The following is a 57,671-nucleotide window of genomic DNA, read 5'->3' on the forward strand; positions in this document are numbered from 1 at the left end:
GCCGTAACTATAACGGTCCTAAGGTAGCGAAATTCCTTGTCGGGTAAGTTCCGACCTGCACGAATGGTGTAACGATCTGGGCACTGTCTCAGCCACGAGCTCGGTGAAATTGTAGTATCGGTGAAGATGCCGATTACCCGCAATGGGACGAAAAGACCCTGTGAACCTTTACTATAACTTCGTATTGACTTTGAGTAAGTAATGTGTAGGATAGGTGGGAGGCTTTGAAGCAGGCACGCTAGTGCTTGTGGAGCCGCTGTTGAAATACCACCCTTTACTTACTTGGAGCCTAACTTCTTTAAGAAGGACATTGCGTGGTGGGTAGTTTGACTGGGGTGGTCGCCTCCAAAAGAGTAACGGAGGCTTTCAAAGGTACCCTCAGCACGCTTGGTAACCGTGCGTAGAGTGTAATGGCATAAGGGTGCTTGACTGTGAGACCTACAAGTCGATCAGGTGCGAAAGCAGGACATAGTGATCCGGTGGTTCCGTATGGAAGGGCCATCGCTCATAGGATAAAAGGTACTCCGGGGATAACAGGCTAGTCTCCCCCAAGAGCTCACATCGACGGGGAGGTTCGGCACCTCGATGTCGGCTCGTCACATCCTGGGGCTGGAGAAGGTCCCAAGGGTTGGGCTGTTCGCCCATTAAAGTGGCACGCGAGCTGGGTTCAGAACGTCGTGAGACAGTTCGGTCTCTATCTATTGCGGGCGTTAGATGTTTGAGAGGGCTTGATTCTAGTACGAGAGGACCGAATTGAACAAACCTCTGGTGTATCAGTTGTACCGCCAGGTGCACCGCTGAGTAGCTATGTTTGGAAGAGATAAACACTGAAAGCATATAAGTGTGAAACTCGCCTCAAGATGAGACATCTTTTAAGGGTCGTGGGAGATGACCACGTTGATAGGCTACAGGTGTAAAGTTGGTAACAGCATAGCCGAGTAGTACTAATTACCCGTAGATTTATAGCCTATAAGGATGCTTATGGCAGCTGGCCGATAGCTAATAGCTAAAAGCAAGCCGCTAACAACAAGCCTTATAAGTGCGACACTGGTTTTGCCTTTGTGATGAAATTTACCGATAAAAACATTTAATGTTTAAAGTTTAGGGTTCAAGGTTTAAAGTGTAACAGCAATAAACATCAAACCCGGAACACAAAACCTTAAATGATATACAACCTTTAGGGTGGTTTTAGCGGTGGGGCTCACCTGTTCCCATTCCGAACACAGAAGTTAAGCCCACCAGCGCCGATGGTACTGCTAACGCGGGAGAGTAGGTCGCCGCCAGTTTTTATTCAAACCTCATACAGCAATGTGTGGGGTTTTTTGTTTTATACCGGTAAGAGGTGAGGAAGTAAGAAGTGAGAAGTAAGAGGGGGATGTTCAGGGTTCAAAATTCAAGATTCAAAGTTCAGGGTTTAAAGTTGATGTTTAAGGTTCAATCAAGGTTCAGAGTTTTAAAGTTTAAAGTTTAAAGTTCAGGATATATTGTAGAAAATAAGCTGGCATATCATCATTCACTGGTTTACTTTTTATATTACCCAATTACCAATTACATATTACCCATTACTTATCAACATCCGATACCATTATTCATTCCTATAGTTCAAGGTTTATATCTTACCTTTCACTTCTTACTTCTCACCTCTCACTTCTCACCTCTCACATCCTTAGCCCCGATAGCAGCGGTTACCCCACAGCAGGAGCCGGAAAGAAAGGCCTTTTGGCAACGCAAAGGCCAGGCGCGAGGAGTAGAAGCGGATAGCGGGAGAAAGCTCATGAAAAAAAATGGTATTTAAAGTTAGATATAGTGCTACAGGATGATATGCAATTTACAAGCTTGCTTGAAGTATTTTACTTATGTGTAGGGAAGATGTTCCTATGATAAGAAAAAGCCTCCGGTAATGATTACCGAAGGCTATACGTTTTTAGTTAGAATATCCTATCAATTCTTCTTTTTTCGAGTTGTAAATTCTGTATTCTAAGTATTTGAATGAGTCTCTCGGAACAACGATTACCCATTTTTTGTATTTCATAAACCATTTCATCTGGATGCTGTTAAAGCCTTTGGTAAGGTAAGCTTCCACAAAAGGGTGTACATGAAGGTAAAGTTTTCCTTTTTCCTTTTGCATAATGGTTCTGAGGGTTTCTCCCATTCTTTCCACAATAACAATCGGAGCAACGATTTCTCCGTCTTTATTCGGGTTTTCTTCTTTGGTCTCAATCTGTTTTTCCGGACGGTTTCTTTGCCGGGTAATCTGGATGAGTCCGAACTTGCTTGGAGGAAGTATTTTATGGCGTGCTTTATCACGTTTCATTTCTTCCTTGAGATGTTCGTAAAGATCTCTTCTGTGTTCGGGATTGGTCATGTCGATGAAATCGATTACGATGATTCCTCCCATGTCACGAAGACGGAGCTGGCGTGCAATTTCGGTGGCAGCCATTTTGTTGACTTTTAAGGCATGTTCTTTGTTGACGGCTGTTCCGGTAGTAATATTATTTCCGGAGTTTACATCGACTACATGAAGGGCTTCTGTGTGTTCTATGACCAGATAAGCGCCTTTTGAGCTGGGAATGTTAACGTGTTTTCCGAAGCTTTGCTTAAGCTGTTTTTCTACGTTGTAATATTCCAGAAGAGGTATGTGAGAATCGTAAAAGTGAACAATATTTTTTCTTTCCGGAGCGATTACCTCCAGATAGTTTTTCATTTCGCCGACCATTTGTTCGTCATCACAAGTGATGCTTACAAAATCCTGGTTGAAATTGTCTCTTAAAATCGCTGAAGCTTTATCATCTTCGCTTAAAACTCTTGAAGGGACTTTGTTTTTCTGGATATTTTTAAAAGCAGTTTCCCATTTCTGGATCAGCTGATTCATATCGTTATGAAGATCCGCCACTTTTTTTCCTTCGGCAACGGTTCTGATGATAACGCCAAAACCTTCAGGTTTAATGCTTTCTATCAGCGTTCTGAGCCTCTCTTTTTCTTCAGGGCTTCTTACTTTTTTTGAAATCGACACTTTGTTGTCGAACGGAATTAGTACCAGGAAACGGCCTGTAAGGGAAATCTGGGTAGATATTCTCGGCCCTTTTGTAGATATGGGCTCTTTGGTAATCTGAAGCAAAACAACGTCATCTTTGGCAATAACTTTGTCTACGGTTCCGTTTTTATCGATTTCGGGCTGTATCTCGAAATTTTTTAAGCTTGATGCGCTTTGTTTTTTGGAAATTGTGTCCTTCAGAAATTTTCTGTAGGTAAGATATTGTGGCCCAAGATCCTGATAATGGAGAAAAGCATCCTTTTCATAGCCTATATTTACAAAGGCGGCATTCAGGTTGGGAGCCAGCTTTTTTACTTTCCCGATAAACAAATCTCCAACTATAAAGTCACTTTTGTCCTCTTGCTCATGAAGTTCACATAGTCTTCCGTCTTCCAGCAGTGCAATCTTTGTAAGATCATCTTCATGCGAAACGATTAGTTCTTTCTTCATTTTATTGTAAGGTAAAAATTGTTAAGAAGATAGGTAACAGGTGTATATTTCATCATATAAATTTATCCTTAAATTAAGAATTAGTATTGAATGAGCGGTAATTTTTTTAGTAATATTTACAATCCTGTTCCATGGCATCTCAATAGTTGCAAAAACAAAATATAGTCGGTGAACCTTTAAAAATTTAAAATCACCAACTATATTATATATTTAAATCTCAGGAAATGAGATTATTTTTTCTTATGTCTGTTTGCTCTTCTTCTCTTTTTTCTTTTGTGAGTTGCAACCTTGTGTCTTTTTCTTTTCTTTCCGCTTGGCATAATTATAATTTTTTAGTAACTAGTTAATATTCAGTTAATTTTTTATTTTACGGTAACTTTCGTTTTTACTTTCTCCACAAAAGATTTTGATGGCTTGAAAGCAGGAATGTTATGTGCAGGGATTTCAATTGCAGTGTTCTTAGAGATGTTTCTTCCCGTTTTAGCTGCTCTTGTTTTAATGATAAAAGATCCAAAACCTCTCAAATAAACATTATCTCCATTATACATAGAAGTTCTGATTTCTTGCATAAAAGCTTCTACAACTTTCTGTGTTTCATTCTTTTCGGTTCCCAACTTATTTGAGATGGTGTTTACCAATTCTGCCTTTGTCATTTCCTTATTTTAATTTTAAATTTTAGGTGTGCAAATTTAGTTAAAAAAATTGAATATTAGCAAATTAGTGGCAAAATATTTTTCGGTAAGCGATTGAAAACTGAATGTTTACTTGTTATGAATGTACTGTTAAATCACCATTACATACTGGAATTGTAGTATCCGTTCTCTACGCAGAAGCGGATTAGGTGCAGTTTGGTCTTCAGCCCCAGTTTTTCCGTAAGGCGGTTGATGTAGGTATCAATGGTTCTGGTACTGAGGTTCAGCTTTTCAGCAATTTCTTTGTTGCTGAAGCCCTCGTAACAGAATTTCATCAGCTGAATTTCCGTTGGAGAAAGCTCTTCCTGGCTTTTTTTCTGCCGTTCCATATATTCCATTACAGCAAGCGGCTGCTGTTCCCATTGTTTGGTATACCCTGCGTAATCAAAGCTTTCACCTGTTACTTTTCCTTTGATGATGTCTTTAATCACATTGCTTTTTTTCTGGCAATAATATAAGTTGGGGATTTTGGAAAGAATTTCCGCCATATCTTCCTGGTAGGTTCCGGAATACGTGATAATGGGTGTTTCGCTATTGCTTTTACGAATGTATTTTATGGCTTCAAGTCCGCTTAATACGGGCATAAAAAGTTCTATAATAAATACATCTTCCTGCCTTCTGTAATTCCTGCTGATCAGTTCGCGGCCGTTGTTACAGTCATTAAGAAGTATATAGAACGGATTTTCTGTAAGCATCTTAATCAGGATCTTTTTAAAATAAAAATCACTGTCTGCTATGGAAAACCGCACAGTATTGGTCAATAATTTGCTCACGTTAATATCGATTTGGTGAATGATGATTATAATCAGATCACTAAATTAGGAAAATTAGCTGAAAGTGAAAATTAAACTTAATTTAATTGAATAAATAATATTATTTCATTAAAATTCGTAAATTTTGTGAATAAATTATTTTTTTACTAATTTCACAGACCAAACAAATCACAAACATATGTCTTCGAACCGGGAGAAAAAATTAAACCAAGCAGATGTAAGGATAGGCATTTGGAAATTTGTTCTATCATTCATCGTTCTATCAGGTGTTTCCTTCATCTGTGTATTCTTCTTTTTTAAAAGTTACGACATCCAAAGACAGGGTATCAAAAAAGAAGCGGACGACTACCGCTATCTTCTTACCAGAAGCAATCTTCTGAAAGATCATGTAGACAGCATATTTTACCGGATGGATCAGTTGGATATCAACAGAGTGCAGAATGATATTTTCCTGAGAAATGCAATCATGGAAGATGTGAGAAATGCCAGAAACGCCATGGCTAAAGACAGTGCAGATAATTTTAAGCATTATTCCATGCTCATGAAGCAGATCGAGCCGATGCTGGCTTTAAAAAAACAGATCATTGATGTTTCCTACAAAGAACAGGTAGCTCTGAGAAACCTCAGCGAGTGTAAAGGAAAGATCGGAATAATCAACAGTGAATTAAAGGTAGATCCTACCAGGAAATTTTCGGGAATGAGAAGAAGAAGATAAAATGAATACTATGCAGGGACAAATCACATTATCAAAAAAAGAAAGGCATTATCAGTTTTTATATTTAATCTTAATGCTTTTTGCGGCACTTATTTTCATGGGAATTATTTTCTTAAGAGGTTTCCAGTCTCCGTTTTCGGACAATGATATCGTCTCCATCCAGATGCTGGAAGAAAAAAACAAATTTGATCTGAAACAAAAACAATCCTTCAAAGTTATGGACAGCACATTCTCCATGATCAATAAACTTACCGACGAAGCTCCGCAGCCTTTTGTTGAAAATAATATCATGTACGGGATTAATGACGTAGCAGGATATTACCAGAACGGAGACAATATCAACGATATCAGGAAAGAGGCATATCCCCAGATCGCAAAATTTTATAAAATGTATTTTAACGACAAAAAAATTATTTCCAGCAAAACGGAAAATATTAAAAACTTTGAAAAACAGTTTGATGAATGTTCCATCGGGTTTAAAGAAAAAAGAAGCCAGCTCTTCCAGCGCGAAACCGCTTTGCAGTCGAGATCACAATAAGCACAGAACACCAAAAATACATTAAAACCACATCACACATCACACAATCATTAACTATGAATTACTTTCAGAAAAACAAGAAAAACATCATTATCGGTGTTATTGCAACACTGTTAATAGCTGCGCTGGTTGCATTATGGCTGCAGAAGAAAGTGATACACTCGTCCGACGATATTGTCGGAGTCGTATATCCGTCTACCCTGAAAGTGGGAGATACCCTCTCATTCGAAGACAAAACGCAATTTGCCAAAACCAAAATGTGGAATTTCGGAGACGGAACCACCAGCGATAAAAATAAAGGCATCCACTTTTACAACAAACCCGGATATTATCAGGTAACATTGATTATCGATAATAAATATTCCAAATCTTTTCCCATCATTGTTTCCGCAAGAACAGTTCCCAAAAAAGACAGTGTAAAAACGGTAACGCTCATTGACGCTCCGTCGCAGGCCATGCAATTTGAAAATGTGCAGTTCCGTGCCATTTCAGACGGAAAACAGTTTACCTGGAAATTCGGGGAAACGGGAAGGATTGATTCTAAAGACAAACTGGCAATTTATTCTTACCAAAAACCGGGTGATTATGTTGTAAGCCTTATCACGGATGAAACCGTAGAACCCGTACTTCACCAGATTAAAATTTTACCTGCTTACGATGCATTGGAAGAAGAAGTAAGCGTGGAAGACAGCTATGCTAAAATTGATAACGATTTTAAATACCATCTTCAGCAGATAGCCTACGGAAACAGTTTCAACATGCATTACAATTACCTGTTGAGAACCTACCTGTGTAACAATGAAAATACGGTAGTGAATGTAAACGGCAGCAAAGTAAACAATTTTTACATGTACTGTGCCGGACTTCAGTTTGATAAAAATAATATCATTCAGACCGTTAAAGTAAATTTTGATGATGCGCAGAACTGCGTAACCAAAGTAGACATCAACCAAAGCAAATAACCAAGTCCTTTCAGGGACATCACACCAATCGTAAAATATAAAAAGGATGAAAAATAAACTTCCTCTAGCAGCATATTATATCGGATTATCAGTATTGCTGACAGCCTGTCAGGTAAAATTACCGTCCAAAAGAACACCTGAACCTTCACATTACGGGCAGGTAGACAATTCTCCTGTCGTGAACGGCTTTCCTAAAAAAGCAGTTCCGTGGATTGCCATTTCAGACCGTTCAAAAAATACGGCTTATCTTGATAAAAGTGATGAAAAATCATATAAAGAAGTTAAATTCCTCGAACCGCTTATGGTGCTCAAGCACAGAGATGGTATGGTAAAAGTTGCGGAATATATTCCCGATGCTTTAATGAAGAAAGTATCATCCAAACAGGTAAAAACCTACGGCTGGATCCCGGAATCTGACCTCCTTTTATGGAGCAACTCGCTGAAAAGCGAAAAAACAGGCTTCCCGGTAAAAGTTGCAGTGGTACCCAACAACAGTGAAGTCATCAAAAACTCTGAAAGATACTATAAAAATGATTCTATCATGGTGTTCAATTCGCCCAGCCTTATTGAGCAGGCGGATGTGAAAATTCCGAACGGACAAATGGTGTATGTTTATAAACAGGCGGAAAACAACAAACGATTTCTGGTTGGCAAAAAACCGAGCGTTGATATCGACAGCATCGGAACGAGCCTCTATGGTTGGGTAAGCTCAAACGTCATTTCAAGCTGGGGAGAACGCTCTGCCGTGAAAATGAAAAATACAACCGGAATTACAGAGACTACCTTAGGGATTCATGAAGGATCTCCGGGAGGAAATGATTCAGAAAACAGAGTGGCTGTTCTGCTTACTGATGTTAATAAAAGGACACCGCTTGAAAATATTTTTCCGGTAAATTTACCATTGAATGAACCATCTGCTCCGGATTCTAAAACCAAATACTTCACCAATGTCCTTGACTATAGCAAAAATTATGTATTCAATGTGCTGGGTGAACCCATTTATTTCGACAGGTATAGGGAAATTACCGAAAAAAATAAGAAAATAAATATTGTATTTACCCTTGATATCAGTGCTCCGAATGCGCCTTATGCTCCGATTGTAAAATCTCTTCTTCAGGATCTGCAGCTGAGATTTGAAAAACCTTCGTATTTTAATCAGGTACGTTATGGCGTGGTTTTGTATAAAAATAATCCTTGCGGAGATAATGTAGCAGTATCTCCGTTAAACACAGATTACAGCAAAATCACAACATTTATCGATCAGAAAAGCAATGAAATGAACTGTGCCAGCAACAGCGGATATCAGCCGGTGAATGAAGGATTAATGGCAGCCGGAGACCTTCTTTCAAATTTTCCGGACGAAACCAATATTGTTGTTACTGTAGGAACTTCAGCTGCGCAGAGCGGAAATATGTATGGCGTGATCAATTCGCTTACACAGGCTCAGGCAAGGTTGATTATGTTTCAGACAAGCGCCAGATCATCAGACACTTACAATGATTTTGTTTTAATGTCAGAAAATATAGTAACCAATACTGCAAAAAATATCGCTGAACTGAAAAAGCAGAAGATCATTAACCAAAATGATGTTTTAACGAAAAATAATTTTAATCTGGTAGAAGGAGACGAAGGTTTCTTCTCTCTGGATTATCCTAAACAAAGTATGTCTCAGGGATTTGTAATTTTCCCTAAAAAAGGCGATATCGCAACTCCCGGATATCTTAAAAAATCGGTAGACAGCCTTATTGCTCAGGTTACTTTGGACAATACGACGTTGGATAATTCTTTAAATGATTATTTCCATTCATCGGTTGGAGCCGGAAGAACGGATGTTGACCTGAAGTACAAATATCTCTATCCGGGACTCACCAATCCTGTTCCTGCAGGTATTGCAGCGCAGCTTATCAATTACGGAAACCCATTCCTCGTAAAAGGATATATCCCGAAAGAGCTCAAAGACTTTAAACCCGGACTTGAAAAAGGAATTCTTATCTCTGAAACAGAATATGATAATTTAAAATTATTCTATACCGAAGTCTATCAGAAAACCGGAGCAGAAAGAGCAGATTTCAGTCAGGCAAGAGCCGTAAGAGAATATGTAAAATTGCTGAAAAAATACAATCCTACTTTAAAATTTCTTGATAAAGGCGATCTTTATAAACAGCCGATGTCATATTCGGTAGGAGTAAGCACAGGTTTTGATAATTCCGAAGAAGAGCTGATGTCAAAATACATGCTGAAAGGCTGGAAAAAATCTAAAATCGTAACCAACGAAACAGCCCGAAATTACTTCCGCCATTACAAAGATCTGGCTGAAAGAATGCTTTCGCACAGAAATGACCCGGCTGTAAAAATCCAGCAGAACGGACAAACTTTTTACTGGCTGAATGAATATTTCATGCCGACCATGCAGCCCGTCGAGCAGCCGGAATATACTAAACATTAATCACTTATAATATCGAAAAGCGGAATTTAATTCCGCTTTTTTTATTTTTTAAAGTAAATTTTTTTATCTTTGATGCTACCCAAATCATAAATATTATGTCACAGCAATCATCTCCACATAACGGAAAGCATTTCGTCGTACAGAAAGGTAAAGCCCAGTGCAATCAGGGCGACCAGTTTCCCCAATATAAAGTGACTTCCCATCAGAAACATTTTTGGAATGACTCTGATGGTAATAATGATTTTCTGGCCGTTACAGAAGACGATCTCCAGTTCAATCCTTCCGGCCCGAGTTTCGGAAAATGTAAGCTGAAGCCCAGTTCCGGAGGAAATCTTCCCTGTTCTTATGCTCCTGCCGGAAAGTGGCAGAAAACCTATGATAAAGTAAAGATCATGGATAAAAAAATCGTGACCGAAGTATCGGAGCTGCAATGTGTGGTGGGAGGAAAAATCACCATTAAAGATCATGGTCAGAGAGGGCAGATGAGCAAAAAAAATGTGAAGAATGCCGACAATAAAACGGTACAGCATATTAATCCGTTGGTAAACATGCAGGACTACAAAGAAACCGTCCTGGAAAGTGAAATTGACGCTTACTAATTCATTTTACAAAAACACTTTCTATGTCTAAAAAAGGAGTTTCAAAAATTTCAGGAAATCCAACTCCTACCATTGGAGAAAAAACCACCTATATCGTTACAGACTGGTATCCTGCAACACCCGCCGGTGAAAGAAATCCCGCTGCGGTAACCTGGGAACTTTTCAAGAAAAGAAGCAACGGAAATTTTACCTCAACCAATATTAAAAAGGTAGGAGACGGAAGCTTTACATTCGGGGAGGTTGCGGCAAAAAATACCTACCGTCTGGAAGCTTACCTTCATGAACCGGAAGGCAGCGGCCCGACAACCATCGACATTACTCCGCAGCCTGCCGGAACTCCGGAAATTACCAAAGTAGAGCTTAGGTATGCTGATGATACTCCCGGAACTGTTTTCAGCTATACTGATAAACTTATTGCTAAAGCGCTTTGTGTTAATCTTACAGGAAAAAAACTTGTATTTAGACTTTGTGAAGATGATGCAGCAGGTGGTGGCCATAATTCCGGAAATCTTTTTGTAGACAGCCGGGAAGCCATTGTCGACAGAACCGGAACTGCAACCGCCGAATTTGTTTTGACAAAAGCATTAATGCAGAAAGCGGCTCAAGGTGAAACAGATCCTCAAAAGCTCGAATTTTACGTTACCGTAGAATATTACAGCAACAGGAAGCATGCAACCAATAATGTTACGGTTCAGAATCCGGAATACAGAGAGCCGGCTCAGCAGACACAACAATCGCCCCCGTCACAGCAAAATTCCGGAACTTCACAGCAACAGCCGGTTTCAAGAACTCAACCAAGCGGAGCGGAAGAGGATGATGCACCACAACCCGATGCGTCTAATCAGACCAACGGAACGGTAGAGCCGGAACAGCAGCCGACTCCTCAGCTGCCTGAAGGAAGAACAACAAGTGTTGTAGAGGAACCCAAAGCTGAAAGTCTTCTCGATGCTTATTTTGCAAAAGAAGAATTCACAAAAGAAACCGATGAAACGGATGGTAATTATACCTACACATTTGCTTCAAACAACAATAACATCAATAAAGATACTGTTGCACAGATTATTAAAGGCAAAGTAGATCCTGCCGTAAAAAAAGATAGAAAATACGCAAAATTTGAGACCATCAAGAATGCGCTCACCAAAACTTCCTATGCAAAGGGTGAAACCATTTCTTTTGCTTTATATAAACTGGGGCCTGTGTTGGTAAAAATAAATAATGCACCGCTGGAAGAAGAAGTATATGTAGTAGCAACCACCATGCTTCTTGATGGGAAAGAAGTGAGCATAAATATCAAAGAAAAGGAACCGGTATTAATTGGAAGTGACGCCAATCTTCCTGTATTGGAAGCAAAAGAAAACGGAGCCGAAATAACAACCTTAAAAGCAGTAGCAGAAAATGGACTCGCTAAAGTTAAAATAAAACTACGGCCGCAATCCGATGATACGCTGAAAGAATGGAAGGAAAAATTAACGGGAATAAAAGACGGAACTCACACGTACACATTCGGGGGAAACGGAAATAATACAGCGACGGCACAGCAAAAAAGAAGAATCGCAGGAATTATCATTAATAAAATAAAAGCGGAACTGGCCGAACAGAAAAAATTTGCGAAAAGTGAGGCAATAGAGCAGGCGCTCACCAAAGAAGTGTATAACAAAGACGAGCAGATTACCTTTGATGTTTTTAAAAGCGTAACCGAATATTTGTGGCTAAAAGCAGAATGCACTGGAAATTTACAAAAGCATGCAGGAGAATTCCTGAAAAAAGACGGAGCCTATTTCGAGATTGGTAAAAAATGCCCGAGATGTACGGAGAAAATTACCATTGAGCAAATTGAAGAGCTGTACGGTTCTTTACCGGCGCATAAAGCCTTCAGGCAGGAAGTGGTGGATAATCTGAACAAATATATTTTTGATTCCGGGAAAGAAATTCATATCAATACCTGTCTCAGAAAAGCACATTTCTTTGCGCAGGTGGGTGCCGAAACATTAGGGATCAACCCGGATTGGATGGTGGAAACAGATAAATTCCGCTACTCGAGATCAAGAAGTTTGAGTATTTTCGGACAAAGAGCTGCCAACCTGAATGCTGCAGGCCTTTTAGAAACTTATTGCAATGAAAATCCGCAGAGAAGACTGATGAATTATATGTATGCCGCAGAAAACGGCTTTGGAAACGGAAACGGGAACGAAGCGAGCGGCGATGGTTATCTATTCAGAGGAAGAGGGCTGAAACAGCTTACCGGCCGCGGAAATTACAGAAGTGCCGCCAATTATATCAAAGAAATTTTTCCTGATGAATATACAGACCTTGAAGCCGACCCGGATAAAGTGAAAGAAGCTAAATATGCAGTTTTAACGGCTATTGCTTTCTGGGAAAAACACGAAATCTGGAAAACGGCAGACACCGTAAAAGTTTCTACGCTGGATAACGTGAAGAAAGTACGAAGACTTGTTAATCCGGGACTGGCAGGATTGGGAGATGCTAAATCGTATTTCGATAAGGGAATTAATGTATTTAAAGTAAATTCATGCTCTCCTGTGGAAGGCGGAGATTCTACATGGCATGATCCGATAGACAATCCGCAGAGGACGTATTATAACTCCAGCGGCGCGCACAGGGAACAAAACGGAGCGTTCGGACCGGTAAGAACAAGAATCGTAAACGGCCAGGCTGTTCCGAGAAATCACCAGGGGCTTGACATTTTTGCCGATATAGATACGCCGTGTAAAGCCTGCCTGGACGGAACCATTGTGAGCTACATGAATGAAGGAAGTGCAGGATACGGAAATGTGCTCGTTCTGGAAGTCAGCGGCGAAGATTTAAGAAAGGCCAAAAGAAATTATACGCACGAATTTACGGCGGAAGTAGAAAGTGGATCAGGTTTTGATATTAATGCTGATAAATTTTATCTCCGTTATGCCCATTTGAAATCGGCGGTAAAAACCAGCGGAGAAGTTACGGCAGGTGAAACCATTTGCTATTCAGGTGATTCCGGGAATGCAAGCGGAGTTCCGAATCCACATCTGCATTTTGAAGTTGCCATGAATGCTACCGGAAACGGAACAGGTCTTCAAAACAGATATAATCCTGCTTATTTTGTAAGGCTCACGGCAATTGATCAGCCGGCTCAGCAGGCTGTAAAGGACGCGAGATCGTAATGTAAAGAGAAATGTATGTATAAATTGTTTTTTAAATTATCAATTTTACTGTTTGGGTTTACCTTATTCAGCTGTAAAGAAAACAGGCAAACCACAGCAGAACAGAAACAGCTAGAAGCAAAATCTGTTGTTCAGGCTGCTAACTTTACCGTTGCCGAAAGCAGCAAAAAAGCGCCGGAAAATATAGCTCATGAGATTTCTTTCGATATTGTAAGTCCTTTCAGGAAAGATGATAATGAAAACTGCTACGTTCATGGAGCGACAAAGCTTTTCCATAAAACCGACAACAGCTTTATGCTTACCAAAAAGGATTTTGCCATTACCGATGTAGACTTTTCAGATAGCAATTACGAAGGTCCGGGTTACACCATCTATTCTTACCAGTCTTCAGCCAATAAAAATATGGAGGTTATTATCATTGAAGGACAGGCAGATATCGGTACGGCGTGGTATTATGTAGTCGTTCTGGATGGTGAAGATCTTGTAGACAAATTTTATGTAAAAGAACCGAGAGCCAATTCAGAAACTACGGATATGAAAGATTTTATCAATGTTGCATTGAAAGATAAAGATCTTGTCCTTAAATTTAAAAAAGATAAAATTGCCAGATATTCTAAACCAATGGCGAATATGAGAGCGGAAGGAAGTTATTTATGTTTAGACAAAAAGATTAAATAAATTTCAGATTATAAAAAATTAAAAGAGACCTGCATCGTGTAAGGTTTCTTTGTTTTTGAAAGTTATTAAGACGAATAATAGCACTAACCTTTAAGAAACATCAAAGGTATTTTGCTAAATTATTCTTAACTTACATCATCTAAATATTCAAATTGAAATCAGAAAAGGCTTTAATTCAGATCAATAGAAGAATGCTGATCAGAATCGATCAGATAAAATTTAGCCTCATATTCAAATAAAATATTTTCGTACGGAAAAATATGTATTTTTGATTTATCAATCACATAAAATAAAACTTTTATGATCCGTAAAAACTTTTCTGTTATAGGCCTTCTTATTATGTTATCTTTAGTTTCATGTAAAAAAAATGAAGACCATTACGAAAAAAATATCAAAGATTCTTCGGCTGTTTCAGAGGTAACAAAGGAATATCAAAAGCCTGTTCAGGATCAGAAAACGGAAAAGCCAGATGCTGCTGCCGGAGAAGACGACCGCAAAGAAGATGCAGCCATATCAATGCCTAAAAAAATCGTAGACGGAGTTTTTGTAGCCACCAACTGTGACGGCGGAAGGTTTTCAATAGAATTTAAAAATACGGGCGGACAGTCGACATTCAAAATATGGGATAAAAAGAAAATCATCGCAGCAGGAAATGTTTCGGCAGAAATCAATGAAAAAACGGGAGAAATCACCAATCTCGAAATGGGGGAAATCGAAGGGCTTTATCAGGATGATAAAATTATTATTCAGAACTATGGAAATTCTATGAATGAATTTGATCATTTTACGCAGTGCGGAGACAAATATCTTGAATTCACGAAACAAAAATAAGACGCCGATTAATCTCTACAGCTGGCTGAAATACCTCTAAAAACTATTTTGTAAAATAAAATTTTTACGCTAAATTGGGGTAAGCCAAAAACAGAATATATGATCGTTCATTTTATACTTTCCGGCGAAACGCTGGAAAGCATATCTGAAGAAATTCATCTTGAAAACCCGAAATACCTCAAAGAATTTCACAATATCCATTGTGCAAGGGAAGATTTTATACAGGATATGCTTATCCCAGGAAAAAAACTGATTATTCCCGGCATTAATAAAGTACGCGAATACAACAGCCTTAATGATGCCCCTTTTAAAAATCCTAAGCTGAATCCTGACATTCCTTTCAATCCGGAAAACTTCAGCAAAATCTATGCTGTGGTGAATAAAGAACTCTACGAAAGCGAGCTTGAAAGAAAACATGCTGTTCTTACTTACACAGTTTCCGTAAAATGGCTAAGGAGCGAAAACGGCTTTCATATTTTTCACCTTTTTAAAAATAATTTTTCAGACGGACAGGGAAATATGATGACCGATCTGGCTTCTGAATCCATCCGCTCCCTGAATCCGCTGGAAGTTAAAACTGATCTTAAAGGAAATGTGGTGAACATACAGCTTACGCAGCAGACGATGGATCATTTGGGAAAGATCATGGAACGTTTGTCGAATCTTTTTCAAGATAAATACGCAGAGATTTATCTTGATGAATTTGAAAGAGCGGTGCAGAACAGGAGTATTTTTAATTCGAGAATGAAAAATGATATTTTTATTAAAAACTATTTTGCATCAGTAAGAAATTCATTTTCAAACGGGAAATCATTTCTTAATCAGTCTGTCGGAGAAGAAAATACGGAAATTATTCTTCAGCAGACTATTGAAAATCCTGAATACAGTGATGAAATTGTAATATTTCAGAATCCTCAAGAATCCAAAAGCGAAATAGAATTTTCCGGAAAATATATTGTGAACACTAAAACAGGATTGATTAAAAATATAGCGCTGCATTATATTATCTCTCAATTTGGTATCAAAAACTCCAGTTTCTTTACTGTGACGCAATTGTCATAAGTACCATTAATAGGGAGATGTTAAGCTTGTGTTAAATCATTTGTCGTAGAATTACGACATCAAGTCGTAGTATTACTACAAAATATCAGATAATGGTGAAAAAACTTTTATAAGAAGTTCTGCCCCCATACCTTTGTTACACAATCACCGAATCACAAAATATTATTAACGATTAAAATTTACCATCATGGCAGCAAATTCAAGAGGAATTCTTAAATTCAATGGAGGAGAAGGTCAGAAACTGTTAAAGCTGAACTACAGCGTATCCAGATCAACAGACGTATCGGGAAGAGTAGCTTCAGATCCTTCCAACGCAATCATCAAAGTAACTGTAGAAGCAACTGAAAAATCAGATATTCTGGAAAGTTTACTTAATGGAAAATACAAGCCTACAACAGGCGAAATCACCTTTAACAAGTCTCACGAAGAAGGTACGCTTATCACATTAAACTGGGAAAACGGATATGTGATTCAGCATGAAGTAGACTTCGACGCCGTAGACGAAAACAGCATGCTGATAAGCTTTATCATCAGTGCCGAAACAATTGATTACGGAAATTCTAAGTATGAAGGACTTTGGCCTTCAAGCTAAAACAAGACGTAATTTAATATTCATAAGGGAAAGACTGTCATCACAAGGCGGTCTTTTTTACCATTACAGCACTCGCTGATGATGTTTTAAATTATCATTGGCAGCCGCTTCAAAAAACAGATGTTTTTTACTCTCAAAAAAAACTGATATATTAGTAGAAAGGTAAAATTTTCAGGAGGTTATGGATTAATTTTTGCTGCTGTTAGCGAAACATAACCGGTGAAAAATTACCGCACCAAAAGAAAAAAATATTAATTTGAGAAAAAATTCACAATGGGAGTACTAGTAACCAATGAGACCGTAAAACAGTTGTTTCATATCGCACAGTCTATCGCAAAAGAAAATTATAACGGAACGTATGGCGGGCCGCATATTCTTCAGGCATTAATGCACAAAGACATAGGGATTTCAGATTTCCTGAAAAGCATTGATAAAGATCCCGGATATTTTTACGAATGGGCCGATGTGCGTATCGAGGATTATCCAAAAACAACCCATCTTCCCGATGAGGTAAAAGAGGATGAATCGGTAGATACCATAGTAGAAGAAGCAGATGATATCCGTTTAAAGCTCGGCCTTGATGAGATCACGCCAATTTGCATACTGACAGCCATTGTAAAACCGCAGGTAGCCTTTTCGCTGCAGCAGCTCAAATCATTGCCGCTAAGAGAAAATGAAATTTTCAACCTCTACCGTAAAGATACGCCGTATGAAAGCTCCGGGAATAATGAATTTTCTTCCCTCTTTTCAAACGGTTCAGATTTTTCAGATAATTCTTTTCCTTCCATAAAAAACTATTGTGTAGACCGCACGGCGCAGGCGAGAAAAGGCGAGCTGGAAAATATCATCGGAAGAGATAAAGAACTTAGAATGCTGGTGGAAATTCTCTGCCGAAGAAGCAAACCGAATGTCATCATCATCGGTGAGCCGGGAGTTGGTAAAACCGCTTTGGTAGAAGGTTTTGCCATTGAAATCACCAAAGGCAATGTTCCCGAAATGCTGAAGAACGGAACACTGCTGGAATTGGATACTGGTGCTTTATTAGCCGGTACATCTTATAAAGGCGAAATTGAAGACCGTCTTAAAAAGGTTATTACCGAATGTAAAAAAATAGAAAAAGCTATTCTTTTCATTGATGAAATCCACACGCTTCTCGATCCTAAAGGCAGCATCGGAAATGTTGCCAATTTGCTGAAACCTGAACTGGCAAGAGGCGAAATCACCGTGATTGGTGCAACAACACAGGAAGAATACAGAAAAATTATAGAACCTGAACAGGCCTTCAACAGAAGGTTTGAAGTACTCACCGTTAACGAGCCAGACGAAAAAACCTGCGTTAAAATGATTGACGTGCTTCTCGAAGGCTATAAAAAACACCACGGAATTGAAGTCGAAAAAACTGCGCTTCCGGAATGTGTACGTCTTGCAAAAAGATATGCAAAAGGTAAAAAACTGCCGGATGCCGCCATTGATTTATTAGACAGGACAATGGCCGCCATCAAAATGCTGGATGAACTTTCTGAAAAAGAATTGGAAAGCTGGAAAAACAGCTATGATGAAATTCTCAAAGAAGAATTTTTTGATGAAAAAGATAAGGCAGATGAACTGATCTGGACTTATAATTTATTGAAAGATAAAATCAGCCCGATCTTATGGGGATCACTCAGCGAACAGCCTCAGATCGACAATTCCATGCCGGTAGAGCAGATAAAGAAAACCATTGAAGATACCTATGCAGAACTCTTGCAGCACGCCGCCAAAAAAAGAGAAAAAGTAGACCGCCTGGAGCTGGCTGCAGTAATGGCCGCAAAAACAAATATCCCGATTGGGAAAATTCAGGCGCAGGAAAAAGAAAAGCTTCTCAATATGGAATCGTTATTGATGAACAGGGTTGTCGGGCAGGATCATGCTCTAAAAATCCTTTCTGATGCGATTGTGGAAAACCGAAGCGGATTGAACAAACCGGGACAGCCGATTGGCTCTTTCTTCCTTCTCGGACCTACCGGAACCGGGAAAACAGAGCTGGCAAAATCAATGGCCGAACTGCTTTTCAATGACGAAAAAGCAATGGTTCGTTTCGATATGTCGGAATTTAAAGAAGAACATTCCGCAGCACTTTTGTATGGTGCGCCTCCGGGATATGTAGGCTATGAAGAGGGGGGGATGCTGGTGAACAAAATCAGGCAGCAGCCTTACACCGTGGTTTTGTTTGATGAAATTGAAAAAGCGCATCACTCGGTTTTTGATGTCTTTTTGCAGATCATGGATGAAGGAAAAGTACATGACAAGCTGGGGAAAGAAGGAGACTTCAGCAATGCATTGATCTTATTTACCTCCAATATCGGAAGTGAAGAAATTGTAAAGCAGTTTGAAGAAGGTAAAGTTCCGGAATCATCTTCTTTAATGCAGATCATGTCAAATTCAGGACGATTCAGGCCGGAATTTTTAGCAAGGATTACAGAAATTATTCCTTTTGCACCGATCACCGAATCGATTGCGGAAAGAATCTTTAATATTCAGCTGAAATCGCTTCATACTTCATTAACCAGACTGGGAATTGCTCTCAAAATTTCAGATGAAGCTGTGAAAAACCTCGCATTAGGCGGATTCAGCAGTAAATATGGTGCAAGACAGATTTCAGGAGTAATCAGATCTCAATTGGCAAGGCCAATCTCCAAGATGATCGTTCGTGAAGAAGTAAAATCCGGACAAACGATTTACGTAGACTGGAATACAGAAGAGGAAAAATTAACTTGGAAAGTAGAATAAGTAAAAAAGTATACGTTAAATCCCTTATTTACGTTAAATAAATAAGAATATGAAACCAAATCTCAAAAATATTATACTCACAGGAATACTGCTGTTGTGTTCAGACATCATGAATGCACAGTTTCTTGCTGCATCAGATACTTCCGAGAGCAGCGTGAGAAAATATAAGAGCATCATCAATTCGAATAAAGAAATTGTTGAATTTATAGAATATTCCCTCGCTAAAAAAGGCCTGCCAAAACATCTCAGGAATCTGGCTTTGATTGAATCGCATTTTAACAGGAACATTACTTCCGGAGCAGGAGCAGTTGGGGTTTGGCAGTTTATGACCTCTCACGCCAATCAGTACGGCCTTACCCAGCAGAACAGGAACGACCTTTATAAAAGTACGAAGACTGCCGTTGTGTCTCTTACCAATCTTTATAAAAAATACAACAATTGGATCACGGTAGTGGCTGCGTACAACTGTGGTGAAGGAAATATCGCAAAAGCAATGGCTGCAGCCAACTCATCACAGTACCATATATTTTCTAAATTTCTACCGGAAGAAACCATTAACCATGTAAAAAAATACCTGAATGCATGTTACGCTACCGGTGAGCTGCAAAGCGTTTTGAGCAATTACAATTCTTCCAGAATGAATACCGTATTTTTTGTAAATGGCGGAAGCGGAAAAAATATTGAACAGCTGGCCGAAACAGATATTAATGCAGGATTTAATTTAAATATTATAGCCGACGAACTGGATATGGATGTAAACAAACTCCTGTCCTGGAATCCCGGAATTACAGAAGAACTACAAAGCAAAGGCGAAGGGATTCTTTACCTTCCGAAAGATATCATGCCGGATTTTTTATTAAAGAAAACCAAAATCCTCTCAAGATCGGTAAAAGAAACACACATAATCACCAAATAAAAAAAAACACCAGACGATAATGTTTAACCTTCCAAATCACAGGTATTATGAAAACAGAATCTCAAAATATACTTAAAAGCCCTTCCTTCAGCCCATCGCAGAATGCCGACGGAATTTCGGAAAACCATCATGCAGGAATTAACAGGCTGGTGAAACTTTCCATTGTAGTTGAAGGAAAAGTTATTAAATACTATAAACATTTTAAGCTTACTCAAAGCACAAAAAGACATCATGAATTCAGCCTTACGCTGGCCCATGACGCACTCGGTGACCGTCAGACCCATACGCTTGAAGAAGCCAATAAATTTTTGGGAAAACGGCTTACCGTCGTTATTTCTTACAAAGATATTGAGAACAGTCCGGAAAGAACATTTGTAGGAGTCATTACAGGAGTTGGCTTTAGCCAGGAAAAAATGAGCCTTGGAAACATTGTTTTAACAGGTTACAGTCCGACAATTTTATTGGATGGTGCGCCACATATTCAAAGCTTCGGAGGAGGATCTTCTGTAAATATGGGAATTATTGCTAATGAAGTCATCAAACAGGGTATTGATTCCAGCCGTTTTGATGTGAGAGTTGATACCAACGACTATTCGCAGATTATTTACAGCAGCCAGTACGACGAAACCCATTACAATTATCTGGCAAGAATGGCTGAAGCCTACGGCGAGCAGTTTTATTATGATGGCGAAGTACTTCATTTCGGCAAGCTGCCGCCTCAGAATAAACCGATCAAATTAACATATGGGAGCAGCGCCAATGATATCAAAGTTGAATTAAAAGCAGTTCACACAAAGCCTCAGTTTTACGGCTACAACAGCAGTAAAAATGAAAAGCTCAAATCCGGGGATACGCCGATTCAGCATGTGGGAGATTTAGCCAAAACAGCCTATGCCCACAATGAAAAAATATACCAGACTCCGGCTCTTCAGGTAGCTCCTATCAAAGCGTCAACCCATCTTGATGTGGAATATTCACAGAAAAGCACATCCGGAAGTCAGGCGGTTAATGTATTTTCTTTATCCGGAAATACTACAGTTCCTTTCTTACATCCCGGCTGTGTGGTAGATGTTCAGATGCGGAAAATCGATACCAATGAATCTTCATACTTTACCAGGATCATGGTGACGGAAGTCTCCCATGAAGTAGATACGAGAGGACATTATACCGGAAGCTTTGAAGGAATTGCTTCCGACACAGGTTTTTTACCTAAACCTGAGTTTAAGGTTCCGAAAGCAGAACCGCAGATTGCAACCGTCATTTCCAATGCAGATCCGGAAGGGCAGGGAAGAATACAGGTAAGATTCGACTGGCAGACCAATGATACGACCCATTTTATCAGGATGATGAGCCCGGATGCAGGAGGGACAGACAAGATCACTCAAAACAGGGGATATGTAGCGATTCCGGAAGTCGGGGATCAGGTGATGGTTAATTTCGTACACAGCCATCCCGACAGGCCTTTCGTGATGGGAGGAATGTTTCATGGCGGTGTCGGACTTGGAGGGGGTGCTGATAACAGAGTCAAATCAATTCAGACCAGAAGCGGGCATAGAATTGTTTTTACGGAAGATGAAAGCATTGTGATTACCGATAAATCAGGAAATGAAATTCATCTGGATACAACAGGAAGCAATATCACCATTACGGCTCCGGAAACCATGACATTGAATTGTAAAAATATGAATATCAATGTCGGAATGAATATGACTACCACTGTCGGAATGAATAAATCCGATACGATCATGGTGAATCATACCGAAAGCGTGGGATCCATGAAATATCTTTCCACCGGTGCAGATTTCATGACCAATGTAGTCGGGAAAATGAGTCATTACGTAAAAGGAGACATGGAAGTCTACGGAGAGAAAGAGCATAAGCTTACTTCCATGAAAGGTATTCAGGTGAGCAGCGAAGGAAAAGTGGAACATCATTCGGAAAAAGAAGTTCAGAATAATAGCGGAGAGAAATCTAAAAATTATTAATCATGAGCATCGAATATTTTGTAGAAGGCAAAACAGTTACCCAGACAGGAGGTAATTACAGAGCCTTTGCTAAAGAAGGCATCAGCCACAGCAGCGCGGTTTCGGTGGAGCAGAAAGGAAATCAGACAGGCGTAACCTACAATCCTTCCCAGAAAATTAACCCTCATGATAAGCCTGTTAATACCATTGATGTATCACTGAATCTATTTTTCGACGGAACGCTTAACAATAAAACCAATACGCAGGCCGGAGCAAAACAGGGTAGCTCAAAAGGCAGCTATGCCAATGATTTCAGCAATGTAGCAAGAGGCTACGACTGTATCGACCCGAATGCCCAGAATCAGGTTGCTTATTATGTTGAAGGAATAGGTACGGTAGATCATAAATCTGATAATGATACATTAGGATTACCGGTGCGCGGAGCCGGGATGGGTGTAAGTGCGAGGGGAGTAAAAGCCAAGGCGACAAAAGGCTGTGTAAAAGGTGCAGAAGCAGTTCAAAAAAAATTTCAGGGAAAAAAAATTGATGTCCTCACCGTTAATGTTTACGGATTCAGCAGGGGTGCGGCTGCGGCACGTCATTTTTTGCATATTGCCGGAACAACCGTCAACTCACAAAAGATTTCAGATAAACAGATCCTTGTATTTCCTCCCGAAGAATACGAAAAATCAGATGCCGAACCCAAACCCAATCAATATATTATTGTTAACGAACCAGATTTTCCATTATTAAAATATGGATACTTCGGGGCCTGTCTCATTCAGCAAAAGCTGAAAGTTAATACAATACGGTTTAATTTTGTCGGGCTTTATGATACCGTTGCCTCACTCGGGGTCAATCATAAAGGAGCTTCATTATTCGGATTTAGCATTATTGATGATGATTCCAAACAGCTTGGGCTAAATGCCGTGAGAAATGCATCTTTTGTATTGCAGCTTGCCTCATCTGATGAGTATCGGGACAACTTCAGCCTTACGAATATAGACAGCGCAGGAATCAAAGGATTACAGCTTACTTTGCCGGGAGTACACTCTGATATTGGCGGCGGATACGTAAATAATGATAAAGAAGATGTTTTGCTGCATGAGGAAATTAATTCCAACAGTGAATGTGAAAGATTCAGGCATATACTGATCGAAGAAGGGTGGTACAACCCGGAAGAGATCACCATTGAATCGAGCATTATTCCATCCCGTACCGCAACCATAAAGTATAAGCTTTGGGGAAGAAGAAAAAAAGTATCAAATGAATACGATAAGGTATCACTCCAAAACATGTTGTATTACTCCAAACAGTTTGAGGTAAAATACAATGAAGGCTTGGTAGCAGATCATCAGATTAAAGATGGTTTTATTGCGGATGTCAGCAACAAGCTCACCGCAAAATATATTGCTTCCTGCAATAATGTAAGGAACCATTATGTAAAAGAATACAACGCAGGAAAGCATCCTTCCGCAGGAGAATATATAAGCCAAGCGGCAAGTTATTCATACCTGGATGCCGGAATTGATATTAAAACATTAAGGAATGCTTACTTACACTGGTCTGCCAATCTGAACTCTTTCGGGATGGGACCGAGATTTTCAGGGCCGAAAACGGCAGCAGAACGCAAAAGATATATATTAAATGGATAAATGGAAAGCGCTTATAATTGCTCTGACAATGCTCCAGCTCATGAACTGTCAGGATATGAAGAAAAAAGATGATATGCCTATGCCAACATATGATGTACAGATTTCACACCCGTTGAACAATTATCTCATAACTCCCGTAGAAGACAAAATCTTAACATTGGAAGGTGTTCCGGCCGGCTTGCCGTACGGAAGTTCCTCAGGAACATGGGGCGATTCTGGGAAAGGTTTTACAGAACAGTCGGGAACGCCGATTGGTGCAGATATTGTGTATTTCTCCAGATATGAAGATACTTTCTATCATCTCAAAGCAGATTTTCCGAAAGATAAAGTGACGGAGCTGGTTGAACGGGCTTACGCCAACAATGAATCTGATTCTTCAGATGAGCCAATGAAAGAGTTTATCAACATTAAGAAAGAACCTGATTATTACGAAAAATACAATAAAGCAGGAATGGCTTACTATAAATTCGGAACGCTTGTATTTGGGTTTGCTCCGAAGGGAATGGTAGCGGTGTGGTTCAAATTCGGATATGTTTCCATACAGCTCGGCGAGTTTCAGGCTGAGGTGGTAAAAGACGATAAAAAATATGCAGATAAGCTGTTCTCAAAAATTTCGCAGACAAGGGAAGAAATTAAAGAAAGTATGTTTATCCCTGATGCGTCACCCAAAGAATGGAAAAATTATCAGAAAAAATATTTCTGGACTCCTCATATCACCTCAGAAAACAAAGGCTTCCGTTTGTTTAAAATACAGTCGGAATATTATAATGGAGAAAGGGAGATAATGCTCCGTCCCTGGATAATGAAACCTCCGGTGAAAGAAAGGGCTGTTCCCAAAGAAATCGCTTTTTTCTGGGAAACAGGAAAAGGACAGGCTTATGAAGGCCGTGCATTTTTCAGCTGGGAAAATGCCAATGAGGTATTGGAAAAATCAGGAAAAGATTTTAAGCTCAATATTAAAGTAGCACCGGACAATAGTAATATGGAAATTATGATTAACGATCAGAAGGTTCCTGTAGACAGCACAAGAATTTATCCAAGTGATCTTATTTTTAAAGAATCATATTGATACTATAAAGTTTAATCTTAAAGTAAAATCAGATATTATAAAGTCCGGCAGTCTAAAATTCACTGTCGGATTTTTAATTCTTATATGTTAAAATAAATTTAAAACTGCCTTAATGAAATCTTAATAATTCCCTTTTTTGTGTAATCAAATTGTGGATGTATGAATGTTTTTTTAATGTTAAATATTTGATTTTTAGTTTTTTACTTAATTTTTTATTTCATTTGTAGTAGAATTACGACATCAAATCGTAGAATTACTACAAAAAATAAAATTAATATTACAAAACTTTTGGAATTAAAAATTGTGATCTATCTTTGACTTAACAAAATCAACAAAACCAACCAAATCACAAAATATTATTAACGATTAAAATTTACGAATCATGGCAACAAATTCAAGAGGAATTTTAAAATTCAACGGAGGCGAAGGTCAAAAATTATTAAAGCTGAACTACAGCGTTTCAAGATCTACAGACGTATCAGGTAGAGTAGCATCAGACCCATCAAACGCATTGATTAAGCTTACAGTAGAAGCCACTGAGAAATCAGACATCCTGGAAAGCTTACTGAACGGAAAATACAAGCCTACAACAGGTGAAATTACATTCAACAAATCCCACGAAGAAGGTACGCTTATCACTTTGAGCTGGCAAAACGGATATGTAATTCAGCATGAAGTAGATTTTGATGCCGTAGATGAAAACAGCATGCTGATCAGTTTTGTGGTAAGCGCAGAAACCATCGACTACGGAAATTCAAAATACGAGGGTCTTTGGCCAAGCAGCGGTAACTAATCCCTACAATCATCTTAGTAAAAATAAAATTGGTTACAGAATAGCTCAGCTCGTAGGAGTGGCTATTCTGTTTTTTCTTTTTGAAGGAATTATTTCAGGACTCTTTAACATATCCAATAAACAAGCGGTATGATAAGAATTTATTTGATTTACAATCGGGTAAATTTTAGCATTTTAAAACAAAACACACCATCAATCAAAATATTAAGGCTATGTTTCAAGATGATAATAATACACCGAAAATGCCTTCATCCGGTAAAAAGCCGTCCATAGAATCTGCAGATGCTGTTAAAAGAACGGTAGAAAGCCATGCGGTAAATCAGGCTTCCGAAAAAATCGGCGAGAATGCAAATGGTACTGTTACACAGAAAATGTCTCAGGTACAGGCCTATCAAGGAGTTATGCAAGGCACGTCCGGAATGCTCCTCAACCAAAAACTGCAGCCTAATACACCTACTCTGGTAGAAGATAAAGTATGGTCTCGGCAGCCCACTTCAAAGATCCATAATGCCGGTGCAATCCCGGAAAGCCAGATTCAAGGAATAAACCGCGTGGTAAAACTTGATATTGTTGTGGAGGGCAAGGCGGTAAAACATTTCAAACATTTTAGCCTGAAGCAAAGCGCAGTAAGACATCATAAATTTATTCTGATGCTGTCCCATGATACCTTGGGAAATGCCGAAAACCACAATCTTGAAGAAGCACAAAGTTTTTTAGGCAAAAGGATTACAGTCACTTTCAAATACAAAGATGTAGAAAACGGCCCGGAAAGAAGTTTTGTGGGGGTCATTACGGAAGTAGGGTTCAGCCAGGAAAAAGGAAGCCTGGGAAATATTGTATTAACAGGCAACAGTCCTACCATCCTTTTAGATGCCGCACCTCATATCCAGAGTTTTGGAGGCGCACAGGAAATTAGTCTCAACAGCATTGCAGATCAGGTTATTAAAGAAGGCCTCGGAAGCGGAAAGTTTGATTTCAGGGTTGATGCGCAGCATGGCAATGTACCTTACAGCTCACAATATGAAGAAACACATTACAATTATCTGGCAAGAATAGCGGAAGCTTATGGAGAACAGTTTTATTATGACGGCGAGGTGCTTCATTTCGGAAAGCTGCCGCCTCAGGAACAGCCGGTAAAGCTTACTTACGGAAGCAGCGTGAATGATGTTAAAATCAGGATGAAAGCGCAGCATATTAACCCAAGCTTCTATGGTTACAACAGCAGTAAGAACGAAAAACTGACTACCGGAGGTTCCAAAATTACCCATACTTCGGATATTGCCAAACATGCCTACGAAATTTCAGAAAAAACATTCACCACACCTTCATTACGGGTAGCTCCGATAAAGGCGGTTTCTTTTATAGATGTGGAAAACTCACAGAAAGGTACGGCCGGAAGTAAAGCTTCCGATGTATTTGTGACGTCAGGAACTACAACGGTTCCGTTTTTATATCCGGGATGTGTTGCAGATATTGAAATGCGTAAAACCGGCAGCAACGAAACTTCTTATTTCACCAAATTAATGATTACCGAAGTACATCATGAAGTGGATGCAAGAGGATATTACACAGGAACATTCGATGCAATTGCCTCCGATACGGGCTTTATTCCGCGTCCGGAATTTCATTTTCCCAAAGCAGATGCACAGTTTGCCAAAGTTATTTCCAATACAGATCCGCTAAACCAGGGAAGAGTGCAGGTGCAATTCGACTGGCAGAACGGATCCACTACAACAGAATTTATCCGGGTAATGACTCCCGACGGCGGTGGAAGCGAAAAAGTAAGCAAAAACAGGGGCTTTATGGCTATTCCCGAAGTCGGGGACCAGGTAGTGGTGAATTTTGCGCACCAGCATCCGGACCGACCCTTCGTCATGGGCGGAATGTTTCACGGCGGAGTAGGCGGCGGTGGCGGCACCGGAAATAATATCAAAAGTTTAAGCAGCAAAAGCGGACATATCATCAGCCTGGATGACGGAGGGGGAATGACTGTGAGAGATAAAGACCAGAATACCGTTTTCCTGGATGGAGCCGGAAATATCAGCATCGACAGTAAAGTTTCTATTGCGCTCACTTGCGGAAGCAGTTCTATTGTCATGGATAAAGATGGAAATATCATGATTAAAGGCAAAGAAATTTTTGTTCAGGGAGATAATATAGGAGTAGCAGGAACGGCAAGTGTTGGAATAGGAGTAGGTCCCGAAGGCGGAAACCCTACATCAGGAATCGGTATCGAAGCAACAACATTGGATTTAGGAACAACTACACTTTCTATGGGCGCTAAAACAGAAGCCAACCTCAGCAGTGCAAAGATAAACATCGGTGGTGGAAGCGAAACCAATATCGTAAGCGGAACAGTAAAACTGAATTAAACAAAAGCTCATGAACCCGGTTGATCTGGAATTGGTTAAACTGAAAAGAAAATGGCAACAGGTTATTAAAAATAATCCGGAAAAGCCCATGCTCATTGCCTTAGGCGAAAAACATGAAACCGACCTTTTCGACGGATTTATAAAGTCACGATTATCTGAAGATTATGATGGTGAAGATATATTCCTTATTCACTATCAGGAATTTAACGGGCTGAATTCCTTCGGGCAAAGTTTATGGCAAGAATGGAAAGAATATTATGAATTGCTTGAAAAAAGCGGAGAAAGTATTCCGGGATGGGAAATTGCTCCTTCAGATCAGCAGTTTAAAACCGATGCATATAAAGCATTCTACCCTTTATTGGATGTAAAAAATAAATTTCCGAATAGTAAAAATTCACAGATCTTTCTGTATATCGCCCCGGTAAGGATAAGCGATATAAATGAATTATCGGTTTGGATAAAAGAATGGTGCAGCCTTTGCGAAAAGTCGGGAATAAAAGATATCAAACTCGTCTGGGCAGAACATCATATCTATAAGACGTTACCGGCCCCCCCCTCTGCATACAGTTTCAGGGTTGAGGTAGATATTCATCAGTTAATGCAGAATACAGCAGCCCATACCAACCGGAAGAAAAACAGTGCCGACACCGATTTTCAGCAGCAGATCCTTATCGCAAGCAATCATTTAAGCAAACAGCGATTTAATGAGGCCGAATTTGCGTTGAATAAAGCCGTAAAACTTGCCAGGAAACAGCAAAATAAACAAGGTGAAATCTCAGCTTATTTTATGCTGACACAGACTTATGCAGCTGAAAGGAAAAAAGACAAAGCAGAGGATACGTTCCGGAAAATATTGGAAGAGGTAGAACCCGATTCTCCCTTGGAAATTCAGATGTATATGAACTACGGAAGCTATTGCCTGGGAAATTCCAAAAAAGCAAAAGCAGAAGAATCATTTGAAAAAGCCGCGGAAACAGCCCTTAAAATCGGAGAATATGCAATGGCAATAGAATGCTGCAGAATTATCGGAACACTAAATGATACGGTTCTCACAAGAGATAAGATGATCCTGTATTTTGAAAAATGCCTTGATATAGCAAAGCTTATGGAACCTTCAACAAGGGAATCAAGCAGCCTGAAATTTGTAGCTTCCATGCTGTTCATTCAATATAAAGGCGATACGGAAAAGAAAATGGCATTGGATCATGAAATGACAAATTATTTTGGCAAAGATTGGAAAGTCAGTGTGGAAAGACCGAAATATGATTAACTAAAATTAGATTTCACCATTAAAATTTAACTAAGAAGTTTACAATAATAATTTCAATGCTTTAAATAAAAATCAAATAGATTTTTCTTATTAAACTTACTTACTTAAATATTCTTAATGGTTAAAAAATAAAGTTCTGCGATTAATTAATACCAAATCACAAATATCATGGCAGATCAGAACAAAATAAAAAAAATAAAGGTTGCAAAGCCAGATATGAATCCCGACCGGTCATGGAAGATCAATGCTGATGTTACCTCATTCAGCAAAGAAAAAACCACGCAGGGCTGGAAAAGTGGGATGAAAAACAATTTCGAATCCCTGAATCCTGCTTCAATGATAAAATCGGTAGCAGGTGATGAAGCTGGAAAGTCGCAAACAGGTGGAGGCGGTGGCGGAACAACTTCCGTAACCGCGGAAAACGCAACCCCAACAAGTAAGGTTAAATTAATTAAGGTTAATTCACCTGCGATTACTCCAACCGCTGTTCAGCATACCAGCAAACATTTCGATATTGTCCTGGCCATTGATATCCACTGGACATTAATTCCGCCGCCGCCGTCTTTTATGCTGATTCCGCTGCCGCTGCCGCATCCTTTCATCGGGATCGTTTTCGATGTGATGGATTATATTAAATTTACCATTCCCGTACCGCAATTCATCAGGAATTTAAAACCAGACCTTCCGGAAACTATTCCGATGGGAGGCTCAATATACGTTCACGGAAGACATAAAGCAACCACCACAACCAGTGTAATGGGTGTGGTGATACCGTTCAGGCATATTACTTCTCTCATTCCCGTGTATATGATTCCTTTTCTTCAGGAAGCACCGCACGAAGGGGAAGTATATTATGGAGCGCAAACCGTGTTGGGACAGGGAAGTAAAATGAGCGGAAACCAGCCGCAGCAGGTACTTACCTGTATGGGATTCCCTTTCGGAATAACCATGCTTCCCGCAATGCCAAACAAACCCAAAAAAAATCCTTTAGCCTATTTTGCATTTTATAATAATTTTTCAAGCTTATATATTCAGATTAATACGGGAGGTCCGGTTCTTGTAGGAGGAGCATTCGTTCCGCATGTATATACACCAGGTGAAATGCTGATGCGTTTTGCCGGAATGGCTTTAATGAGAGGGCTTACCAAAAGCCTTGGAAAAGGAGTGAGTAAATTCAACCATTTTTTACAAGGGAAATTCGGGAAAAATAACCCTGTTTCAAAAGCATTATGTAAAGTCGGGCTTGAGCCTGTAAATTTTGCTTCAGGAGCCATGTTGTTTGAATGGGATGATTTTACAATCGAAGCCGGAACACCTTTAGAATGGACGAATATCTGGTACAGCGACAGGCCTTATCAGCAGGGAATGTTAGGAAACGGAATGTTTAATTCTCATGATCTTTATATTGTTCCCGATGAGGAAGACAACGTTGCAGCGTGGGTTCACCCCGAAGAATTGCAGCCAGTGCCGATTCCTGTGCCACAAGTCGGCGAAGAACTTACCTATTACAGAAGCCAGAAAATCTGGCAGTACCGCCCGAATGAAAACAGCTGGATCATCAGGAAAGAAACAAATATTTATACCTACAAGCGTTTTAATCATAGTACAGAAGGAAGTATTTTTAAAGTAATTCAAATTGAATATGGCGACGGAACTATCCGTGAATATGATTACGAAGGCAGAAATGTTGTTTTAAAAAACATTAAAGATGTTAAAAGTGGTTTTGCCATAGAAACAAAGATTCATCCTGAGCTTAAAAAAATTACGGAAGTTTATTATTGTTATAAAAACAGGAAAGACCTGCAGGTTCGTTACGATTATGATCAGCATGGAAATCTTACCCATGTCTGGGATATTCATAAAAAGGCAATTGTTTTTGAATATGATGAAAAAAACAGGGTAATCCGGAGAACCAACAGGAACGGCATGAGCTATCACTGGGAATACGATAAAAATGACAGAGTGGTTCATACAAAAGGTTCTGAAGGTTTTATGGAAGGTTTTTTAAGCTATAATGAGGATGAAGGCTATACCGAAGTTATTTATCCAAGGCAGAATAATAAAACCGAAACATATTATTATGATGAAGACCTTCTCGTTTATAAGCAGGTAGATGGTGAAGGCGGAGAAACCTGGTATGATTACACGGCACACAACGAATTAAAAATGACAGGAACACCTGAAGGCAGAGTTCAGGGGTACTCGTATGACGAATTTGGAAATATTACAATCTTCCATACGCAGGACGGCGAAGAATTTCATTATCAGTACAACGAATTCGGACAGATAACGGCACGCTTTTCACCTTCAGGAACTTCAGAAACATGGATCTATGATGAAGAAGGAAGGCTTTTAAGGTATACCGATCCTACAGATGAGACAATATATTATCAATACCCCGATCACGGGAAGCTTCCTGAAAACAGTATAAAAAAGGAAATTGAAACCCGCTACGAGTACAATACCCGAAACCAGATTATAAGGCTTACAAATAATGCGGGTGATGAGCAGTACTGGAAATATGATGACTATGGAAGATTATCAATATTCAGTCCGAGACCTTTAAACAAAACTGTCTGGAACCGCGATAAGATGGGACGCGTTGTTGAAGTGAACGAACCCGGACAATTACCTCTGAAACTTCGTTACGATGCATACGATCTTCCGGTATACGCTACCGACGGAAGAGCAGAATGGCTTTTAAGCTACACCCCAATGGGAAGCCTGAAAAGGCAGGTTCGCAGAAATGCTCTCACTTTAAAAAAAGAAGAAACGCTGAATTTCGGCTATAATGCTTATGAAAATTTAATGAGCATTACCAATGAAAAAGGGGAAGTGTATCGTTTTGAAAGAAATAAGAATGATGAGATCATCGGTGAAACAGGTTTCGACGGGCAACAGAAATTCTTTGTTCGGGATAAAGACGGGCTGGTTACCCAAACCCGGAACCCGAACGGTAAAAATATTTTCTATGCATATGATTTAGGAGGGAGATTAACGCAGGTGCATTATCCCGACGGAACTTGGGAAGCATATCAATATGATACTTCAGGATTACTGATAAAGGCAGATAATGAACACAGCAGCGTAAGCTTTCAAAGAAATAAATTAGGATTGGTTACTTTCGAAAAGCAAGGCGCGCACTCTATTGATTATCAATATGATGACCAGGCAAACCTGATAAGCCTGAAAAGCAGTCTTGGTGCAGCAGTAGAATACTCCTACAACGATCTAGGCCAGCTTAAAAGCATACAGGCTGCAACAAAAGATATTCACCTTCCCTGGCAGATGAATCTGAATATGAGCCGTAACGGACAGCTATTCTCACGCAAAATGACGGGAGGCATCGAAAGTACTTTTGAATTTGACCATGCAGGAATGCCGGTAAGTCAGAAAGTAACAGTTGATAAAAAGAAAACAGCTTTCCATAAAGAGTACCATTGGGCACCCGGAAGCCGTTTGTTACAGATTCTTGATCGTGTTACGGGCGGGAAAACAAGGTTTGATTATGATGCTTTCGGAAACCTGGTTGCGGCGGAATATCCGAATGGAGATATTCAGTACAAAAATCCGGATGAAACGGGCTGTCTGTATGAAAGTGCCAAGAGAACCGACCGTATTTACGATAAAGGAGGAAAACTGATGCGCGACAAAAACTGGTTCTATCATTACGATGAAGAAGGAAATGTATTGCTGAAAAGTAAAAGGCCAATTAATAATATTCAATCAAAACTAAAAAAAGGAAAAGAAAACAATCATCCATACTATAAAACGATTGCGGAAAACTGGGCCAATATTCCAAAGCTGCGGGATGAAAATAATGTACCGGACGTTACTGAAAATGCTGCAGGACAACCCCAAAATCCTGAATGGCAACCCGGAGACTGGGCCTATTCCTGGAAAGCCAACGGAATGCTGGCAGCAGTAAAACTTCCGGATGGAAAAGAAATCCGTTTTGAATATGATGCATTGGGAAGAAGAATTTCAAAAATTGGAAACAAAAAAATAACGCGGTATATTTGGGATGGAAATGTTCTTTTGCATGAATGGTTTTATGATATTAATGACGAACCGAAAACTTCTGTTGATGACGATGGAAATATTATTATTGAAAAAGAGAAGGCAGAGAATGTTGTAACTTGGGTTTATGATCATACGGATCAGAATGAGCTTTCACCAGTTGCAAAATTAATCGGCGGCACAAAATATTCAATACTTAATAATTATTTGGGAACGCCTGTTCAGGCTTTTGATGTTGAAGGTAATGCAGTTTGGAACAGAACATTGGACATCTATGGAAACATAAAGGATGAATCAGGAGAGGAAAATTTCATACCGTTTCTATATCAGGGACAATATTATGACCCGGAAATTAATTTGTGCTATAACAGGTTTAGATACTATGATCAGCACTCAGGATTATACATAAGCCAGGACCCGATAAGTTTAATGGGAGGATTGTCATTCTACACCTATGTAGATGATACCAATCTTTTAATCGATCCATTCGGATTAGCACCCTGGCCAAGAGGAGGATTTAATGATTGGTTTAATAATGCGTCAGTTACAGATATTGTAAAAAATAAATCGGCCGTTTCAAGAGCATTAAGAAATGGTGGCGGAATGCATGAAATGTTCCCTGTATGCCTCGCACCCAAATTAAAAGCCTTAGGATTCACTGCCGAAGAAATAAAAAATGCTACCGTTCCTACAAAAGGATTAGTGTTCAAAGATGTACCGGATCCTAAAACTGGGGCGTTACTTACAGGAGCTCATCACAAAAGTGCGGCCAGTAAGGTTTTCCATGATAACCTTATTGGTGATTTATCGAAAGCAAAATCAAAAATCGCAGCGAAAAGAATTTCGAAACGCCACCATGCAAAGCATGTTAAAGTGAAAAAAGTTTACAAATAAAATACTATACAATGAGTACATTACATATATGGCTGGGAAATTTTACCTCAGAAAAAGATTTTGAAAAATATCTGGATCAGGAAGAATATTTGAAAGCGTGGGCCGTCTACGATAATGAACCTTCTACAGGAAATGAGGAAGAAGATGCAGAACCCAGTCCGGAACTTCGTTGTGACTTTTGCAAAGAAGTTGATCTAGATACTTATGATGAAGATTTTATGATCATGAAGTTTTACAAAAAAGAGGCAATTATCACCCAGGTTTCAGATGATATTCTTGTAGATAATACATTATTTGAAGATTTATGCAGAAAACATAAAATCAAGACTTTTAATGCAGTAATTGCCTACGAAGATCATTCCCTGACTGAGAAAAATGCTTCCTCTTCAAAGACCGTAACATATATCGGGAAATTACCCCAGATTACAAATGACGATGAGTCAGATGCTGAAATTCACTACTTATGGATTGGTGAAAATAAATTAGAGAAAAAAGATATTCCGAAGCAGGCTGGTATAAGCAGAGAAGACTTTGTACAACTTAATTACTATTACACTCCCAAAAGCGGAAGGCTTGATGAGATACTAATTCTGCAGGTTGAAGATTATAATGTTGCCGAAAAAATGATATTAAAAGCAGAAGAATTAAAACTCACCACCACCCATTCAATTCTTGATTTGATAGTAAAAGGCAATAAGAAAATAGATGCAGAAAAGATTGGAAACTTTTTAGGAATGAAATACATCGGCAGATTCGGATCTGAATAAGTAAGTAAATTTATCATAATTCTTAACAAAAAGTTAATAAATGTTATAAAATATCATCCAGGCTCAAAATGTATTATCTTTAATATCATTTAAAAATAATAAAGTATGGAAGCGTACAATTTTGAAACGGCAATCAGACCCTTCTATTGGGTAGCCTCAGAAAAGACTTTTTCAGTATGTTTAAATGCAGGAACCTACAAACCCGAAATTTTCGAGTGGCGCAAAGATGAAGGTTTTGAAGGCAACGGATACGACTGGGCCTCACTGGCGAAAGTTTTCGTAGAAGAAAAAAGGCCGGATCTTGCAGATGAAATCAAGTTTGATCCGGAAGCCGATATGTTCTGTGCCTATTCCGAGAATCCGGAACGCTTAAAAGAATTTGTAACAGATTTTAAAAAAACCTGTGAAGATGAAGTACAGATTCAGGATCTCTTCCTGAAAGCAGAAATAGATTAAAAACAAAAGGCCTCACTGAGGTCTTTTTTTATAAAAAAATAAATATTTCGGGGGCGGGAGCGAAGCTCCCGCCCCCGAAATATTTCCAGATCCGGTATGAGAAAAAGGACTATTTTAGACGAAAGTTTAATTACCATGGAACCAACCTTTTTTTCTACACCGCAGGAATTCAGAAAATGGTTTGAAGAAAACCATCAGTCGGGAAAAGAACTGCTGGTCGGATTTTATAAAGTCGGAACCGGGAAACCATCCATAACGTGGCCGCAATCGGTGGATCAGGCGTTGTGTTTCGGATGGATCGACGGCGTGAGGAGATCGATTGATGAAGAAAGCTACAGCATCCGTTTTACGCCGAGGAAACCGACAAGCATCTGGAGTGCGGTTAATATCAAAAAAATGGAAGAACTTACCCAAGCAGGCCTCATGACGGAAGCCGGAGAAAAAGCTTTTCAGCTTAGGAAAGAAGAAAAATCAGGGATATACTCTCATGAAAATGAAACCGCTGCATTGAGTCCGGAATTTGAAAAAAAATTTAAAGCCAACAAAAAAGCCTGGGCATTTTTCAACAATCAGGCACCTTCTTATAAAAAAGTAATGCTGCACTGGATCATGCGGGCGAAACAGGAAAAAACCAGATTGTCAAGACTGGAAAAGACGATTCAGGAAAGTGAAGCGGGGAAGAGAATTTCATTATACGGCTAAATTGATTTAGTCATCTATTTTAAACATCTGCAAATAATATCCTAACTTTGAAGCTTTAAACAAGAAAAGATTAACAATGCATACAGACACATTAGATTTTTGGGTAGGAAATTTCAACAGTGAAGAAGATTTTTACGATTTTGTGGAAGAAGATGAAAACTATTATCTCCTTGAAGAATCTGATGACACCCATATTTCAAAATTTGCCGCTTCTCAGGATGTAGTGTGGCTTGATCATGATTTTGTAGAATATGGTTTTGAAGACGGAAACAGAACCATTTACGAAAAATTTGCTCAATATTCCTTTGCCGAACAATGGCTTCCGATACTTGTGAATAGACTCAATGAAATCAATCTGAAATTTGAAGTAAATGCTATCATCTTCCTAAATCAGGGCCAGGTTCCGAAACCGGTTTCTGTTGAAAACGATTTCTTCTCCCTGACGTATGTTGGTGGAATTGAATTTAGTGCATAAACATATTTTCAACCTGTTCTCTTTTACCTTCGCTTTATCATAAATTAAATCATGGTTTCAAAAAAGCTGCTCATTATCACTATTGTTATTGTACTGTTGCTTATCGCAGTGCATACTTTAGGCGGCTATCTGATTATATATCCCATGAAACCTGACGTTTGGACGGTTGCGTCGGAAAGCAGGCCCCAATACATTTTAATCGCTTTAGCTTTGTTTGCCTTGATTGCATGGCTGGTTAGCCATCTGAGAATTAAAAATATAAATCCGAAAAATAAATTTCTTTTAGTATATTCCACACTCTGCGGAGTATTATTAACAGTTATTGCTTATTTTGATGCAACAACTTACATCTCAACCCGAAAAGCAATCATACGATCTGAAAGTGAATATATTAAGCAGGCAAAAGAAGATGTCAAAAAAGACAAAATTATGTACCGGTTTGCAGGTGGGCTTTCTATTCCGGAATATGATCCAAAAACACGGAATAAAATAGACAGTATCCGGAAAAAATTCGGGATAAGCTATTTCAATACAGGCTGCACGGTTGATGTAATTGATATTGAAGGACAACAAAAATATAAAGAAACGGTAAAACCTTACCTCGAAAAAAGAAACGGAAAAGGCTGGGAAGAAAAGATGAATCGGGAAATTGAAAATTTAGAGAAATAAAGTTTCCACATTCTTACAACAGATAATAAAAATGCTTCGACAGATTGCGCATAACAATACTAAAAATTCACCGTTTCAAATTAACAGTTAGTATTAACATTGTCATGCTGAGCCTGTCGAAGCACAGTTTAAACTTAATGCGCTTCCAGCCAGTTATTTCCAACTCCCACTTCTACCAATAACGGAACCTGCGTTTCAATCGCATTTTCCATTTCCATTTTGATGATGTTGGTGGCGATTTCAATTTCGTCAGCCGGAGACTCAAAAACCAATTCGTCGTGTACCTGAAGCAGCATTTTGGTTTCTAACTTTTCCTTTTCCAGTTCTTTCTGAATTTTTATCATCGCCATTTTTACCACATCGGCGGCACTTCCCTGAATCGGAGCATTTACAGCATTTCTTTCCGCATGTCCGCGAACCACAAAATTATTGGAATTAATATCTTTCAAATGACGCTTTCTTCCTAAGATCGTTTCTACATAACCAATTTCACGGGCTCTTTTCACCTGCTCTGCCATATATTCTTTCAGTTTAGGATAAGTAGCATAATACGCATCGATCATCTGTTTTGCCTCGCTTCTGGACAATCCGGTCTGCTCTGCAAGGGCAAAAGCGCCCTGTCCGTATAAAATTCCGAAATTCACAGTTTTAGCCTGGCTTCTCTGGATTTTTGAAACCTCTTCAAGCGGGATATCAAAAAGTCTTGCCGCAGTAGAAGCGTGAATATCTTCTCCGTTCTGGAAAGCCTTAATCATATTATCTTCTCCTGAAATTTCAGCGATCAGGCGAAGTTCAATTTGTGAATAATCTGCAGAAATGATTTTTTTCCCTTCTCCCGCCACAAAAGCGCCACGGATCTGCTGGCCTCTCAACGTTCGGATCGGAATATTCTGAAGATTCGGATTGACACTCGCCAGACGGCCCGTTGCGGCAGTAGTCTGCGAGAAATTCGTATGAACGCGGTTGTCCGATTTTTCAATCTGCGAAGGCAGGGCATCAACGTAGGTTGATTTTAATTTCTGATACGTTCTGTACTCAAGGATATGCTGAATAATTTCATGTTTGGAAGCCAGTTTTTGCAGAATATCTTCCGAAGTCGCATATTGCCCGGTTTTCGTTTTCTTGGCTTTCGGATCCAGCTGAAGTTTTTCAAAAAGAATATCACCCAGCTGTTTCGGGGAATTGACGTTGAATTCTTCTCCGGAAAGCTCGAAAATTTTCGCTTCCAGCTGCTTCAGGTCGTTTTCCAGGTCTATGCTTTCCTGAGCCAGCCATTTTTCATCCAACGAAATTCCGGCCAGTTCCATTTTAGCCAAAACCTCCATCAGCGGCATTTCTATTTTGAAGAATAAATCTTCCAAATTCTCTTTTTTAAGCTGTGGAGCAAAAAGCTCATACAGCTGGAAAGTTACATCAGCATCTTCTGCTGCATAATCGGTTTGGGTCCTGAGATCTGCGTCCCGGAAACTTCCCTGTTTTTTCCCTTTTTTCCCGATAATCGTTTCAATGGAAACAGGTTTATAGCCCAAATATATTTCAGAAAGATAATCCATTCCATGTCTTCCGTCAGGATTCAGGAGATAATGTGCGATCATCGTGTCGAACATTGCGCCCTTCACGGTGATATTATATCTTTTCAGGATTTTATAGTCGAATTTTAAATTATGTGCTACTTTGATCAGATCTTCCTTTTCGAAAAACGGCCTGAAAATCTCCAGCGTCTGCAATACTTCACCCTGATCTTCAGATAGCGGAATGTAATAGGCTAACCCTTTTTTGTAACTAAAACTCATTCCCACCAGCTCGGCTTCCAGTTCGTTGAGAGAAGTAGTTTCAGTATCAAAGCAGACGACACGTTGTTTTAATAAATTTTCAACAAGAATTTTCTGCGCTTTCGGATTATCGATAAATTGATACAGATGGTCGTTCTGTTCAATGGTAGATTTTGTGGAAGTTGCCTGATCAAGTTCTTCATATGTGGCAAACAGATCGAGCTGCCCAACTGCCTGTGCCACCTTTTGCTGCGGTGTTTCGGCAATGGTAACATCTATTTCTGCAACGACAGCAGTTCCCGTAGCTGCAGGAGCAAAGGCACGGTAAAGGTTTTCATACAGCCTTCTGAATTCTATTTCATCAAAAACTTCTTTTACCTTTTCAAAATCAGGTGTATCCAGGTCATACTGTTCCTGATGAAATTCTACAGGCGCATCACAAATAATGGTCGCTAACTTTTTGGATAAAATTCCTCTTTCTGCTGAAGCTTCTACTTTTTCTCTTAATTTACCTTTTAATTTGTCGGTATTGGCTAAAAGGGTTTCGATATTTCCGAATTCTTTCAGGAATTTCATGGCTGTTTTCTCACCCACCCCGTCAAGCCCGGGAATGTTATCTACAGAATCTCCCATCATTGCCAGGAAATCAATAACCTGTTTTGGGTCTTCAATCTCATATTTGGCTTTTACTTCTTCTACGCCTAAAATTTCAATATCACCGCCTTTTAATCCCGGCTTATAAATTTTAATTTTATCGGTAACAAGCTGCGCAAAATCTTTGTCGGGAGTTACCATAAATGTTGTATAGCCTTCTTTTTCAGCTTTACACGCAATGGTTCCGATCACATCATCTGCTTCATAGCCCGGAACGCCCAGGATAGGAATATGCATCGCCTGCAGGATTCTGTGGATATATGGAATGGCATTCTGAATCGCTTCCGGTGTTTCACTTCTGTTGGCTTTATATTCTGAAAAATCTCCCGTTCTTATGCTTGCTTCACCCACATCGAAAACCACAGCCAGATGAGTAGGCCTTTCCCTTCTGATCAATTCAATCAGGGAATTGGTAAATCCGAAAATAGCTGAAGTGTCCAAACCTTTGCTGGTAAGTCTGGGATTTCTGATCAGAGCGTAATATCCTCTGAAAATCATCGCGTAAGCATCAATGAGAAATAATCTTTTATCCTGTGTTGCGTCCATATTGTCCATAAAGACAAATATAAGAAAAAGTGTTCTTTTTCTGTTGAAATAAGATTCCGATTCAGCTGATAATTTAATAAAGTCTATTAATAAAAATAGGAATTTATAGTTGATTGAATAATAATGCTTCATTTAAAAAATAACTTTTTAAAAAAAGCTAATCATGATAAAACATACATAGTTCATTTTCTATTCCTTACATTTGTATGGCATTCTGATGTAGGAATGAAAATGATTGATATGGCAGATAAAAAATACAGTGAAACGATTCATACAAATGGAAATTACGAATACATTACCGTTTCTCATGATGAAAATAACGTTAGAATTTATACTTTAAAAAATGGGTTAAAGGTTTTTCTTGCCCAGAATTTTGACGCTCCGAGAATCCAGACCTATATTCCGGTGCGTACGGGAAGCAATAATGATCCGGCCGATAATACAGGATTGGCACATTATCTGGAGCACATGATGTTTAAAGGAACCTCGAAACTCGGTACTCAGGATTGGGAAAAAGAAAGCGAATTGCTGAAGCAGATTTCAGATTTGTATGAAGAGCATAAGGCAACGTCTGATTCGGAAAAGAAAAAAAATATTTACCGGAAGATAGACGAGCTTTCTCAGGAAGCAAGCCAGTACGCTATTGCGAATGAATATGACAAGGCAATTTCTTCATTAGGCGCTACGGGAACCAATGCACACACCTGGTTTGACGAAACGGTTTATAAAAACAATATCCCCAATAATGAACTTGAAAAGTGGCTGAAAATTGAAAAAGAAAGATTTTCTGAATTGGTGTTGAGGCTTTTCCATACTGAGCTGGAGTCGGTGTATGAAGAATTCAACAGGGCGCAGGACAACGATTCTAGGCTGGTTCAGTACGAGCTGATGGATGCGCTTTTCCCCAATCATCCCAACGGGCAGCAAACCACCCTCGGAAAGGCGGAACATCTGAAAAACCCTTCCATGAAAGCGATTCATAAATATTTTGATGAATATTACGTCCCGAATAATTATGCAATGGTTTTGGTGGGAGATTTTGATTTTGAAGATACCATTAAACTGGTCGATCAGTATTTCGGAACAATTCCTTATCGTGAATTGCCTGAAAAAAAGGCTGTTACAGAAAAGCCCATCACGGAAATTATAGAAAGAACCGTTAAAAGTCCGACCACACCAAGAGTTCAGCTGGCTTGGAGAACCAAAAGCTACGGAACAAAGGAAGCCATGCTTGCCGATATCGTTGCCAATATTCTGAGCAACAGGGGAGAGGCCGGATTAATAGACCTGAACATCAACCAAACCCAGAAACTGCTTTGGGGACAGGCTTATTCGGTAGGATTAAAGCAGTACGGATATTTTTCCATTGTTGCGGTTCCGAAGGAAACGCAGACGCTGGACGAAGCAAAGAAACTGGTGCTGGAGCAGGTTGAATTGGTGAAAAAAGGAGCTTTTCCGGATTGGATGCTCACCGCCATCATCAATGATTTTAAAGTTCAGAGAATGAAGGCGCTGGAAACAGCAGACGGACTGGCAACCAACCTTTACGACACCTACATTAAAGGCAGAACCTGGGAGCAGGAACTGAACGAAATGGATGAATATGCAGCCATTACGAAGGAAGAGGTTGTAAATTTTGCCAATGAATTTTTTAAAGAAAATTATGTCATCGTTAATAAAGAAAAAGGAACCAATGATAAATTAATCCGTGTTGAAAATCCGGGAATTACACCGGTGAAGATCAACCGTGAAGCGCAATCTGAGTTTCTCCGTGATATTTTAGCAGAGAAAACGGATGATATCCAGCCAGAATTTATCGATTATCAAAAAGAAATTTTAACCGATACCATTAAAGATAAAAAGCTGAGTTTCGTAAATAATAAAAGCAATGATATTGCCCAGGTGCATTTTATTTTTCCTTTCGGGAGCGATCATGACAGGGATCTCGGTATTTCGACACAAATTCTTCAATATTTGGGAACCGGAAAATTTTCTCCTGATGATCTTAAAAAAGAATTCTTTAAAATCGGGATTACTAATGATTTTAAAACAACGAACGATCAGCTTACTATTTCATTAACGGGACTTGAAGAAAATATTCCTGAAGGAATTGAATTGCTGCAGCACTGGATGAAAGAAGTACAGCCGGATCAGGAAATTTACAGCCAGTTTGTAGAAACGGTGCTTGAAAACCGGGGCGCAATAAAAAAAGACAAAGCCCGAATCATGACGGCTTTAACGAATTATACCAAGCTCGGTGCATTTTCAAGGTTTACGGATATTATTTCAAAAGAAGAGCTGGAAAGCAGTAATGTTGAGGTGTTTACAGAACGAATGAGAAATTTATTCAAATTTCCCTATCAGGTTTTCTTTTATGGAAAGAACTTTAATGGTTTTAAAAACTATATTGGCAATTATATTGAGCCGGAAAGCAGGGCCGTGCCTGAACCTAAAATATATCCTGAGCCGGAAACTGCCGGAAACGTATATTTCACAAACTACGACATGGTACAGATGGAAATGAGCAGGATTGGAAGAGGACAGCCGGTGAATACCGGAAATTTCGGAAAAATTAATGTGTTTAACGAATACTTTGGAAGAGGACTGTCTTCGATTGTTTTCCAGGAAATCCGTGAAAGTAAAAGTCTTGCGTATTCTGCGTATGTTTCCTATGCGGCCAATTCGGAGCTGAACCATCCGGATTATATCACAACGTACATCGGAACCCAGCCGGATAAGCTGCAGATTGCGGTAGATACCCTTTCCGAACTGATGGCAGAGCTTCCTGAAGTTCCGGCACAGTTTGAAAACGCAAGAAATGCGGCATTGAAGCAGATTGCTTCCACAAGAATTACCAGAACCAATATTTTCTTTAATACCCTGAAACTGAAAAAACTGAATGTTTTCCATGATTTCAGAAAAGATATTTATCAGCAGATTGAAAGCCTGACTTTTGAAGATGTTAAAGAGTTTTATAATACTTACATTAAATCGGTGCGGTTTAACACAGCCATTATCGGAAAAAAAGAAAACCTGAATATGGAGGCGGTGAACCAGATGGGCAGCTTCAAAGAAGTGACTTTAAAGGATATTTTCGGACATTAAAATTTAATTATCATTTACTTGGCAGCATCTGCAAAATGCACAATGTGTTAAAATAATCTTGAAATGGTTCACCAAGTTTAGAACGATACCACTATAATTAGCTTTAAAATAAATTACAGATAGATAGTATAGAAATGTCATGCTGAGCTTGTAGAAGCAATCTGAATACTTAAAAAATAGCCCCGAAAGGAAACTTTCGGGGCTTATAATTGTTTTAATTAAAACTATTTCACAATTTTCATTTCATTAATCAGCCATTTGGAATCGGCAAATTTATCAACGATGAAAAGAATGTATTTCGTATCCACCATAATATTTCTGCTGAAACGTGGGTCGTAGTTAATATCACTCATCGTTCCTTCCCACTGTCTGTCGAAATTTAATCCTACGAGGTTTCCATAAGCATCCAGTGCAGGGCTTCCAGAGTTTCCTCCCGTTGTATGGTTGGTTGCTGTAAATCCTACGGGAACATCTCCTGTTTTATCCTTATAAATTCCAAAATCTTTTTTGTCGTAAAGATCAATCAGTTTTTTAGGAACATCAAATTCATAATCTCCCGGAACATATTTTTCCATAACACCGGCTAAATGCGTCTGATAATGATAGGAAACGGCATCTCTTGGGGAAGAGCCTTTTACTTTTCCATAGGTTACACGCATTGTAGAATTGGCATCCGGGAAGAATTTTCGGTCTTTATCGGTAGCCATTTGCTGAGCCATATAGGTTTTCTGGAGCGCATCAATTTTCGTCTGCAGTGCCATAAACTGAGGATCAGCTTTGGTCATATAAGTATCTCTGAGTGCAGTGTAAATCTGGAAAACAGGATCTTTCTTAAGGGTTTTGATTAATTTATCCTGGTTGGAAAATGCTTTTTCAATTTCCTTGCTTAAAGAAGCACCGTTCACTTCATTTCTTCCGGTAATGATGGAATTTTTAGAAGCATCTTCAATAACCTGAATGTTTTGCGCTTCATTTTTATACTTTTCAAATCCGGCAGGTAAGAACTGGGCATCTGTTTTGTTGGCATACAGAGCCAGTAATTTTGCTGTTACTTTCGCATCAAGTTCAGCATTGTAGTCTTTATAAAAAGCGGTTAACTTGTTTTTTAAAGCAGTTGTCCCTTTTTCATCCATTCTTCCAGCTTCTACGGCAGCAATGTAGTTGTAATACAGATTGGCAAGCATCAAAGTCTCTGCATTTCTGATGGTTTCAGAGTAGTATGCATTGTTTAAAGCAAAAGGAGCCTGGTCATTATATAATTTATTTAACTGATCTAAAGTGCTTTTAATCTCAGGATTTTTAGCGGCTAAAGAAGCTTCATATTTCATTTTTTTCTCTACGGCATTCGATTTCTTCAAACCTTCCACTTCGCCGATCCATTTTTTCCAATAGTTGGCTACAGAAGCATACTTGGAAGCATACTGAATACGCGTGGCATCATCGGTACGCATTTTTTCATCCAGCGTTTTTAAGGCAACATCTCTCACTGCAATCCTTGCAGGATCAATCTCTTTCATGATTTTTTCAACAGCAATGGCAGGAAGATATTCTGTAGTTTTTCCCGGGAAACCGAATACGAAGGTGAAATCATTTTCATTCTTATCTTTAATCGAAACCGGAAGGTAATGTTTAGGCACATAAGGAACATTATCCTTAGAATATTCCGCAGGCTTGTTATTTTTATCGGCATAAATCCTGAACATGGAGAAATCTCCGGTATGTCTCGGCCAAACCCAGTTGTCAGTATCGGATCCGAATTTTCCGATGCTTTGCGGCGGAGCTCCAACGAGGCGGATGTCTTTGTAAGTTTCAATGGTATAGGCGTAAAATTTATTCCCGTAATACATTGATTTTACGGAAATCGACTGGTAAGGTTCAATTTTCTGTGAGTTTTTGTAAATCTCGATATTTTTAGCGATCTGCTTTGAAAGTTCAGGTTCCGTAAGATTGTCTGTTCCCTGAAGAATCTGCCCGGTCACTTCTTTAATATCTACGATAAAATCAACCTTTACATCAGGATTGGGAAGCTCGCCTTCCGTATTTTTAGCCCAAAAACCGTTTGATAAGAGATCGTTCTGAACGGTAGAATGCGCCTGGATCTGTCCGTAACCACAATGATGGTTGGTAAGCAGAAGCCCTTTCGGAGAGATGATTTCTGCAGTACATCCGCCATTAAACTGCACTACGGCATCTTTAATGCTTGCTTTTTGGGGGTTGAAGATGTCTTTTGCAGAGATTTTCATTCCCAGATCTTTCATTTCCTTTTCATTCAGCTCTGTCGGGATCCACATTCCTCCGTATTGCTGTGCAAAAGTCATTACAGCAGGCAAAAGAAATACGGATAAAAGTATCTTTTTCGTCATAATCAAAATTTTGCTCCAATTTACGAAGAAAATATGAGTTTGGAATTTTGCGGTGTATTGTTTATTTATTGTTGAAAATGAGTAATTTATAGATTTTTGCTAATAGCTATTGCGTACACTGTTGATGATATTGAGATAAAAATTTTCACTGAAAAATTTAAAATTGAGAAAAAAATACACTGCGTTTTTTAAGCAATCTAAATTTAACCGCAAAAGAATCAAAAGATGTAATATCAGACGTTTCGTAAGTGATAAAAACCTTTCAAAAGAAAAAATCAGATTTGTTAAAACTAAAGGGTTCTGAACTAATTGCGAAGCTTTATTTTTAATTTAAATTAACTTATGTGCGTAAATAGCTTTTGTAAGTTTTGCGGTTCAATAAAAAAAGATTTATTGCTAAAATTCATAGGCAATAATGCGCTCATCTTCCATCAGGCTTTTCATTAAAGCTTCATGATTAATGTTTTTCCCGGTAATAGTCCATGTTGTAGAAATATTCCCCTGCGTATACTGTTGTTTTGAGATGGAATATTTAAGGTGATGTTTTCTGAAAAGCTTTTCACAATACGGCATGTCATCATAATGGGTAACAGCAATCTTGTATTCCCGGATTTTATGCTCCCTGTCGATCAGTTTTTCAAAACGGGTTAAAATACTAAGAATCAGTAAAATTAAAACGGTTCCCAGAAATGCAAGATAAACATATCCTGATCCAACTGCCATCCCGATGGACGCTGTTGCCCATATTGTGGTAGCTGTAGTAATGCCGTCTATTTTATTGTCTCCTTTAAAAATAACGCCGGCTCCCAGAAAACCGATTCCAGTAATGATATTGGCGGCGATACGATCCGGATCATCAACCCCGATTTTTATAGAAAGAATCGTAAACAGACACGACCCGAAGCAGATCAGGATGAAAGTCCGCAGCCCGGCAGATTTGTTGCGGTATTCACGTTCCGCACCAATCAGGATTCCAAGAACTACAGATATAAAAATAAGCAGCAGTTCATTTTGGATGGAGTGGTCTTTTAGAAATTCCATACGTCATTATTTTAATAGCCAGAATAAATTTATGGTTGTCCGTAGTTTGTCATAATTGAAAAACTTTGAGTTCTTAGCTAAGTGTTAATGACTTTGCAACCTAAAAACAGTTATTTGTAAATAAAATCTTTGCGTTACAATTATGATTAATAACGGATAATCAAATAAATTTAGATAAAATCTTTTTAATGGAATATGAATGAAGTCATTTTTGAAAATTTAAAAAAAGCTGTCCCGAAAACAGCTTTCTATCATTATTTTTTATCAATCAAATCCAGAAACTGCTGTTCATCCAGAATTTCAATCGTTCCGATATCCTGGGCTTTTTTCAGCTTACTGCCGGCTTTTTCTCCTACCACCAGATAATTCAGATTTTTAGAAACTGCCGAAATATTTTTTCCGCCGTGCTTTTCCACCATTTCTTCTGCCGCTTCCCTGGTGAACAAGGATAATTTCCCGGTAAAAAGGAACGTTTTCCCATCCAGGACATTAGATAAAACTTCATTCGTGCTTTCGACTTTTTCCAGCTGAACGCCGTACGATTTCAGCCTTTCAATCATCAGGATGTTTTCGGGGTTGGCAAAAAAATCGGCAATGCTTACTGCGATTTTGGTTCCGATATCTTCCACCTGGCAAAGCTCTTCCACTGTGGCATTTTTAAGTTCTTCTATGGTTGGGAAATTTTTAACCAGTTTCTTGGCAACCGTTTCTCCCACGTGTTTTATCCCGATTCCGTAAAGTACTTTTTCAAAAGGGATTTCCTTGGATTTTTCAATTCCGGAGATGATATTCTGGGCAGATTTTTCCGCCATCCTTTCCAAAGGAAGGAGTTGTTCTTTTTTCAGCACATAAAAATCTGCAGGGTTTTCAATGAGCCTTTCCCTGTAGAGCTGTTCAATGGTTTCGCTACCGAGATTATCAATATTTAAAGCCTTTCGGGAAACATAATGAATCATTCTTCCCACTACCTGAGGCGGGCAGTGCAGCTCGTTCGGACAGAAATGGATGGCCTGATCTTCGATTTTTACCAGTTCCGTTCCGCATTCCGGGCAATGTTTGATGTATTCTATCTCTTTGCTTTCGGCAGTTCTTTTTTCTGTATTTACGCCTACGATTTTAGGAATAATTTCGCCGCCTTTCTCTACATACACAAAATCATGTTCATGAAGATCAAGTTTTTTAATAATATCTTCGTTGTGGAGTGAAGCTCTTTTAACAATCGTTCCTGCCAGTAATACGGGCTTAAGATTGGCTACAGGAGTAATGGCCCCGGTTCTTCCCACCTGGTAAGAAACACTCTGCAATTCGGTTTCCACTTTTTCGGCCTTAAATTTATAAGCCATTGCCCAGCGTGGGGATTTTGCCGTGTAGCCCAGCTGCCGCTGCTGTTGTAAGGAATTAACCTTTAAAACGATTCCGTCGATTTCAAAAGGAAGATTATGCCTTTCAATATCCCAGTAATTGATAAATTCTTTTACTTCGGCTAATGTTTTGCAAAGTTTTGCCTGTTGCGATGTTTTAAAGCCCCATGATTTTGCTTTTTCCAGCAGTTCCCAATGAGATTCTGCAGGAATTTCTTCGGAAATATACTGGTATAAAACTGATGAAAGTCCGCGCTTTCTTACCTCGCCGCTGTCCTGCATTTTAAGGCTTCCGCTGGCAGTATTTCGAGGGTTCATGAACGGATCAAGGCCGTCTTCTTCACGCTGTTTATTGATTTTTTCGAAATTTTTCCGGGTTAAATAAATTTCACCACGCATAAAAAAATGATCCGGAAAATCACCTTTCAGCTTTAACGGAACATCTGAAATAGTACGCACATTAGCCGTAATTTCATCACCCTGAAAACCGTCACCGCGCGTTACTGCCTGAACAAGCTTTCCGTTTTCGTATAAAATGGAAATGGAAGCGCCATCATATTTCAGTTCGGCTACAAATTCTACAGGCTCATCAATAGCTTTAATGATTCTTTTTTCCCAGTCTTCAAGATCGTCGAAATCATAAGAGTTATCAAGAGAATACATTCTGAATTTATGTTGAACGGTAGGGAAAACTTTTGTGATGCCTCCGCCCACTCTCATCGTGGGAGAGTTTTCATCATAAAATTCAGGATATTTTGCTTCCAAGTCTCTGAGCTCTTCGAGCAGCATATCGAAATCAAAATCTGTGATCGTAGGGGTGTCCAGAAGATAATAGTTTTCGTTATGCTGATGCAGTTCTCTTCTCAGATCTTCTATTTTTTGTTGTATGTTTTCGATATTTTCGGGCATGAGATTCTGTCTTTCCAGCAAAAATAATAAGTATTGAGGAGATTTTGATGATTAGATTTAATATTAATTTTATATTTCACATAAAGCATTATCACAAATGTCTTTCTAAATTTGCTTATTAATTCATCCGTTTTTTCTTTGAATAATAAGATTTGCGGAAATTCAATAAGAATAATTATTTATAGTATGAAAAAAGTTATCTTAGGGTTAGCAGTTGTAAGCACAGTTTTCATGAAGGCACAAACCCAGATTATCGCACACAGAGGCTTTTGGCAAACCCAGCCGCCGACTACGGAAAATTCTCTGAAAGCATTAGAAAATGCCCAGAACCTAAAGATTTATGGTTCCGAATTTGATGTAAGGATGACCAAAAACGGAGTATTGGTCGTCAACCATGATGAGCATCATGCAAAAATGGAAATTTCCGAAACAGATTTTAAAGAACTTAAAAAAGTAAAGCTTTCTAACGGTGAGCCTTTTCCTACATTAAAAGATTATCTGAAGCAGGGAAAAAAAGATAAGGCATTAATGCTTATTGTTGAAATAAAACCGGATAAAACAAAGGAAAAAGAAGATGAGCTTACGAAAAAAACCATCAAAATGATCAAAGATATGAAGCTGGATGAGCAATGTGAGTTTATCTCATTTAGCTTAAATGTATGTAAAGAAATCAAAAAGCTTGAACCGAAATTCAAGGTTCAGTATCTGAAAGGGGAGCTTTCTCCACAACAGATTAAAGAAGAAGGGCTCGATGGAATCGATTACCACTTCAGTATTTTCCAGAAAAATCCAACCTGGATCTCTGAAGCAAAAGCATTGGGACTGATCACTAATGCATGGACGGTAAATGACATTGCGGTTTCCGATGAACTTAAAAAACAGGGAATTGCTTTCATCACCACCAACATTCCTGATCAGCTGAAATAAAAAGCTTGAAAAATTCAACGGAAAAGCCTGTCTTTTAAGACGGGCTTTTTTATTACGGATTTATAATTAATGATATAGTATTGGTGGTATCTATATGGTATATTTTATTTTATCATAAAAAGACAATAAAAATAAACAATTATGAATGTAAATAATCATTAAAAATCATTAATACATTTAAAGAACTATTAACCATGCTTATATAAATACTTGTTAAACATAAATTAATATAGTGTTTAATAATTATTTAATAAATGTTAAAATCTGCTTAAAACCTTAACCATAATGTCAAACTAATTTTGCGCAAACAAAAAAGGATATGCGTAAAGAAACACAAAAAGTACTAATATTATCATTATTAGGAATAGTCAGTGTAAATGTAATGGCCCAGCAAAAGGCAAAACGGGATACTATTAAAAACATTGATGAAGTAGTGGTAACGGCATTAGGGATTAAAAGACAAAATAAAGCGCTTGGATATTCCACGGAAACCATCAATTCAGATCAGCTTTTAAGAACCCAAAACAATCACTGGACAACTGCTCTGGAAGGTAAGGTTGCCGGGCTTAAAATTCAGACAGCAGGAGCCGGGCCTCTGGCAACACCAAGAATTACTTTAAGAGGAGATGTTTCTATGAGCAGTATGGGTGATAACCAGGCTCTTATTGTTTTGGATGGCGTTCCTCTAAACTCAAGAACTGTAGGAACCGGAACACCGGCTTACGGTGCCGGAGCCGGAGGAGATGTGCCTATTGATTACGGAAATGACCTCAGCAGCATTAATCCCGATGATATTGAAAGCATAACCGTGTTGAAAGGTCCCAGCGCATCTGCCTTATATGGTTCAAGAGGTGCACTAGGAGCTATTATGATCACCACAAAATCAGGTAAGACCAAGAACGGAAAAATCCAGGTATCTTTAAATTCTTACACAAGTTTTGATTCCGTATTAAAATGGCCGGATTATCAGTACGAATACGGGCAGGGAACAATGCAGAAAGATAAAAACGGAAATTATTATTATTCATACGGCGTTTCACCGGATGGCGTAAATACAGGATCTACAAGTAGCGCATACGGGCCTAAATTCGAAGGACAGTATTTCTTTCAGTATGATCCCAACGAAGAAGGGCAAAGCAAAGAAAGACAACTTTGGAGACCATATAAAAATAACATAAAAGATTTTTGGGATGTGGGAACCACGTTTTCAAATAATCTTGCAATAGAAAGCTCCAATGAAAAGACGGCTTTCAGAGCCTCATTATCCTATCTGAAAAATGAATGGATGATGCCGAATACAGGGCTTGAAAAATGGGGGGCAGCGATCTCCGTTGATCATAAAATCAATGAAAGGTTTAAAGCCAACATCAAATTGTCTTATAATCAGACAAAAAGTGATAACCTGCCAGCAACAGGATACAACAACCAGTCGATTTCCTATTTCATGATTTTCCAGAATCCGAATGTTGATCTGGCGTGGTACAGACCGATCTGGAAAGCAGGGCAGGAACAGGTAGATCAGATTCATCCTTTTAGCTCTTATATCGACAATCCTTATCTGATTGCATACGAAATGACTAATAGCTTAGATAAGAAAAATATTGTCGGAAACGTCAGTCTCAGTTATCAGGTCAACAAACATGTTGATGTTCTATTACGCTCAGGAATGGCAGTAAATGATGAGCTCCGTACACAAAGAAGGCCCTGGAGTTCTGCAAATTTTCTTCAGGGTTACTACAGAGAGCAGTATGTCAACGGATTCAATTTTAATAATGATTTAATGATCAATTATAAAAATACGTTTGGCGCATTCAATTTCTCTGCAACTGCGGGCGGATCTACGCAGTACTTTGAGCAGCTTACCAAAGATTATTATGCTTTAGGGCTGAAAAAAGCCGGCGTTTATAATCTTACCAATGCGATAGCCCAGCGTTTTGATCTTCCACAGCCTTATGATAAAATGGTAAGCAGTACCTACGGGCTGGTTTCATTAAGCTATAAAGATAGAATTTTTCTTGATGTAACGGCACGTAACGACTGGAGCAGCACATTGCCGAAAGCTAACAGATCTTACTTTTACCCGTCGGTGTCATCTTCATTTATTTTGTCTGAAATTTTCGGGTTGAAGAGCAAAATGTTTAATTTCTGGAAATTAAGAGCTTCATGGGCTCAAACCGGAAATGATACAGAACCTTATCAGCTGTTGAATTACTATAACCCGAGTCTCGCTTTTCCGGGATCTGTTGAAGTATCCAACCGGTATCTTAATCCGAACCTGAGACCGGAAATGATTACCAATATTGAGGGAGGTATGGATTTCAGCCTATTCAATAACAGGCTTACTTATAATATCACGGCCTATCAGAGTAATTCTGTAGATCAGATCATCAGAAACGTGCCGGTGTTATGGGAAACAGGATATACACAGAGGGTAATTAATTCCGGAGAAATCAGAAACAGAGGTATCGAAATGATGCTGAATGCACATCCCGTGAAAAATAAAAATTTCTCTTGGAATGTTTCTGCAAACTGGTCTATGAACAGAAATAAAATATTATCGCTTCCGGAGGAATTCAATGGCCAGCCATATACGTATGCAAGTGTTGGAGGAGCCGTGTATTATAATGCCGTTGTAGGAGGATCGCTTGGAGATCTTTACGGATATGGTCTTATGTATTCTCCTGACGGACAGGTTGTGTTTGGAAGTGACGGTTTAACCGCAAAACCTGCACAGATGAAGAAAATAGGCAATGCCTATCCAAAATGGAGAGCCGGGATCCAGAATGATTTTAAATATAAAAATATTTCCATAAGCTTTTCATTCGACGGGCAGTATAAAGGGATGGCATATTCCCAGTCGCATCATAAAATGTCTGAACAGGGAAAACTTGGGCATACCCTTGAAGGAAGGGATAACCCGGGAGGTCTGATTGTAGGGCAGGGTGTAGTACAAAATCCGGATGGTTCTTATTCTCCAAATACAAAAGGTATTCTGGTGTCCACATATTACGGAGATTACTACAGAAGAGCCAACGTAGAAACCAATACGTTTGATACTTCATTTATCAAGCTGAGAGATGCAAGAATCGCTTATTCTTTCCCTAAATCTATTACTGATCCATTGAAAATCACAGATTTAACGTTAGCGCTTTTCGGAAAAAACCTCTGGATGTGGACAAAGTTCCCGCTGTTTGATCCCGAAGCCGCTACTTTAGATAATGCAACCATTACTCCGGGTGTAGAAATGGGGCAGATGCCTTCTTCACGCACGATCGGTTTTCAGCTAAATGTTAAATTTTAAATCCTTAAAAAATGAAAAAAACAATATTTAAATATATCATCCTGGCAGGTCTTGCATTTACAGTGGCTTCCTGCGACAGAAACTTTGATGAGATAAATGTAGACGACAGCAAAATCTACGAACCCGAAGTTTCCAGCTTTTTAGCACCTTTGCAATATAATCTTTCCTCTGTAGGGTATTCCAGGGCAAATGATTTTACTTTCGATATCATGCAGGTGTCTCTGGATTTTCCCAATGAAGGAAATACACTGAGCCGATACAATATCACTGAAAATACCGGCGCCGGTTACTGGAACAACAGCTATAAATGGATTAAACAGATCTATGAAATGAAGAAAGCTGCCGTAAGCAGCAACGACAAAAACTATGAGGCTATTGCGCTTGTTCTGAACGCATGGGCATATTCCAATCTTACTGATACATACGGAGATGTTCCCTTTACCGAAGCCTCAAGATTGGATGAAGCCATTAGCCAGCCAAAATTCGACCAGCAAAAAAATATTTACATCCAGCTATTGGAAGATCTTAAAAGAGCAAACTCTCTTTTTGTAACCACAAAAACACTTACCGGAACAGATCTTTTCTATAATGCAAACAATGATGTAAACGGAATAACGAACTGGAAAAAATTCTGTAATTCCCTTTCTCTAAGACTTCTGACAAGAATTTCAAAAAGAAACGGCGAGGTTAATGTATACGAAAGAATACAGGAAATTATTAACAACCCCACAATTTACCCAATTTTCCAAAGTAATTCGGAAACAGCTAAAGTTAATATTACAGGAGTAGCTCCTTTGATGCCTCCTATTGCCAGACCTCAGGATTTTACTACAGGCCGTGCCGCTTCAGAATTCTTTGTAGAAACACTGAAAGCCAATAACGATCCCAGAATGGCTATGTTTTTCGGACAGGCCAAAAACCTCACAGGAACAAACATCGGCTATAAAGGTGCTCCGTCAGGATACGCTTACGGTACCACTTTCAATTATCAGCCTTCTAATATGAACCAAAACCTGGCAAAAGCACCGCTAAATATTTTGGTTTATCCCTATGCTGAATTGCAGTTTACTCTTGCTGAGCTTGCTTTTAAAGGAGTGATTCCCGGAAATGCACAGACGTATTATGAAAATGGAGTGAAAGCAGCCATAGAACAGTGGGGGGCAACATTGCCTGCCAATTATTTCACCAACCCCAATGTTGCCTACAACGGAACGTTGGAAAGGATTCTTCTTCAGAAATATGTTGCTTTGTTCTTCGTAGATCAGCAGCAGTGGTTTGAAAAAAGAAGAACCGGTTTCCCTGTACTTCCAAACAACGGAGGATTGCTTAACAACGGTGTTATGCCTTCAAGATTGATGTATCCGCCAAATCCAAGGGTATTGAATACGGCCAATTACCAGTCGGCTGTTCAACAGATGGGAGGCGATAATATCAACATAAAAGTGTGGTGGGATAAATAATAAAATTACCGCTAAGATCGGGCTTTAGCCCGATCTTTAAAAAAATAGTCAAATTGGCTTCAGCCAAAACTTACATTTAAATATCAATTCAATGAATATTAAATTTTTAATGCCATGTCTGCTTATTTCAGCAATGGCTTTCTCACAGGCTTCTGTTTCCGGATATGTATATGAAGACACCAACAGAAACCAGAAAAAGGAAAACAGGGAAAAAGGAATTGAAGGAGTAGCTGTTTCCAACGGGATCCAGGTTGTGCTTACAGATAAAAACGGAAGATACAGTCTTCCCATTCAGGAAGGGCAGTCGGTTTTTGTAATTAAGCCTTCGGGATATATGACGCCGGTGAATGCCAACAATTTGCCTCAGTATTATTATCAGTATAAGCCGAAAGGTTCGCCGGCAGATTTTAAATACAAAGGATCTGCACCGACTGGCGAGCTTCCGAAAGAAATCAATTTTGCCCTCAACAAGCAAAACGAAAGCAAAAATTTTGACATCCTTGTCTTCGGAGACCCGCAGCCTTACACCGAAAAGCAATTGGATTATTTTAAAAGAGCCATTGTAAACGAGGTGAAAAATACCAAAAAAAATGCAGTGCTGGGAATCAGCCTCGGAGATTTGGTAGGTGATAACCTGAGTCTTCAGAAACCTTATGCCGATGTAATGAAGGAAATTGGACTGCCCTGGTACAACGTTATGGGAAACCATGATATGAATTACGATGCTAAAGAAGACCTTCTTTCTGATGAAACTTTTGAATCGAATTTCGGGCCGGCGAATTATTCATTCAATTATGGAAATGTTCATTTCATTATTCTTGATGATATTCTGTATCCGGACCCAAGAGACGGAAAAGGATACTGGGGAGGTTTTCGTGAAGATCAGCTTAAATTCATTGAAAACGACCTGAAACTGGTAGATAAAAACAAACTTATCGTTGTTTCTTTCCATATTCCATTGGAACACAAAAATGAAGATAATTTCAGGAATTCCGATCGTCAGAAATTGTTTGACTTTTTAACACCCTTTAAAAATGCTTTGGTTCTATCGGCACACACGCATATCCAGCAGCAGCTTTTCTACGGAAAAGAAGCCGGATGGAATGGTTCTAAAGATCTTCACGAATACAATGTGGGAACAACCTGTGGCGATTGGTGGTCCGGAACATCGGATGATCTCGGATTGCCAACTTCTACTATGAGGGACGGAACGGCAAAAGGCTATTCTTTTATCAGCTTTAATGACAGCAATTACAAGGTTAAATATAAAACTGCAGGTAAGCCGGAAGATTACCAGATTAACTTATACGTTCCGAAAGTCATTCCTTTCCCTTCGAAAACATCTGCAAAAGTATTGGCTAATTTCTTTATGGGAAGCAAAAAAGATAAAGTGGAATACAGAATAGACGGAGAAAAATGGGAAGAAATGCAGTATGATGAAACAGTAGATCCAAGTTTTGCCATGTCTGTTTTCAAGTGGGATACCACCAATAATCTTTTCCCGGGAAGAAGGCCATCCAACCCTGAAATGTCAAAACATATATGGACGGGGGATTTTTCCAAAAAACTCTCGCTGGGAAAACATAAAGTTGAGGTAAGAGCTACAGATATGTATGGAAATCAGTTCTCGGCTTCAGAAGAATTTGAAGTTCAGAATCAGATTCTTATCCCTTAATTTTTTATTTTATTACTATACTTTCAAAGAAACCGGCCCACTTTGGGTCGGTTTTAATTTTTTTAAATTAAACCTTCAAGGTTTTCAAAACCTTGAAGGTTTAAAATCTACCAATTTCTCATTTTTAAAATACTTAAACATAAACATTTATTATATCAATCATCACAATAAGTTTTAATCTGTCTCTTTCCAAATCATCTTTCGTAAATTTGCAGCAACAATTAAATAAATTCAACAAAAATGAATATCAACGGAAAAAATGCCATCATTACCGGCGGAGGAAGAGGTTTGGGTAAAGCTGTTGCGCTTGCTTTGGCCGCAGAAGGAGTACATATCGGAATAACAGGAAGAAACGAAGAAAACCTGAAAATGACGGTCGACGAAATCCGTAAACTGGGAGTAAATGCAGGATATGCCGTATTCAGCATCGATAATGAAATACACGTAAAAGCAGGCATTGAATCTTTGGCAGAACAGCTGGGAGGAATCGATATCCTGATCAATAATGCAGGAATCGGCGATTTCGGGTCTATTGAAGAAATGCCTTCCGAAACCTGGGAGCAGGTTATTAAAACCAATCTTTTCGGGGTATATTATGCAGCAAAAGCGGTACATCCTTTTATGAAGTCGAAAGGAGAGGGCGATATCATTAATGTAGCTTCTACTGCCGGATTAAAAGGCGGACCGAACATGTCGGCTTATGCCGCTTCAAAAGCAGCAGTTGTTTCCCTTTCACAGTCGATGATGGCAGAATGGAGAAAGCAGAATATCAGAGTGGTTACGCTTACGCCAAGTACGATTGCTTCAGATATGTCGATTCAGGGAGGTCTTACCGATGGAAACCCGGAAAAAGTATTGCAGCCGGAAGATTTTGCAGAGTGGGTAAGAGATATTTTAAAAATGAACAGAAGAGCACTGATAGCAAACGGTTCTATATTTTCTACCAATCCTTAATAGTTTGAAATTTCAAGTTAAATATTGGGGTTTAATGTTTTTAAACTTAATCAAAATAATTGTAAGCGGACTTAGGTTCGCTTTTTTTATATTTAGTTTGTCATTCTGAACGGCAATGAAGCGAGAGTGAAAAATCTCCGTTTAATAAAACAGATTATTCAGTCGCTAAAACCAAGTTTTGATGTATTCTGACTCCCTCTCCAAAAGAGAGGGTCAAGGTGAGGAAAAACAAAAGAACAATATTTCAGTAAAATCAAAAAAGTAGTTTTATTTTTGCAT

37 protein-coding genes and 2 rRNA genes are annotated in these 57,671 nt (G+C 39.0%); 32 read left to right on the top strand and 7 right to left on the bottom strand.

All coding sequences use genetic code 11. The features are described from left to right. Together SOP96_RS07075 and rrf are read left to right on the top strand one after the other, a co-directional pair. Positions 1 to 968, top strand: a 23S ribosomal RNA gene (locus SOP96_RS07075); the annotation flags it as partial. A gap of 210 nt (positions 969 to 1,178) precedes the next feature. After that, positions 1,179 to 1,286, top strand: a 5S ribosomal RNA gene (gene rrf, locus SOP96_RS07080). Positions 1,287 to 1,924: 638 nt separating this feature from the next. Here rrf and SOP96_RS07085 read toward each other — a convergent pair. From SOP96_RS07085 to SOP96_RS07095, 3 genes are all read right to left on the bottom strand, one after another. Next, on the bottom strand, positions 1,925 to 3,484 hold the full coding sequence (locus SOP96_RS07085; protein ID WP_326320293.1) for a ribonuclease E/G: 1,560 nt from the start codon (positions 3,482 to 3,484) through the stop codon (positions 1,925 to 1,927). A 362-nt stretch (positions 3,485 to 3,846) separates the two neighbouring features. Continuing rightward, on the bottom strand, positions 3,847 to 4,137 hold the full coding sequence (locus SOP96_RS07090) for an HU family DNA-binding protein (RefSeq protein WP_027388329.1): 291 nt from the start codon (positions 4,135 to 4,137) through the stop codon (positions 3,847 to 3,849). A 140-nt stretch (positions 4,138 to 4,277) separates the two neighbouring features. After that, on the bottom strand, positions 4,278 to 4,949 hold the full coding sequence (locus SOP96_RS07095; RefSeq protein ID WP_326320294.1) for a response regulator transcription factor: 672 nt from the start codon (positions 4,947 to 4,949) through the stop codon (positions 4,278 to 4,280). A gap of 178 nt (positions 4,950 to 5,127) precedes the next feature. On the opposite strand from SOP96_RS07095, the gene tssO reads away from it, so the two are divergent. The 24 genes from tssO (at position 5,128) to SOP96_RS07215 (ending at position 37,324) form a co-directional block, all read left to right on the top strand. Then, positions 5,128 to 5,664 (top strand): type VI secretion system TssO, encoded by a 537-nt coding sequence (gene tssO, locus SOP96_RS07100; RefSeq protein ID WP_326320295.1) that lies wholly within the window; start codon positions 5,128 to 5,130, stop codon positions 5,662 to 5,664. Between the two features lie 10 nt (positions 5,665 to 5,674). Then, on the top strand, positions 5,675 to 6,202 hold the full coding sequence (locus tag SOP96_RS07105; protein ID WP_326320296.1) for a type VI secretion system transmembrane protein TssO: 528 nt from the start codon (positions 5,675 to 5,677) through the stop codon (positions 6,200 to 6,202). Between the two features lie 56 nt (positions 6,203 to 6,258). Next, positions 6,259 to 7,164: a PKD domain-containing protein gene (locus SOP96_RS07110; RefSeq protein ID WP_326320297.1), complete on the top strand. Its 906-nt coding sequence runs from the start codon at positions 6,259 to 6,261 to the stop codon at positions 7,162 to 7,164. A 46-nt stretch (positions 7,165 to 7,210) separates the two neighbouring features. After that, positions 7,211 to 9,610: a type VI secretion system protein TssR domain-containing protein gene (gene tssR / locus SOP96_RS07115; RefSeq protein ID WP_326320298.1), complete on the top strand. Its 2,400-nt coding sequence runs from the start codon at positions 7,211 to 7,213 to the stop codon at positions 9,608 to 9,610. A 95-nt stretch (positions 9,611 to 9,705) separates the two neighbouring features. Then, the gene (locus SOP96_RS07120; RefSeq protein WP_326320299.1) at positions 9,706 to 10,209 is read left to right on the top strand and encodes a DUF4280 domain-containing protein; all 504 of its coding nucleotides are present in this window, start codon (positions 9,706 to 9,708) and stop codon (positions 10,207 to 10,209) included. A 23-nt stretch (positions 10,210 to 10,232) separates the two neighbouring features. Further along, positions 10,233 to 13,370 (top strand): peptidoglycan DD-metalloendopeptidase family protein, encoded by a 3,138-nt coding sequence (locus SOP96_RS07125; RefSeq protein ID WP_326320300.1) that lies wholly within the window; start codon positions 10,233 to 10,235, stop codon positions 13,368 to 13,370. Between the two features lie 15 nt (positions 13,371 to 13,385). After that, positions 13,386 to 14,048, top strand: a complete 663-nt coding sequence (locus SOP96_RS07130) for a hypothetical protein (protein ID WP_326320301.1) — start codon at positions 13,386 to 13,388, stop codon at positions 14,046 to 14,048. Between the two features lie 300 nt (positions 14,049 to 14,348). Beyond that, on the top strand, positions 14,349 to 14,879 hold the full coding sequence (locus tag SOP96_RS07135; RefSeq protein WP_326320302.1) for a hypothetical protein: 531 nt from the start codon (positions 14,349 to 14,351) through the stop codon (positions 14,877 to 14,879). A 99-nt stretch (positions 14,880 to 14,978) separates the two neighbouring features. Then, a complete protein-coding gene (locus tag SOP96_RS07140) occupies positions 14,979 to 15,941 on the top strand; it encodes a hypothetical protein (RefSeq protein ID WP_326320303.1) in 963 nt (320 codons plus the stop codon). 187 nt (positions 15,942 to 16,128) lie between these two features. After that, positions 16,129 to 16,533, top strand: coding sequence for a type VI secretion system tube protein TssD (tssD, locus tag SOP96_RS07145; protein ID WP_029296853.1), 405 nt, complete (start codon positions 16,129 to 16,131; stop codon positions 16,531 to 16,533). A 273-nt stretch (positions 16,534 to 16,806) separates the two neighbouring features. Further along, entirely contained in the window at positions 16,807 to 19,302 is a 2,496-nt protein-coding gene (locus tag SOP96_RS07150; protein ID WP_326320304.1) for an ATP-dependent Clp protease ATP-binding subunit, read from the top strand. A 49-nt stretch (positions 19,303 to 19,351) separates the two neighbouring features. Next, entirely contained in the window at positions 19,352 to 20,218 is an 867-nt protein-coding gene (locus tag SOP96_RS07155; protein ID WP_326320305.1) for a lytic transglycosylase domain-containing protein, read from the top strand. Between the two features lie 47 nt (positions 20,219 to 20,265). Beyond that, positions 20,266 to 22,203, top strand: coding sequence for a type VI secretion system Vgr family protein (locus SOP96_RS07160; RefSeq protein ID WP_326320306.1), 1,938 nt, complete (start codon positions 20,266 to 20,268; stop codon positions 22,201 to 22,203). A 2-nt stretch (positions 22,204 to 22,205) separates the two neighbouring features. After that, positions 22,206 to 23,837: a T6SS phospholipase effector Tle1-like catalytic domain-containing protein gene (locus SOP96_RS07165; RefSeq protein WP_326320307.1), complete on the top strand. Its 1,632-nt coding sequence runs from the start codon at positions 22,206 to 22,208 to the stop codon at positions 23,835 to 23,837. A gap of 55 nt (positions 23,838 to 23,892) precedes the next feature. Then, positions 23,893 to 24,906 carry a DUF2931 family protein gene (locus SOP96_RS07170; RefSeq protein WP_326320308.1) on the top strand — a complete coding sequence of 338 codons (1,014 nt, stop codon included), beginning with the start codon at positions 23,893 to 23,895 and terminating at the stop codon, positions 24,904 to 24,906. A gap of 382 nt (positions 24,907 to 25,288) precedes the next feature. Continuing rightward, positions 25,289 to 25,699 (top strand): type VI secretion system tube protein TssD, encoded by a 411-nt coding sequence (gene tssD, locus SOP96_RS07175; protein WP_326320309.1) that lies wholly within the window; start codon positions 25,289 to 25,291, stop codon positions 25,697 to 25,699. A 212-nt stretch (positions 25,700 to 25,911) separates the two neighbouring features. Beyond that, complete coding sequence (locus tag SOP96_RS07180; protein WP_326320310.1) at positions 25,912 to 28,071, top strand: type VI secretion system Vgr family protein; 2,160 nt, start codon at positions 25,912 to 25,914, stop codon at positions 28,069 to 28,071. A 10-nt stretch (positions 28,072 to 28,081) separates the two neighbouring features. After that, complete coding sequence (locus tag SOP96_RS07185) at positions 28,082 to 29,341, top strand: tetratricopeptide repeat protein (protein WP_326320311.1); 1,260 nt, start codon at positions 28,082 to 28,084, stop codon at positions 29,339 to 29,341. 168 nt (positions 29,342 to 29,509) lie between these two features. Further along, a complete protein-coding gene (locus SOP96_RS07190) occupies positions 29,510 to 34,255 on the top strand; it encodes an RHS repeat-associated core domain-containing protein (protein ID WP_326320312.1) in 4,746 nt (1,581 codons plus the stop codon). Between the two features lie 11 nt (positions 34,256 to 34,266). Then, positions 34,267 to 35,022 carry an immunity 22 family protein gene (locus tag SOP96_RS07195; protein WP_326320313.1) on the top strand — a complete coding sequence of 252 codons (756 nt, stop codon included), beginning with the start codon at positions 34,267 to 34,269 and terminating at the stop codon, positions 35,020 to 35,022. A gap of 105 nt (positions 35,023 to 35,127) precedes the next feature. Then, entirely contained in the window at positions 35,128 to 35,478 is a 351-nt protein-coding gene (locus tag SOP96_RS07200; RefSeq protein WP_326320314.1) for an immunity 51 family protein, read from the top strand. A gap of 135 nt (positions 35,479 to 35,613) precedes the next feature. Then, positions 35,614 to 36,180, top strand: a complete 567-nt coding sequence (locus SOP96_RS07205; protein ID WP_326320344.1) for a YdeI/OmpD-associated family protein — start codon at positions 35,614 to 35,616, stop codon at positions 36,178 to 36,180. A gap of 76 nt (positions 36,181 to 36,256) precedes the next feature. Continuing rightward, on the top strand, positions 36,257 to 36,655 hold the full coding sequence (locus SOP96_RS07210) for an immunity 22 family protein (RefSeq protein ID WP_326320315.1): 399 nt from the start codon (positions 36,257 to 36,259) through the stop codon (positions 36,653 to 36,655). A gap of 51 nt (positions 36,656 to 36,706) precedes the next feature. Then, a complete protein-coding gene (locus SOP96_RS07215) occupies positions 36,707 to 37,324 on the top strand; it encodes an FEKKY domain-containing protein (protein ID WP_326320316.1) in 618 nt (205 codons plus the stop codon). Between the two features lie 134 nt (positions 37,325 to 37,458). On the opposite strand, the gene polA is transcribed toward SOP96_RS07215, so the two are convergent. Continuing rightward, positions 37,459 to 40,296, bottom strand: coding sequence for a DNA polymerase I (gene polA, locus SOP96_RS07220; RefSeq protein WP_326320345.1), 2,838 nt, complete (start codon positions 40,294 to 40,296; stop codon positions 37,459 to 37,461). Between the two features lie 240 nt (positions 40,297 to 40,536). On the opposite strand from polA, the gene SOP96_RS07225 reads away from it, so the two are divergent. Beyond that, entirely contained in the window at positions 40,537 to 43,401 is a 2,865-nt protein-coding gene (locus tag SOP96_RS07225) for a M16 family metallopeptidase (RefSeq protein WP_326320317.1), read from the top strand. 224 nt (positions 43,402 to 43,625) lie between these two features. Here the strand turns inward: SOP96_RS07225 and SOP96_RS07230 are convergent, their stop codons facing one another. The 3 genes from SOP96_RS07230 to ligA all read right to left on the bottom strand — a co-directional run bounded on the left by SOP96_RS07230 (position 43,626) and on the right by ligA (position 49,075). Further along, positions 43,626 to 45,764, bottom strand: coding sequence for a S46 family peptidase (locus SOP96_RS07230; protein WP_326320318.1), 2,139 nt, complete (start codon positions 45,762 to 45,764; stop codon positions 43,626 to 43,628). Between the two features lie 396 nt (positions 45,765 to 46,160). Further along, positions 46,161 to 46,805: an MgtC/SapB family protein gene (locus SOP96_RS07235; protein WP_326320319.1), complete on the bottom strand. Its 645-nt coding sequence runs from the start codon at positions 46,803 to 46,805 to the stop codon at positions 46,161 to 46,163. 254 nt (positions 46,806 to 47,059) lie between these two features. Further along, positions 47,060 to 49,075: an NAD-dependent DNA ligase LigA gene (ligA, locus tag SOP96_RS07240; RefSeq protein ID WP_326320320.1), complete on the bottom strand. Its 2,016-nt coding sequence runs from the start codon at positions 49,073 to 49,075 to the stop codon at positions 47,060 to 47,062. Between the two features lie 186 nt (positions 49,076 to 49,261). Here ligA and SOP96_RS07245 point away from each other — a divergent pair, with 186 nt between their 5' ends. The 5 genes from SOP96_RS07245 (at position 49,262) to SOP96_RS07265 (ending at position 57,392) form a co-directional block, all read left to right on the top strand. Further along, positions 49,262 to 50,002, top strand: coding sequence for a glycerophosphodiester phosphodiesterase family protein (locus tag SOP96_RS07245; protein WP_326320321.1), 741 nt, complete (start codon positions 49,262 to 49,264; stop codon positions 50,000 to 50,002). A 319-nt stretch (positions 50,003 to 50,321) separates the two neighbouring features. Beyond that, positions 50,322 to 53,303, top strand: coding sequence for a SusC/RagA family TonB-linked outer membrane protein (locus tag SOP96_RS07250; RefSeq protein ID WP_326320322.1), 2,982 nt, complete (start codon positions 50,322 to 50,324; stop codon positions 53,301 to 53,303). A gap of 11 nt (positions 53,304 to 53,314) precedes the next feature. Then, positions 53,315 to 54,763 carry a SusD/RagB family nutrient-binding outer membrane lipoprotein gene (locus SOP96_RS07255; protein ID WP_326320323.1) on the top strand — a complete coding sequence of 483 codons (1,449 nt, stop codon included), beginning with the start codon at positions 53,315 to 53,317 and terminating at the stop codon, positions 54,761 to 54,763. 91 nt (positions 54,764 to 54,854) lie between these two features. Then, entirely contained in the window at positions 54,855 to 56,438 is a 1,584-nt protein-coding gene (locus tag SOP96_RS07260) for a calcineurin-like phosphoesterase family protein (protein WP_326320324.1), read from the top strand. A gap of 240 nt (positions 56,439 to 56,678) precedes the next feature. Beyond that, the gene (locus SOP96_RS07265) at positions 56,679 to 57,392 is read left to right on the top strand and encodes a 3-ketoacyl-ACP reductase (RefSeq protein ID WP_326320325.1); all 714 of its coding nucleotides are present in this window, start codon (positions 56,679 to 56,681) and stop codon (positions 57,390 to 57,392) included. The last annotated feature ends 279 nt before the right edge of the window (positions 57,393 to 57,671 follow it).

It is taken from the genome of Chryseobacterium salviniae (genome assembly GCF_035819015.1).
GTDB lineage: Bacteria > Bacteroidota > Bacteroidia > Flavobacteriales > Weeksellaceae > Chryseobacterium > Chryseobacterium salviniae.

Coding starts and splice junctions, on each gene's coding strand:
- SOP96_RS07085 (WP_326320293.1), bottom strand. CDS start 3,484: ATGAAGAAAGAACTAATCGTTTCGCATGAAGATGATCTTACAAAGATT.
- SOP96_RS07090 (WP_027388329.1), bottom strand. CDS start 4,137: ATGACAAAGGCAGAATTGGTAAACACCATCTCAAATAAGTTGGGAACC.
- tssO (WP_326320295.1), top strand. CDS start 5,128: ATGTCTTCGAACCGGGAGAAAAAATTAAACCAAGCAGATGTAAGGATA.
- SOP96_RS07105 (WP_326320296.1), top strand. CDS start 5,675: ATGCAGGGACAAATCACATTATCAAAAAAAGAAAGGCATTATCAGTTT.
- SOP96_RS07110 (WP_326320297.1), top strand. CDS start 6,259: ATGAATTACTTTCAGAAAAACAAGAAAAACATCATTATCGGTGTTATT.
- tssR (WP_326320298.1), top strand. CDS start 7,211: ATGAAAAATAAACTTCCTCTAGCAGCATATTATATCGGATTATCAGTA.
- SOP96_RS07120 (WP_326320299.1), top strand. CDS start 9,706: ATGTCACAGCAATCATCTCCACATAACGGAAAGCATTTCGTCGTACAG.
- SOP96_RS07125 (WP_326320300.1), top strand. CDS start 10,233: ATGTCTAAAAAAGGAGTTTCAAAAATTTCAGGAAATCCAACTCCTACC.
- SOP96_RS07130 (WP_326320301.1), top strand. CDS start 13,386: ATGTATAAATTGTTTTTTAAATTATCAATTTTACTGTTTGGGTTTACC.
- SOP96_RS07135 (WP_326320302.1), top strand. CDS start 14,349: ATGATCCGTAAAAACTTTTCTGTTATAGGCCTTCTTATTATGTTATCT.
- SOP96_RS07140 (WP_326320303.1), top strand. CDS start 14,979: ATGATCGTTCATTTTATACTTTCCGGCGAAACGCTGGAAAGCATATCT.
- tssD (WP_029296853.1), top strand. CDS start 16,129: ATGGCAGCAAATTCAAGAGGAATTCTTAAATTCAATGGAGGAGAAGGT.
- SOP96_RS07150 (WP_326320304.1), top strand. CDS start 16,807: ATGGGAGTACTAGTAACCAATGAGACCGTAAAACAGTTGTTTCATATC.
- SOP96_RS07155 (WP_326320305.1), top strand. CDS start 19,352: ATGAAACCAAATCTCAAAAATATTATACTCACAGGAATACTGCTGTTG.
- SOP96_RS07160 (WP_326320306.1), top strand. CDS start 20,266: ATGAAAACAGAATCTCAAAATATACTTAAAAGCCCTTCCTTCAGCCCA.
- SOP96_RS07165 (WP_326320307.1), top strand. CDS start 22,206: ATGAGCATCGAATATTTTGTAGAAGGCAAAACAGTTACCCAGACAGGA.
- SOP96_RS07170 (WP_326320308.1), top strand. CDS start 23,893: ATGAAGAAAAAAGATGATATGCCTATGCCAACATATGATGTACAGATT.
- tssD (WP_326320309.1), top strand. CDS start 25,289: ATGGCAACAAATTCAAGAGGAATTTTAAAATTCAACGGAGGCGAAGGT.
- SOP96_RS07180 (WP_326320310.1), top strand. CDS start 25,912: ATGTTTCAAGATGATAATAATACACCGAAAATGCCTTCATCCGGTAAA.
- SOP96_RS07185 (WP_326320311.1), top strand. CDS start 28,082: ATGAACCCGGTTGATCTGGAATTGGTTAAACTGAAAAGAAAATGGCAA.
- SOP96_RS07190 (WP_326320312.1), top strand. CDS start 29,510: ATGGCAGATCAGAACAAAATAAAAAAAATAAAGGTTGCAAAGCCAGAT.
- SOP96_RS07195 (WP_326320313.1), top strand. CDS start 34,267: ATGAGTACATTACATATATGGCTGGGAAATTTTACCTCAGAAAAAGAT.
- SOP96_RS07200 (WP_326320314.1), top strand. CDS start 35,128: ATGGAAGCGTACAATTTTGAAACGGCAATCAGACCCTTCTATTGGGTA.
- SOP96_RS07205 (WP_326320344.1), top strand. CDS start 35,614: ATGGAACCAACCTTTTTTTCTACACCGCAGGAATTCAGAAAATGGTTT.
- SOP96_RS07210 (WP_326320315.1), top strand. CDS start 36,257: ATGCATACAGACACATTAGATTTTTGGGTAGGAAATTTCAACAGTGAA.
- SOP96_RS07215 (WP_326320316.1), top strand. CDS start 36,707: ATGGTTTCAAAAAAGCTGCTCATTATCACTATTGTTATTGTACTGTTG.
- polA (WP_326320345.1), bottom strand. CDS start 40,296: ATGGACGCAACACAGGATAAAAGATTATTTCTCATTGATGCTTACGCG.
- SOP96_RS07225 (WP_326320317.1), top strand. CDS start 40,537: ATGGCAGATAAAAAATACAGTGAAACGATTCATACAAATGGAAATTAC.
- SOP96_RS07230 (WP_326320318.1), bottom strand. CDS start 45,764: ATGACGAAAAAGATACTTTTATCCGTATTTCTTTTGCCTGCTGTAATG.
- SOP96_RS07235 (WP_326320319.1), bottom strand. CDS start 46,805: ATGGAATTTCTAAAAGACCACTCCATCCAAAATGAACTGCTGCTTATT.
- ligA (WP_326320320.1), bottom strand. CDS start 49,075: ATGCCCGAAAATATCGAAAACATACAACAAAAAATAGAAGATCTGAGA.
- SOP96_RS07245 (WP_326320321.1), top strand. CDS start 49,262: ATGAAAAAAGTTATCTTAGGGTTAGCAGTTGTAAGCACAGTTTTCATG.
- SOP96_RS07250 (WP_326320322.1), top strand. CDS start 50,322: ATGCGTAAAGAAACACAAAAAGTACTAATATTATCATTATTAGGAATA.
- SOP96_RS07255 (WP_326320323.1), top strand. CDS start 53,315: ATGAAAAAAACAATATTTAAATATATCATCCTGGCAGGTCTTGCATTT.
- SOP96_RS07260 (WP_326320324.1), top strand. CDS start 54,855: ATGAATATTAAATTTTTAATGCCATGTCTGCTTATTTCAGCAATGGCT.
- SOP96_RS07265 (WP_326320325.1), top strand. CDS start 56,679: ATGAATATCAACGGAAAAAATGCCATCATTACCGGCGGAGGAAGAGGT.